This window comes from Nocardiopsis sp. FR4 (genome assembly GCF_009830945.1).
GTDB lineage: Bacteria > Actinomycetota > Actinomycetes > Streptosporangiales > Streptosporangiaceae > Nocardiopsis.
Window position 1 is genome coordinate 57,672 of sequence record NZ_VWVV01000016.1, and the last position, 57,671, is coordinate 115,342.

Annotated in this window: 44 protein-coding genes and 2 pseudogenes (2 of these 46 cut by a window edge); 25 read left to right on the forward strand and 21 right to left on the reverse strand. The window is 72.8% G+C overall.

Annotated features, from left to right (window positions below; all coding sequences use genetic code 11):
- Window positions 1–1,085 carry the 5' portion of a hypothetical protein gene (locus tag FYW95_RS16450; RefSeq protein WP_160050526.1) on the reverse strand. Its footprint begins 859 nt before the window's first position, so only the first 1,085 of its 1,944 coding nucleotides appear in the window; the start codon lies at window positions 1,083–1,085; its stop codon lies off the left edge, out of view.
- A 319-nt stretch (window positions 1,086–1,404) separates the two neighbouring features.
- On the opposite strand from FYW95_RS16450, the gene FYW95_RS16455 reads away from it, so the two are divergent.
- From FYW95_RS16455 to FYW95_RS16475, 5 genes are all read left to right on the forward strand, one after another.
- The gene (locus FYW95_RS16455; protein WP_160050527.1) at window positions 1,405–3,024 is read left to right on the forward strand and encodes a hypothetical protein; all 1,620 of its coding nucleotides are present in this window, start codon (window positions 1,405–1,407) and stop codon (window positions 3,022–3,024) included.
- Window positions 3,021–3,638: a hypothetical protein gene (locus FYW95_RS16460; RefSeq protein WP_160050528.1), complete on the forward strand. Its 618-nt coding sequence runs from the start codon at window positions 3,021–3,023 to the stop codon at window positions 3,636–3,638. Before FYW95_RS16455 ends, FYW95_RS16460 begins: the two co-directional genes overlap by 4 nt.
- Window positions 3,635–5,719: an Hsp70 family protein gene (locus FYW95_RS16465; protein ID WP_160050529.1), complete on the forward strand. Its 2,085-nt coding sequence runs from the start codon at window positions 3,635–3,637 to the stop codon at window positions 5,717–5,719. Before FYW95_RS16460 ends, FYW95_RS16465 begins: the two co-directional genes overlap by 4 nt.
- 214 nt (window positions 5,720–5,933) lie before the next feature.
- A complete protein-coding gene (locus FYW95_RS16470) occupies window positions 5,934–6,101 on the forward strand; it encodes a hypothetical protein (RefSeq protein ID WP_236572221.1) in 168 nt (55 codons plus the stop codon).
- 614 nt (window positions 6,102–6,715) lie between these two features.
- Window positions 6,716–9,238 carry an alpha-L-arabinofuranosidase C-terminal domain-containing protein gene (locus FYW95_RS16475; RefSeq protein ID WP_236572222.1) on the forward strand — a complete coding sequence of 841 codons (2,523 nt, stop codon included), beginning with the start codon at window positions 6,716–6,718 and terminating at the stop codon, window positions 9,236–9,238.
- 196 nt (window positions 9,239–9,434) lie between these two features.
- Here the strand turns inward: FYW95_RS16475 and FYW95_RS16480 are convergent, their stop codons facing one another.
- Window positions 9,435–9,857: a winged helix-turn-helix transcriptional regulator gene (locus tag FYW95_RS16480; protein WP_160050531.1), complete on the reverse strand. Its 423-nt coding sequence runs from the start codon at window positions 9,855–9,857 to the stop codon at window positions 9,435–9,437.
- Window positions 9,858–9,942: 85 nt separating this feature from the next.
- Between FYW95_RS16480 and FYW95_RS16485 the strand changes: the two genes are divergently transcribed.
- The 3 genes from FYW95_RS16485 to FYW95_RS16495 all read left to right on the forward strand — a co-directional run bounded on the left by FYW95_RS16485 (window position 9,943) and on the right by FYW95_RS16495 (window position 12,187).
- Window positions 9,943–10,758, forward strand: a complete 816-nt coding sequence (locus tag FYW95_RS16485) for an NAD(P)H-binding protein (RefSeq protein ID WP_160050532.1) — start codon at window positions 9,943–9,945, stop codon at window positions 10,756–10,758.
- Between the two features lie 367 nt (window positions 10,759–11,125).
- The gene (locus FYW95_RS16490) at window positions 11,126–11,980 is read left to right on the forward strand and encodes a restriction endonuclease (protein WP_160050533.1); all 855 of its coding nucleotides are present in this window, start codon (window positions 11,126–11,128) and stop codon (window positions 11,978–11,980) included.
- A gap of 54 nt (window positions 11,981–12,034) precedes the next feature.
- Window positions 12,035–12,187 carry a hypothetical protein gene (locus FYW95_RS16495; protein WP_160050534.1) on the forward strand — a complete coding sequence of 51 codons (153 nt, stop codon included), beginning with the start codon at window positions 12,035–12,037 and terminating at the stop codon, window positions 12,185–12,187.
- Between the two features lie 96 nt (window positions 12,188–12,283).
- On the opposite strand, the gene FYW95_RS16500 is transcribed toward FYW95_RS16495, so the two are convergent.
- From FYW95_RS16500 to FYW95_RS16535, 8 genes are all read right to left on the reverse strand, one after another.
- Window positions 12,284–13,255, reverse strand: a complete 972-nt coding sequence (locus tag FYW95_RS16500; protein ID WP_160050535.1) for an HNH endonuclease — start codon at window positions 13,253–13,255, stop codon at window positions 12,284–12,286.
- 792 nt (window positions 13,256–14,047) lie between these two features.
- Window positions 14,048–14,533, reverse strand: coding sequence for a hypothetical protein (locus FYW95_RS16505; protein ID WP_160050536.1), 486 nt, complete (start codon window positions 14,531–14,533; stop codon window positions 14,048–14,050).
- 11 nt (window positions 14,534–14,544) lie between these two features.
- Window positions 14,545–14,877, reverse strand: a complete 333-nt coding sequence (locus FYW95_RS16510; protein ID WP_160050537.1) for a hypothetical protein — start codon at window positions 14,875–14,877, stop codon at window positions 14,545–14,547.
- Window positions 14,878–15,136: 259 nt separating this feature from the next.
- On the reverse strand, window positions 15,137–17,140 hold the full coding sequence (locus FYW95_RS16515; protein WP_160050538.1) for a hypothetical protein: 2,004 nt from the start codon (window positions 17,138–17,140) through the stop codon (window positions 15,137–15,139).
- Between the two features lie 1,632 nt (window positions 17,141–18,772).
- Window positions 18,773–19,096, reverse strand: coding sequence for an STAS domain-containing protein (locus FYW95_RS16520; RefSeq protein WP_159944379.1), 324 nt, complete (start codon window positions 19,094–19,096; stop codon window positions 18,773–18,775).
- A gap of 111 nt (window positions 19,097–19,207) precedes the next feature.
- Window positions 19,208–20,404, reverse strand: coding sequence for a PP2C family protein-serine/threonine phosphatase (locus tag FYW95_RS16525; RefSeq protein ID WP_236572224.1), 1,197 nt, complete (start codon window positions 20,402–20,404; stop codon window positions 19,208–19,210).
- Window positions 20,401–21,213 (reverse strand): alpha/beta fold hydrolase, encoded by an 813-nt coding sequence (locus FYW95_RS16530; protein ID WP_160050539.1) that lies wholly within the window; start codon window positions 21,211–21,213, stop codon window positions 20,401–20,403. Before FYW95_RS16530 ends, FYW95_RS16525 begins: the two co-directional genes overlap by 4 nt.
- A 154-nt stretch (window positions 21,214–21,367) precedes the next feature.
- Window positions 21,368–22,522 (reverse strand): AI-2E family transporter, encoded by a 1,155-nt coding sequence (locus tag FYW95_RS16535; protein ID WP_159944411.1) that lies wholly within the window; start codon window positions 22,520–22,522, stop codon window positions 21,368–21,370.
- A gap of 794 nt (window positions 22,523–23,316) precedes the next feature.
- Between FYW95_RS16535 and FYW95_RS16540 the strand changes: the two genes are divergently transcribed.
- Together FYW95_RS16540 and FYW95_RS16545 are read left to right on the forward strand one after the other, a co-directional pair.
- Window positions 23,317–24,858, forward strand: a complete 1,542-nt coding sequence (locus tag FYW95_RS16540) for an alanine/glycine:cation symporter family protein (protein ID WP_159944376.1) — start codon at window positions 23,317–23,319, stop codon at window positions 24,856–24,858.
- A 144-nt stretch (window positions 24,859–25,002) separates the two neighbouring features.
- A complete protein-coding gene (locus tag FYW95_RS16545; RefSeq protein WP_159944375.1) occupies window positions 25,003–25,797 on the forward strand; it encodes an SAM-dependent methyltransferase in 795 nt (264 codons plus the stop codon).
- A 4-nt stretch (window positions 25,798–25,801) separates the two neighbouring features.
- Here FYW95_RS16545 and FYW95_RS16550 read toward each other — a convergent pair whose 3' ends face one another.
- From FYW95_RS16550 to FYW95_RS16560, 3 genes are all read right to left on the reverse strand, one after another.
- Window positions 25,802–26,422 carry an ABC transporter ATP-binding protein gene (locus FYW95_RS16550; RefSeq protein ID WP_159944374.1) on the reverse strand — a complete coding sequence of 207 codons (621 nt, stop codon included), beginning with the start codon at window positions 26,420–26,422 and terminating at the stop codon, window positions 25,802–25,804.
- Window positions 26,423–26,435: 13 nt separating this feature from the next.
- Entirely contained in the window at window positions 26,436–28,496 is a 2,061-nt protein-coding gene (locus FYW95_RS16555; RefSeq protein WP_160050540.1) for a hypothetical protein, read from the reverse strand.
- A 68-nt stretch (window positions 28,497–28,564) separates the two neighbouring features.
- Window positions 28,565–28,861 (reverse strand): lactococcin 972 family bacteriocin, encoded by a 297-nt coding sequence (locus tag FYW95_RS16560; protein WP_159944372.1) that lies wholly within the window; start codon window positions 28,859–28,861, stop codon window positions 28,565–28,567.
- An 853-nt stretch (window positions 28,862–29,714) separates the two neighbouring features.
- On the opposite strand from FYW95_RS16560, the gene FYW95_RS16565 reads away from it, so the two are divergent.
- From FYW95_RS16565 to idi, 4 genes are read left to right on the forward strand one after another with little or no spacing between them, the layout of a single operon-like run.
- Entirely contained in the window at window positions 29,715–31,118 is a 1,404-nt protein-coding gene (locus tag FYW95_RS16565) for a family 2B encapsulin nanocompartment shell protein (protein WP_159944371.1), read from the forward strand.
- Window positions 31,119–31,153: 35 nt separating this feature from the next.
- Window positions 31,154–32,494, forward strand: a complete 1,341-nt coding sequence (locus FYW95_RS16570; protein ID WP_160050541.1) for a family 2 encapsulin nanocompartment cargo protein terpene cyclase — start codon at window positions 31,154–31,156, stop codon at window positions 32,492–32,494.
- Window positions 32,495–32,550: 56 nt separating this feature from the next.
- A complete protein-coding gene (locus FYW95_RS16575; protein ID WP_201294893.1) occupies window positions 32,551–33,414 on the forward strand; it encodes a geranyl diphosphate 2-C-methyltransferase in 864 nt (287 codons plus the stop codon).
- Window positions 33,415–33,474: 60 nt separating this feature from the next.
- Window positions 33,475–34,071 carry an isopentenyl-diphosphate Delta-isomerase gene (idi, locus tag FYW95_RS16580; protein WP_159944369.1) on the forward strand — a complete coding sequence of 199 codons (597 nt, stop codon included), beginning with the start codon at window positions 33,475–33,477 and terminating at the stop codon, window positions 34,069–34,071.
- A 7-nt stretch (window positions 34,072–34,078) separates the two neighbouring features.
- Here the strand turns inward: idi and FYW95_RS16585 are convergent, their stop codons facing one another.
- Window positions 34,079–34,897, reverse strand: coding sequence for a metallophosphoesterase family protein (locus FYW95_RS16585; RefSeq protein WP_160050542.1), 819 nt, complete (start codon window positions 34,895–34,897; stop codon window positions 34,079–34,081).
- Between the two features lie 196 nt (window positions 34,898–35,093).
- Between FYW95_RS16585 and FYW95_RS16590 the strand changes: the two genes are divergently transcribed.
- Complete coding sequence (locus FYW95_RS16590; RefSeq protein ID WP_159944367.1) at window positions 35,094–35,840, forward strand: hypothetical protein; 747 nt, start codon at window positions 35,094–35,096, stop codon at window positions 35,838–35,840.
- Between the two features lie 10 nt (window positions 35,841–35,850).
- Here the strand turns inward: FYW95_RS16590 and FYW95_RS16595 are convergent, their stop codons facing one another.
- A complete protein-coding gene (locus FYW95_RS16595; RefSeq protein WP_159944366.1) occupies window positions 35,851–36,339 on the reverse strand; it encodes a DoxX family protein in 489 nt (162 codons plus the stop codon).
- Between the two features lie 374 nt (window positions 36,340–36,713).
- Between FYW95_RS16595 and FYW95_RS16600 the strand changes: the two genes are divergently transcribed.
- From FYW95_RS16600 to FYW95_RS16625, 6 genes are all read left to right on the forward strand, one after another.
- Window positions 36,714–38,204 carry a sodium/glutamate symporter gene (locus FYW95_RS16600; protein ID WP_159944365.1) on the forward strand — a complete coding sequence of 497 codons (1,491 nt, stop codon included), beginning with the start codon at window positions 36,714–36,716 and terminating at the stop codon, window positions 38,202–38,204.
- A 166-nt stretch (window positions 38,205–38,370) separates the two neighbouring features.
- Entirely contained in the window at window positions 38,371–38,961 is a 591-nt protein-coding gene (locus tag FYW95_RS16605) for a DUF2267 domain-containing protein (protein WP_159944364.1), read from the forward strand.
- A 185-nt stretch (window positions 38,962–39,146) separates the two neighbouring features.
- Window positions 39,147–40,676, forward strand: coding sequence for a TIGR02677 family protein (locus FYW95_RS16610; protein WP_159944363.1), 1,530 nt, complete (start codon window positions 39,147–39,149; stop codon window positions 40,674–40,676).
- Window positions 40,676–42,103, forward strand: a complete 1,428-nt coding sequence (locus tag FYW95_RS16615; protein ID WP_160050543.1) for a DUF2398 family protein — start codon at window positions 40,676–40,678, stop codon at window positions 42,101–42,103. Before FYW95_RS16610 ends, FYW95_RS16615 begins: the two co-directional genes overlap by 1 nt.
- A complete protein-coding gene (locus FYW95_RS16620) occupies window positions 42,093–46,361 on the forward strand; it encodes a TIGR02680 family protein (protein ID WP_159944361.1) in 4,269 nt (1,422 codons plus the stop codon). The genes FYW95_RS16615 and FYW95_RS16620 overlap by 11 nt, the downstream gene beginning before the upstream one ends.
- Entirely contained in the window at window positions 46,354–47,589 is a 1,236-nt protein-coding gene (locus FYW95_RS16625; RefSeq protein ID WP_159944360.1) for a TIGR02679 family protein, read from the forward strand. The genes FYW95_RS16620 and FYW95_RS16625 overlap by 8 nt, the downstream gene beginning before the upstream one ends.
- A gap of 30 nt (window positions 47,590–47,619) precedes the next feature.
- Here the strand turns inward: FYW95_RS16625 and FYW95_RS16630 are convergent, their stop codons facing one another.
- Together FYW95_RS16630 and FYW95_RS16635 are read right to left on the reverse strand one after the other, a co-directional pair.
- A complete protein-coding gene (locus tag FYW95_RS16630) occupies window positions 47,620–48,417 on the reverse strand; it encodes an SDR family NAD(P)-dependent oxidoreductase (RefSeq protein WP_160050544.1) in 798 nt (265 codons plus the stop codon).
- 170 nt (window positions 48,418–48,587) lie between these two features.
- Entirely contained in the window at window positions 48,588–49,784 is a 1,197-nt protein-coding gene (locus tag FYW95_RS16635; RefSeq protein ID WP_159944358.1) for a hypothetical protein, read from the reverse strand.
- A 97-nt stretch (window positions 49,785–49,881) separates the two neighbouring features.
- Here FYW95_RS16635 and FYW95_RS16640 point away from each other — a divergent pair, with 97 nt between their 5' ends.
- The 3 genes from FYW95_RS16640 to FYW95_RS16650 all read left to right on the forward strand — a co-directional run bounded on the left by FYW95_RS16640 (window position 49,882) and on the right by FYW95_RS16650 (window position 52,104).
- Window positions 49,882–50,481 (forward strand): histidine phosphatase family protein, encoded by a 600-nt coding sequence (locus tag FYW95_RS16640; protein ID WP_159944357.1) that lies wholly within the window; start codon window positions 49,882–49,884, stop codon window positions 50,479–50,481.
- 154 nt (window positions 50,482–50,635) lie between these two features.
- The gene (locus tag FYW95_RS16645; protein WP_159944356.1) at window positions 50,636–51,466 is read left to right on the forward strand and encodes a hypothetical protein; all 831 of its coding nucleotides are present in this window, start codon (window positions 50,636–50,638) and stop codon (window positions 51,464–51,466) included.
- 182 nt (window positions 51,467–51,648) lie between these two features.
- Window positions 51,649–52,104, forward strand: coding sequence for a GNAT family N-acetyltransferase (locus FYW95_RS16650; protein WP_159944409.1), 456 nt, complete (start codon window positions 51,649–51,651; stop codon window positions 52,102–52,104).
- Window positions 52,105–52,159: 55 nt separating this feature from the next.
- Here the strand turns inward: FYW95_RS16650 and FYW95_RS16655 are convergent, their stop codons facing one another.
- The 4 genes and pseudogenes from FYW95_RS16655 to FYW95_RS16670 all read right to left on the reverse strand — a co-directional run bounded on the left by FYW95_RS16655 (window position 52,160) and on the right by FYW95_RS16670 (window position 57,078).
- The gene (locus FYW95_RS16655; protein WP_160050545.1) at window positions 52,160–53,716 is read right to left on the reverse strand and encodes a hypothetical protein; all 1,557 of its coding nucleotides are present in this window, start codon (window positions 53,714–53,716) and stop codon (window positions 52,160–52,162) included.
- Between the two features lie 130 nt (window positions 53,717–53,846).
- A pseudogene (locus tag FYW95_RS16660) lies at window positions 53,847–54,988 on the reverse strand (AAA family ATPase).
- Window positions 54,975–55,756, reverse strand: a pseudogene (locus FYW95_RS16665) (RNA ligase family protein). Before FYW95_RS16665 ends, FYW95_RS16660 begins: the two co-directional pseudogenes overlap by 14 nt.
- Window positions 55,757–55,809: 53 nt before the next feature.
- Entirely contained in the window at window positions 55,810–57,078 is a 1,269-nt protein-coding gene (locus FYW95_RS16670) for a DUF2786 domain-containing protein (protein WP_159944354.1), read from the reverse strand.
- Between the two features lie 232 nt (window positions 57,079–57,310).
- On the opposite strand from FYW95_RS16670, the gene FYW95_RS16675 reads away from it, so the two are divergent.
- Window positions 57,311–57,671 carry the beginning of a cytochrome P450 gene (locus tag FYW95_RS16675; protein ID WP_236567966.1) on the forward strand. Its footprint extends 1,115 nt past the window's final position, so 361 of the gene's 1,476 nt are visible here — the first part of the coding sequence; the start codon lies at window positions 57,311–57,313; its stop codon lies off the right edge, out of view.

Below are 57,671 nucleotides of genomic sequence, written 5' to 3' on the forward strand. Positions count from 1 at the left end.
GTCTCCGGCGGCGTGCGCCAGGAGTGCGGGGAGCGTCGCTCCTCCGGGTTCTCCTGCGTTTCGAGGATGTACCGCCACGTGTCCGAGACGCACGCCTTGGCCGTGTCCACCGGCTCCTCGAGCGCGGAATCCAACCAGAGATCCTCACCCCTGAGGACAGCCTCTATCAGCCACCCCCTGCGCCTACCCAGGAACGGCAGGTTCTCGCGGAACCGCTCCTCCACCTCATCGGCGGGTACGCCCAGCGACACCTGGTGGGCGATCTCCGCACACAGGAGCGCTTCGGAAAAGGCGCGGAGGTCGTGCTCGGCGAGTTCGACCAGGAGGTCCGGCTCCACCGACCAGGGGATACCGCTGAGAAGCTGATGGCGGATCTGGGCCTCGGCGGAGCGGGAGGAGACCGACCACTCCAGGATCTGCCGGTGGCGGTCCTCCTGGCTCCTCAGAACATCCCGCCACATGCGCTCCCAGGCGTCGCCCGCCGCGGAGAACCAGGCGTACCACTGCTCGTGGTCCTCGCCCTCCTCCCGCTTCCGGGGCGACCAGACGGGGAGGAGGTCCAGCGCGGCCGAGAAGACGACATCGTGCAGTCGAGGCCTCCTGAGCACCCGGTGGGCGGGACTCGGGTCCTTGCCCGTCTCCGGGGTCACCGCGGGCGGGCTGCCGCAGCGACGCCCCAGTTCCCCGGCCGTGGCCCGCGCGAGCCGCTCGCTGACGCGCTCGTTCCCGAAGAGGGCCAGCTTGTCGTCGTCGCACTCGCGGAGTGCCCGCACCCGCAGCTCCTCGGAGCAGGACGGGTGGTCGAGGGCCAGGACCGGCAGGCTGGTGAGGAAGGGGTCCCCCGGGAGGCGCGAGACCGTGTCCGGGTCACAGGCGGCCGCGGCCTCGATCAGCCAGCCCGGGGCCTCCTTCGCGTACGGTCCGGTCAACAGCTCGGCGATCAGATCCTCCGCGCCGGCCGCGCCCGGCGCGGAGCGCACCCACTCCGCGGCGACGCGGACCTGTGGGGAGTCAGCGGGGCGGTCACGGATCACGGCGTGGAGAAACCCGGCCGGAAGCGCCGACTCGGGGCGGGCTGTGGTCATGGGGGCTTCCGTTCACGAACAAAGAACTCGCTGGTCAGCGGGCTCTCAAGGGAGGTAGTTTTGATTTTGCGGGATAGGGGTCGGAAAGGGCGGGGGAAAGGGCCAGGCTAGACCCATCGGAGGACACGCGGAGGGGAAATGGCGCCACGTGTTGGCGGGGATATCCGCTGTGAGGTGCCGCGACCGTGCGACCTCCCTTCCCCGTTGGGTTCCGATGCCGTTAGGATTCCGGCAGGCTCGTGGAACTCCGACCCCGTACGGACCGCCACCCTGTCGAGCTGTGCCGTGTCGAATCCGCATGTGAATAGAGTTCGTCAACGTGGGAACCGGTGATCCCCGGGAACGGAAGGCCAGGGCACTGGCCGAGGAACGCCAGCGCCTGGCCAGAATCCGCCAGGAGCGGGCACGGGCCCGAGGGGACGACGTCTGGCGGGAATTCCAGGTGGAACCCGACCGGATATCCGATCTGCGGGACGCGGTCGAGGCGGCCATCGTCGCCGCGGGGGCCGCAGGCGGGGACACGGCCGAGAGGCTGTCCGTCCTGCTCAACGGAAGGCCCTGCCCGGAAGCCCCCTCTCTCCTGTTGCGGCTGCTGGGACGGTTGCCCTCCCGCCTCGGAGCGCTCCACCTGGCCCGGTTGCACGAGATCGGAGTGCGTCAGACGGCCGAGAGCGGATACGTGGCGGCGCTCATCAGCGGACGCGTCGAACCCACGGCGGAGACGCTCCTCAAGGTCCGGTGCCCCACCCCGCCCCTGCTGCTGTGGCGGGACAGCGAACTCGTCCGGCTCGGGAGCGCCCCCACGGACCCGGAGCGCTTCCTCTCGACCGCGCCGCTCGCGCTCGTCGACGACTTCCTCGGCCGCGAACCGGCGGTGTCTCCCACCGGCCAGGAACGGACCGATGCCCGGGAGAACCTCTACCTCCTGGCGCGGAGCGACCCCGACCGGTTGACCGGCGAACAGGCGGAGGCACTCGACTGGCCGGAGGAACTCTGGAGGCGACGCCTACGGGAGGACCCCGGCCTTCCTGTGCCCGACGAGGCTCCCGAGTCCGCCCGGATCCTGGCCGGAGTGGCCGACGGGGACCCGGTGGCCGCGGAGCTGCTCGTCGGCTCGCTGGCGGGCAGAGCGGAGAATCTCCTGCGGGACCTGCTCGACAACCGGGGCAGGCCCGCTGCCTGGCCCCGGGCCGTGTTCGCCGACCGGTCCTTCTGGCCGCTGCTGGAGGACCTGTGCGGATCCGCCACCCTGCCCAGGAGCGCTCCGGCCCCGATGTCGGAGTTCGTCGCCTGGCGCGACCTGCGCCGTGCCCACCGCGACCTGATGAACGTCGACCCGAGGACGTACAAGGCCCTGTCCCCCCATCTGGCGTCCAGGACCGCCTGGGTGCGGGAGGAGGCCACGGCCATGGAGGTCTACCTCAACCTCCGTTTCGCTGACCCCGGCGACTCCCAGGCGCTGCGCAACGCGTGGGTGAGGCTGGCGGCCCTGAAGTCGGACAGCCCCGTGGTCGCCGCCAACATCGCCTGGCTGATGAGCCTCCTGGACACCGACCGCAACCACCGGGGGCCGCTGTTCAACCCCTACCTGGAGCTCGGTGTCCCCCACGGCGTCGCGGCCGGTGAGTGGAAGGCCGCCTGGCGGGGGCTGCGGCGGGAGCTGAAGGGACGGACCGAGGAGCTCTCCGACATCAACCACGCCAGGGACCTCCTCCGGGACATCGAGGCCGACGGCGGACCGGAGAACCATCCTCTGTACGTGCTTCCCGTGCACCGGGAGGAACTCTTTCCGGCGCCGCGCGTTCCGGCGCCGCTCATCCCCGGCGCCCGCCCCCTCCCGCGCCGCACCGAGTCGCTGCCCCCGTCGGAGAGGGAGCGGATACGCGACGAGGCGATGGCGTCGCTCATGGAACTGGCCGTTCGCGAAAGGACACCATGAACACGTCCGACCACCACCGGCAGGTCACGGACGAGGACCTGGGGAGCTTCCTCCTCGAACTGCCCAGCAGTGAGAGGAAGCGCCTGCTCACCCTGCTCGCCTCCCGGCTCGACCCCCGGACGATCCTCGAACCCCTGGTGGAGGGCGTCACGGGAGCCCTCGCCGAAAGCGGCGGTGAACAGATCACCGGGGCCGAGGTCAAGGAGGCCGTACGCCGGGCCCTGGTGGAGAACATGCAGGCCAGGCGCACCCATCTGGCCCAGCTCGCCCAACTCGCCGAGCTGACGGAGGCGAAGGGGCGCCGCGACGCGGTGGCCCGGAGGATCGCCGACTTCTGTCGGACCAGCGGCCTGAAGAAGGTCACCGGTATCGAGGACCTGTCCCTCTTCAGGGTGGTCGAAGGGGACCCGGAGACGCAGCCGCACGCGGCGGTCGTCAAGCCCGCCTTCGTGGACGAGGCCACGAACCGGCTGGTGCTGGCCGGGGAGGTCGTGTTCAGCGACGCGCCTCCGCACAAGGATCCGGGAAGGGACGAGGAGAAGGCGGTCTGTCTGACCTGCGGGGCGCCCCTGAAGGGCCGTCGGGTCGGCAAGAAGAAGAGGGGGCGTCGATGAGCTTCGGTATCGACTTCGGTACGACCAATTCGGTCCTCGCCCGCTGGACCGGCCAGGACGCCGAGGTCGTCGCCCTGGACGCGACCAACCTCGACGACTGGAACTATCCCGGGTTCGAGACCCTGTTCCCGTCCGTGGTCGGGGTGAGCTCCCTGCGTGAGGAGGTCCTGTTCGGCTGGGAGGCCAAGCTGCGCTCCCAACAGGTCGTCCCGGCGGCCAAGCGCCTCCTGGTGGGGGACGACAGGATCTCCGTGGGGCGGACCTCCTGGTCGGCCTCGACCGTGGCCGCCGGTATCTTCCACGCCATCCGTGAACGTGCGGACAGCGAGCAGTTCCTGGACGTGGACACGGCGGTGGTCACGGTCCCCGCCAACTCCGCCGGCGCGGCCCGGTTCCGCACCCGTGCCGCCGCACGGGAGGCGGGGATCCGGGTCGACTCCCTCATCAACGAGCCCACCGCCGCCGCCCTCTACTACAAGCAGCAGGTCGGTGACGACGCCCTGGAGAACGTCGTCACCTTCGACTGGGGCGGCGGGACCATCGACGTCACCGTTCTGGAAGCCGAGGACGGACTGTTCGAGGAGCGTGCCGCGCGGGGCGTGGCCCAGCTCGGCGGACTGGAGATCGACACGGCCCTCCGGCGGTTGGTGCTCACCAAGAGCAGCCGCAGGCCCGAGGGGTACGCGGAGGAGGCCGCTTTCTCCCGTGCCGTGGAACTCGCGAAGATCCGTCTGTCGACGGAGGAGATCGTCGCCGTCTCGGTGCCCGGCAACAGGAGCAGCGTCGAGGTCACCCGGGCCGAGTTCGAACAGGTCGTCCGCCCGATCGTGGAGAGGGCGATCGAGCCTCTCAACCGCTGCCTCAAGGACCTGGGGATGCGGCCCGAGGACATCGACTCGGTGCTGATGATCGGTGGTAGCAGCCAGATCCCCCTGGTTCGGCGGATGGTCGGCGACGTCATGGGGGACCGGATGGTCTCGGCGGACCTGTGCGACCCCATGACCGCGGTCGCCCAGGGGGCCGCCGTCGCCGCGGCCATCAACAGCGGTGACCTGGAGATCGACCTGGCCGTCGGTACCACCCACGCCCTGGGCACGGTGTCCACCAGGCGGAACGACCGTGGCGAGACCCGGTCCTTCAGCCAGATCATCCCGCGCAACGCCACCCTTCCCCGATCGCAGGAGAAGACCTACCGTCCCAACCACGTCGGTCAGAAACGGCTCAGCGTGGAGATCTGGGAGGGGGACCCCGCCGACCCGGTCGCCAAGGAGGCCGGAGCGGACAACGGTTCCAACATCTGCCTGACCGAGCTCAAGATCGACCTGCCCCCGTTCACGGAACCGGACGAGGCCTCCTTCACCCTCACCTACACCTACGACCTCAACGGTCTGCTGGGGGTCCGCGCCGTCCTGGAGCGCACCCAGGAGGTGCTCGTCGAGCGTGAGATCAACGCCTTCGGCCTGTCCACGACCGGGGTCGGGGTCAGTGCCGCCAGTCTGCGGGAGTTCCTGGAGACCCGGCCGCGCCTGCCCGAGTCGGCCGCCCCGTCGGCGGAGCACCAGCCCGCACCGGTGGCCGTACCACCGGAGAAGGAGCCGGGGCCGCGTCCCTCCCCGGCGGCTCCCCTCCGGGCGGGGGAGGGAGAGGCACCGGGGTGCCGTCCCCTGGTGGTCGACGGTTCCAACCTCGCCTGGGGTTCGCAGAACCGGAGCATGGGCGGGCGGCCCACGCTGGCCCGGCTCCACGCCGCGCTCGCGGAACTGCGCGACCAGTACCCCGGGGCGGAGGTCATCGTTTTCGTCGACGCCAACTTCCGCCATGTCGTACCCGACCCGGAGAAGGCGCGAGTGGATCGGGAGATCGCCCAGGGGGTCCTGCACCGGGTTCCCTCGGGAACGGTCGGCGGAGCCGATGTCTACCTATTGGACATCGCCCGCAAGAAGGACGGGGTCGTGGTCAGCAACGACGGTTTCTCTCAGCACACCGAGTACCATTCCTGGCTGGCTGGAAAGGGGCGTCTGCTCGGGGGGACGGAGGTCGCCGGTATCTGGGCCTTCAAGGAACGACGGCTTTCCCGTTGAACAGGGATGATGCCGGAGAAACGGTTCGTGGGGCGATGCCGGGTTGCGCGGGGGTGTTTATCGTGCCATCCTGCGAACGTCGTGGGAAGGTGGCGGAGGAGTCGTGGGAAGCATCGCGGTATCCCTTTAACCGTTGAGTCCTCTCTGATTTCGGGTGGAACCGGAAGGCGCACATACGAGTGCGCCCTGCCTGGAATCGTGAATGGGAGCTTGCGTGTCCACGACCTTCGCCCTGGTGTGCGGAGCCTCCTTCGGAGCCTTTTCCCTCACCCTGCTCATCGCCCGCGAAGCCGACAAGAGCTGGCCCATGGCCCTCCTCATCGCCGGGGGCTCCTTCCTGGGTGCTCTCTCCGCCTTCGGTACCCTCGCCAGTGCTCTATGAGCCATCGCGCGGGGCGGGCCTCCGGGCCCGCCCTCGGGGGCCGCGGGCGGCAGCAGATTCCGTGTCCTCGCGGTCCTCAAAGCCCTTGTCAGCCGGGAACGGTATCGGGGTTGCGGAGCCGGGGCCCGGCTGGGGCGGGGCTCGGTCGGGGGTTCTCACCCCGGGAACCCCGGAACGCGGCGCTGAAGGTATGTGGTTCATCGTGTTCGGGCACGTTGTCCCCTGGGGGTGCCCGAAGGGCCGTGGACCGGAATCGCTGACGGGATCACCCCTCCGGTGTCAAGGCGGCGCGACAGGCGTCACGCGGTGATGGTTTCCCTCCACGGGGAGGGAAACCGGATTACACGATTCATTCGTGGAACACCCCTTGACACTCTCGGAGACTCAGGGATATACCTAGGAAAATACCTCAAATGACTGGACTCGTTCGACGACGTCGGAGAATGTTAACGCTAACATCCAAATAGCGAATGACGGGACAAGGGCCGTGTAACGCGCGCGCCGTGTCCCCGGTAAACGATTCTCGTCGTCGGGAGTCCTCCTATCGCCGCGCCCCGAGAAATCCCGCAACCGCCGACCGGACCCCCGTCGGTGGCACACCCCCCGGAGGAGAATTGCGAGCGAACCGAAGGAGACCGGCGCGCACCGCGTGCGCGCTGCTCGCCGGACTGCTGTGCGCCGTGACCGCGGCCGCCCCCGCGTCGGCCGCGACCGACTACAGCATCGACATCGACCCTTCCGCTACCGGTCCTGAGATCAGCGACCAGATGTACGGCATATTCATGGAGGACATCAACCACGCGGCCGACGGCGGCCTGTACGCCGAACTGGTGCAGAACCGGTCCTTCGAATACAGCACCGCGGACAACGAGAACTACACCCCCATGACCGCATGGGAGGAGATCTCCACCGGAAACGCCAACGTCCAGGCGAGGGTGGTGAACGACGACGGGCGGCTCAACGAGCGCAACCGCAACTACCTCCGGTTGGTCCTGCCCGCCGACGGCGGCGAATACGGTGTCGTCAACAGCGGGTATTCCACCGGAATTCCCGTCGCCGAGGGGGAGGAGTACGACTTCTCGGTGTGGGCGAAGTCCCCGGGCCGCGCCGCAGCGCTGACCGTGCGGCTGCACGACGCCCAGGGAGAGCCGCTGGCCGAGTCGCTGACCCTGGACGTGCAGGGCGGCTGGGCGCGGTACACCGGCACGCTGACCGCCACCGGCTCCAGCACCACCGGCCGGCTGACGGTCACCGGGAGCGGCGGCGGCGTGCTGGGCCTGGACATGGTATCGCTGTTCCCGCGCGAGACCTTCAAGGGCCGCGAGAACGGCCTGCGCGCCGACATCGCCGAGCGGATCGCCGCGCTCGAACCGGGCTTCGTCCGCTTCCCCGGCGGCTGCCTGGTCAACACCGGCAGCCACGAGGCCTACGAGGGCCCCGACTGGCCGCGGGAACGCTCCTACCAGTGGAAGGACACCATCGGCCCGGTCGAGGAGCGCGCGACCAACCACAACTTCTGGGGCTACAACCAGTCCTACGGGCTGGGCTACTACGAGTACTTCCAGTTCGCCGAGGACCTCGGCGCCATGCCGCTGCCGGTGGTGCCCGCCCTGGTCACCGGCTGCGGCGAGAACCAGGCCACCGACGACCCCGAGCTGCTGCGGCGCCACGTCCAGGACACCCTGGACCTAATCGAGTTCGCCAACGGCCCGGCCAACTCCGAGTGGGGAAGCGTGCGTGCCGAGATGGGCCACCCCGAGCCGTTCGGCCTGACCCACGTCCAGGTCGGCAACGAGGAGAACCTGCCCGACGCGTTCTTCGAGCGTTTCCTGCGGTTCCGCGACGCCATCGAGGCCGAGTACCCCGACATCACCGTCGTCTCCAACTCCGGCCCGGCCTCCGGCGGCGGCGTCTTCGAGCGCGCCTGGGAGCTCAACCGCGAGCACGGCGTCGCCATGGTCGACGAGCACTACTACAACTCGCCCGAGTGGTTCCTGTCCAACAACGAGCGCTACGACTCCTACGACCGACAGGGCCCCGACGTCTACCTGGGCGAGTTCGCCTCGCAGGGCAACCAGTTCTCCAACGCCCTGGCCGAGGCCGCCTACATGACCGGGCTGGAGCGCAACGCCGACGTGGTCAAGATGGCCTCCTACGCCCCTCTGCTGGCCGCGGACTGGTCCACCCAGTGGACCCCCGACATGATCTGGTTCGACAACACCACCAGCTGGGGCTCGGCCAACTACGAGGTGCAGCGGCTGTTCTCCACCAACACCGGGGACCACGTGGTGCCCAGCGCCGCCTCCGGCACCCCCGGCGTCGACGGGCCGATTACCGGCGCGGTGGGGCTGTCCACCTGGAACACCAGCGCCGAGTACGACGACGTCCGCGTGACCTCCGCCGACGGAGAGACGCTGTTCGCCGACGACTTCTCCTCCGACGCCGACCGGTGGACCCACGTCACCGACGCCGGGAACTGGGTCGTGGAGAACGGCGCCTACGTGCAGACCGAGGTCTCCGGTGAGAACACGATGGTCACCGCCGGGGACCCCGGGTGGACCGACTACGACCTGGAGGTGACCGCCACCAAGCGCGAGGGCGCCGAGGGCTTCCTCGTCGGGTTCGGCGTCCAGGGCACCGGCGACTACTACTGGTGGAACCTGGGCGGGTGGAACAACACCCAGTCCGCGGTGGAGCGCGCCTCCGGCGGAGCCAAGAGCTCCATCATCTCCGACGGCACCACCGTGGAGACCGGCCGCGCCTACGACATCCGGGTCGAGGTGCGCGACCGCGACGTGACCCTCTACCTCGACGGCGAGGAATGGGGTAGCTTCACCGCGCCCGAGCCCGAGCCGTTCCGCCAGGTGGTCACCCGCGACGAGCGGACCGGTGAGCTCATCGTCAAGGTCGTCAACGCCCAGGCCGAGGCGGCCCGCACGTCGATCGACCTGGGCTCCGCGCGGGTGGAGCCCACCGCCGAGCTGACCGTCCTCCAGGCCGCCCCGGACGCCGTGAACACGGCGACCGACCGGCCCGTCAGCCCGCGGACCTCCACCGTCGACGGTGTCGACACCGTGTTCACCCACACCTTCCCCGCGCACTCGATCACCTTCATGCGCCTCACACCGCGGCAGTAGTCCGCACCCGCGCGCCGGGCACCGTGAGTCGGTGCCCGGCGCGCCAGCACCTCCCGCGACTGGTCGAAGACGCACTGGTGTCTGCCGGATCCGCGGTCTACCGCCGTCCTCGGAAGGCCGGTCCAGATGGACGGGGAGCCAGTGGAGGCAGAGGCTGGGGCCTCGGCGGCCCAGCGCGGTGCCCCGAACGCTTCGGTCATCGGATCCCGTTGCCGGGGTGCTCGGCGTCGTAGGCGCGGCGGGCCCGGGCGATGGTGTCCCGGTGCTTCAGTGACCAGTCCGCGAGCGCCCTGACCAGGTGGGTCAGGCTCACCCCGGTCTCGGTGAGCCGGTAGTCGACCTGGGCCGGAACCGTCGGGTAGACGGTGCGGAGCACCAGGCCGTCCCGCTCCAACCGCCGGACCGTCAGGGTGAGCATCCGCTGGGAGATCCCGTCGATCGCGCGCTGGAGCTGGCGGAAGCGGCGCGGCCCCCGGGCGAGTTCGACGATGACGAGGACCGACCACTTGTCCCCGACCCGGTCGAGGACGTCGCGGATCCCGCAGTCCGGGTGGTCCGACTCCCCGCACGGGTCCAGGTCGGCCGCGCCGGTGGTTACACCGGTGTGCGTCGGTGACATGGATCTGCCTCCTTGTGGGCGGTCTGCGTCCGGTCCAGGATCTCAGAGGCAGTTACCGAAGAGAACCACGAAGGGGTCGAGGCGCATGATCATGGTGACCGGGGCGAACGGGCAGCTGGCGTCGCTCATGTTGGATGAACTGAGAACGCGGGGGGTGACGGTCGTCGGAGGCAGCCGCGCCGCTGGGGACGGTCTGCGCCGTCTCGACTTCGACGACCCCGCCAGCCTGGACCTCACGGGTGTCTCCACCCTGGTCCTGGTCTCGGCCGGATACGCCGAGGATGACCGGGTCATCGCCCGGCACGGCGCCGCCGTCGACGCCGCGGTCCGTGACGGGGTGACCCACATCGTCTACACCAGCCTGACCGGCGCGGGGGACCACCTCGGGTTCGCGCTCGCACACCGGGCCACCGAGCGGTTGGTGAGGGCCAGCGGGCTTGGGTGGACCATCCTGCGCAACGGCCTGTACGCCGAGCTGTTCGGCGCGCTGCTCGCCTGGACCCCCGACGGCCTGGAGTCCGCGTTCGGTACCGGTGCCCTGTCCGCTGTCGCTCGTGCGGACCTCGCCGCCGCTGCGGCGGCCGTCGCGGCCGATCCCGCCCCGCACGCCGCAAGGACCTACGACTTGGTCGGCGACCCGATCAGCGCTGACGACGTCGCCGGGCGGCTCGGTGTCACCCACCGCACGATCAGTCTCGGAGAGTACCGTGCCCGCCTTCTCGCGGATGGCGCCCTGCTGCCGTTCCAGCCGCCGATGATGGTCTCGATCGCCACCGGCGTCCGCCACGGGTTCCTCGACGACACCGGCGACGACCTCGCCGGGCTGCTGGGCGGAGCGTTGACGGATCCGCTCGCGGTCGCCGCGAACACGGCTGCCTCGATGCGCGCCGCTCAGATCTGAGGTCCGGTGGTGTCTCGCGACGCGCCTGTGCCGGTCGGGGCCGCCGCTGAAGACAGTCACCCGCGGCCCCGGGCCGCCGCGGGAGACCCCTCGGATGGAACGGCCGCGCTCCCGCCGCTCCAGGCACCGGCGGGGAGAGGCCAAGCTCCGGTCGCCGAGGGAAGACCTCCTCTCGCGTGCCGGACCCCTTCCGTCGAGCAGACCTGCGCGGACGTGTGGGTGGGCACCTGGGTGGGTGACGGCCATGGCCCGTCTGCCCTCGCTCGACACGCCATATCCCGCTGCGGAAGTCCTGAACGGCTGACCGCGCGTGCCGGGACCGGCGCATGATAGACGGGGAGGACGGAGCACCGACAGGGGAGCGGACATGAGGGCATGGATCGTCCGGGCGGGGGCGAAGGGGCAATGGGAGCCCTGGGCGCTGGAGAACGGCTGCGTCGCGGTCAGCTTCACCGGAGTCCCCGACCTGTCCTCAGCCCAGGCCAGGGAAGACGTCTTCGAGCTTCTCCGCCGGTCCTTCCCCGAAGACGGCGAGAACCGCCTGCGCAACCTCGCCAACCAGTTGTGGGCGTTCAGGTCCGGCATCCACCAGGGTGATCTCGTCGTCCTCCCGCTCAAGACCAGATCGGTCATCGCCATCGGCCGGGTCAGCGGGGACTACGAGTACCGCTCGGCGAACGAGTCCGGATGCCGCCACGTGCGTCGGGTCGAGTGGCTGCGTGACGACATCCCCCGCTCCGCGATCCGCCAGGACCTGTTGTACTCCCTCGGTGCCTTCCTCACGGTCTGCCAGGTCAAACGCAACGACGGAGCCTGGAGGATCGAGCAGACCGCGCTGACGGGCAGCGACCCCGGGGCCCGCACGCCACAGGGAACTCCTGCGGGAGAGGAGCCCGCCGCAGACACTGACGAGGGTGAGACCAGTGACGTGACGGCCGTCGCCTTCGACATCGAACAGCAGGCCACGGACCGGGTCCGCACCCATCTGATCGAGACCTTCGCCGGTTACCGCATGCAGGAACTCGTCGCGGCGGTACTGGAGGCTGAGGGGTTCCACTGCACGACACCGCCGACAGGTGCTGACGGGGGTATCGACGTCCTGGCCGGAACCGGACCGCTGGGGCTGGGATCACCGCGGATCGTCGTCCAGGTCAAGAGCGAGGCCCAGCCTGTGGGCGCGCCCGTCGTGCAGCAACTGGTCGGCGCGGTCAGGCAGCACTAGGCCGACCACGGGCTCCTCGTCGCCTGGGGAGGCGTCACCAGGGAGGCTCGCCGGATGCTCCTCGGCCACCAGTACTTCACCGTGCGGATCTGGCAGGACACCGATCTCATGGAAGCGATCTTTCGCACCTACGAGCGCCTTCCCGAGGAGATCGTCAAGGACCTGCCCCTCAAACGGGTGTGGACTCTGGTGGAGGAGTCGGGGTGAGGTGCCCCCGGTGGTTCGGGCCGGATCGCGTAAGCCTGTGCGGCTGAGACCCGCGCCTGTGAGTGTTGTGGGAAAGGTGACAGGGGGCAACCGTCCTCAGATGTGCTGGAACACGCGTTCGCGGTGCCAGGCGAGTGCGTCCCGGCTGGGGTGGTCCGCCTTGCGCGGGGGGAGGGTGATGCTCCTGCCCTCCAAAGCGGTGTACTCCCCGGCCGCGGGGGAGGGGTGCCCATACAGGCGGGGACTCACCTGGACGGTCAGTTCGGGTGAGACCGCCAGGTAGCCCTGGTCGAAGAGGCGGTGCACGTCCGCGCGCAACAGCAGGCCGTTGTCAAGCCGGTGCAGTCCTCCCTCGGAGATCGGGTGGATGTGCGCGGCCTCCAGGGCCGGGGGCACGTCGACCCCCGTGACAGCGCACCTGCCCTGGTAGGCGTTCAGGAGGGCGAGCTTGAACGCCTCCTGTCCGAGGCGCTGGCGGACAGGGCGGTACCCGCCCCGGGTGGGGCCCTCGTGCCGCCAGGTGCTGGTGTCCCCCGGTTCCTCCCCGAGAGCGGCATCCGCACCCTCGGTCAGTACACGGTCGGCGATCGGGGCGAAGTAGTCCGCGAGGTCGGAGGTCTCGATGTCGTCGTACCCCTTGCCCTGGATGAGGTTCTTACTGAAGTCCGGCGGGGGTGCGAAGGTCGTGCCCTCGGGGAAGAAGACGGGGTCGCGCAGCATGATGCAGCCGATGAGCGGGTCCTCGCCCGCGCGGATGGGCGGCTTGTCATCCTTGCGGCGGTACACGTTGAGCGCGTCGCGCAGTTCGCCGAGGCTGCTCCTACCGTTGCCCTCGCTGAAGGCGGCCCACGCCTCTGAGAGTCGAACGTGCGCGAACCCGCTGAAGACGGCGCCGCCGACGATCCTGTTGTGGGGGTACCTGGTCTTGAACAGGAAGAGATCTCCCAGGCCGATGCGGCTGAAGTCCTTGTCCGACGAAGGGCGCCAGAAGTTGATCTCGGACAGGTGGGGGCGCTGGGCGAGGAATTCGGCCCAGACCTGGTCAGTTACTCCGACAAAAGCCTTCATATGCGGCATTATGCTGTTTTTACGGTGTGACTGCTTGCAGTGAGAGTTCCTTTCGCCCCTGGTAGCCAATGTGGCCGGAAGCGGCCACTTCCTCCCCGCTTCCGCGCTTGCTTCAGGATGATGGGGAGGAGCGAACGCCCTGTTCGCGCGCATCGTCGCTCGGGGTGTACCGGTGCGGAGGTGCGGTGGAAACGCTGTTTCCTGGAGTGGGTCCGATGGTCAAGTCGAGAAGGACCACATGGCGCAGCGGTAGCGGTTGGTGGACGGACGACCCCCGGCCGAGTGTCAGCGGGGATTGGTCGGCGGAACTCCACTCCGAGCGTGAGGACGCCCTGAGCCGACCTTCTGTTCCGGCAACGGCGAAACCGGCGCGCGGCGCGTCGAAGAAGTACCCGGTCCGCGTTACCACGATGTCGCGCGCTCAGAAGCTGCGCGTCGACGTGGCCAAGCTGGACAGAAGTCTCAGAGAGGCCGACAGGGCGTTGGCCAGGAAGCCGGAACTGGCGCGGCGTATCTGCGAACGGGCTCTGCAGATGCCGCAGAAGGCCCTCCGGAGCAGGACCGCGCGGGGCGGTACCTTCGAGGAAGCCTTGCGTGAGGTACTCAGGCAGACGCGGAAGAAGTCCGCCGGAAGTTCCCGAAAACAGGCCCGTCGCCGGAGGAGGGGCGTAGGGGGTACGCCACCGGGTTGACGCCCTGACCGGGGCTGGCGACTCGGCCCTGTGCCGAGCAGGCCGAGGGGTGTGGCGGCGCCCCAGGGAGTCCCTGGGGCCAAGGACGGGGAAGACCGGTTCAGGCGGGCGGGGAGCCCTCGGAGGGCCGCAGGGTCCTGGGCATCGGCGGAACGGGGCGGTCCCGGCGCGCGCAGCGGCCGACCGGGCGCGGTTCACGGCCCTCGGCGACGCAGCGCAGGGCCTCGCCCGAGGCCAGGCGCCCCGCCCTCTGGAAGCTCTCCGGGTTGGAGTCGACCTTGTACCACAGGGCGTCGCGCAACACCGCGCGGGCGGTGTATCGGGGCCGGCCGCCGCCCGCCTCCGACCAGGCCTCGCGTACCCCCTGGGCGAAGGCGCGGACGAACTCCTCCGGGAGGGGCTCTCCGGGATAACCGCAGGTCTCGGGCAGGTCGTCGGCGAGGGCGAAGTCCGTGCCCGGCGCTGGCTCGAAGTCGGCCCAGGCCACGGCGAAGGCGCAGGGACAGCACGTCTGCCGGATGTGGCGGACGTGGACACCGGTGACCGCTCTGGGGAGCACCGGTGCCCTGGGGACGGGGGAGTTCACGGGGTTTCCCGTCAGGTGTCGCAGCTCTGGCAGCGGCGGGTGGCGAGGCGCTCGGTGTTGCCGTGTGTGGCGCGGGCGGGGGAGTTCTCGCCCAGGCGGCGCCACAGCCGCGGGTCGGCGTCGGGGATCCAGCCCCACAGCGGCGCCTTGATCTCGGAGTCGGACTGGTGCGGGCAGCCCGGGCGGTGGGCCACGCCGCGCGGCGAGATGAGTAGGGTGCCCGTGGGGAAGTGCGCGTCGCCGGTGGCGGTACCGGTGCTCTGCCCTCGGGGGCTCTGGTCCTTGACGAGGTCGCAGGCGCAGCCGCCGTCGATGGGGAGTTCGCAGAAGTCGCAGCGTTCCATGGCCCCGATCATGCCCGGCCCCGGTGACGAACGGGCCGGGGTTTTCCGCGCCTGGCGCGTGTTCGGGCAGGTGGGGCGGCGGGTGGCCGGGAACGGCCACCCGCCGCGCCGGGTCGCGCTCCCGGAGGGCCTGTTCGGACATCTCGTGCGGGGCCGCGGACAGAACCCGGCCCAACGGTGCCAGGGCACGGTAAGACACCTCCGGGCCCCGGGAACCCTGGAACAGGTAGGGGCGGGAGTGGTCGCTGAGCAGGTCGGTTCAGGACGGCTCCCTCCCCGGGGCGGGACTCCCGGCTCCGGCCTTCGCGGCGGCCCGTTCGGCCCTGATCGGCTGGATGCCGAGGACCTCCGCCCACACCCGGCCCATCCGCTCGGCCGCGGCGGCGGTGCCGCCGGGCCGCCACAGCTCGGCGGGGTCCCCGGGCACGGCCGCGCACAGCATGCGCCGGATCTGGGAGGGATGCAGCCTGGCCCCGGTCCTGCGGTACTCCGCCCGTGCGGGCCCCCTCTCCGGTTCGGCCTTCGGCCAGCCGAACCGGTCGGAGAGCACGAACTCGGCGGTGCCCTTGGTGACCCGGGTGGCGGCGCGGAAGGCCTTCACCGCGTCGGGGCCGAACACCACGGGGTCCCGCTGGTCGAGCAGGCCGAGGAACTGGCGCATCCGCGCGGCCTCGTCCCGCTCCACGTGCAGCGGAGTTTCCTCCTCGGCCTTCGCCGGTACCGGAGCCGACGCCGCGCGGACGTAGGTGTAGCTCCGGTACCGCACGTACCGGCCCGACCAGTGCCGGACCCTGCTGTCCGGTGCGCGGCTCGGGCTTCCGGGCGGGTCGGTGACGACCGCTTGGCCGGCGGCCAGCAGGGGCGCGATCGCGGCACCGGGAGCCCGGCCGCGCACCCACGCCGTCCCCTGTTCCGCGAAGGGCTGTTCCGCCCAGAGGCGCAGCAGGGACACCAGGGCGTCGTGCGTGCTCGGGTCGGGACAGCCGGCGGCCAGCCTCCACAGGAGCACGTCGGTGCAGTCGAGCAGGTCGCTCCACCGCGCCGGGGGTTCGGGCGGGCTCAGCCTGCGGGTGCACTCGTCGATCCGGCCGCGCAGCCGCGCGCCGTCGGCCGCCAGCGCGGTGAGCGTGGACGTCTGGTCGCCGGAGGAGTACGCGAACGACAGTGCCCGCGGGTCGAACAGGCCGGACAGGGCCTTCTCCAGGGCCGCGTCGGTGGTCCCGGTCCCGGGCCTGAGCGGTGCGTCCGCGCGTACGAGTGCGGCGCGCCGCGACATCTCCTCACGCCGCAGTCGCAGGTCGGCGGCCCACAGCACCGCCCAGACCAGGCCGCCGGTGCCGTCGGCGAGCGCCTCGTCGGTGATCTGGGGCAGCAGGCGGGCCAGGGCCCCGCGCACGGCGGCCCGGCGGGTGGGTGAGTGCCGGACCGAGGTCGTGAGCAGGCCCGCCCCGCAGACGTGCCCCTCCGGCGCCGGAACGCTCAGAGCGGCGTCGATGAGTTGGCGGGCGGTGTCGGCGTCCACTCCGCGCAGGATCCGGGAGGCGGCCGGGTCCCGGGGAGTGAGGAAGTGCCAGAAGGCGGGCGGCGGCATCAGGGGCAGCTGGGCGTCGTCCGCGCGCTCGTCCGCCCCGACCCGGGGGTGGACGCCGACCTGCCAGACATCTGAGTCGTCGCCGGTGTCTCGGCACCGGACCACTGTCGCCGCGCGCGGGCGGACGCAGAGGGTCAATAATCCCTCCGCCGTGCCCTCGGGCATGCGCAGCACACCCCAGTGGGTGTGGTTGCCCAGGCTCCGGAACGCCGCTCGCCGACCGTCCGTGCCCTCCAGGAACTCCGGTGTCCAGTCCTCCGCGCCGGGGTCCGGCCGGAACACCCGGAAGCCCGCGAGCCCGTCCTTCGAGCCGAGGGGGGACTCCGGTGAGTCCTCCGGCAGGCGGACCAGGTGCGTCCGCGTGTACAGGCCGATCGGGTCGCCGTCGAGGAAACCGGGCAGGTCGTACCCGACGGTCCGCCCGGTGAGGGGGTCCAGTTCGGGAAGCCCGTCCCCCGTGGCCCCGGTGCTCGACCACACGCGCGTGCCGTCGGTCAGGTGGTCGTCCAGCCGCTCGGGGCCGCTGCGGTCTCCAGCGCGCAGGACGCGTTCGAAGTCGTAGCGGCCCCCGTCCGGGGAGGCCAGGACCAGACCCAGCCTGGTGGAGTCGCCGCCGTAGTCGAACAGGGCCGGGGGGAGTACGCCTCGAACACGTCGTCGGGCGCCGAGCACCAGAACGCCCGCTGCGGCTGCCTGCTGCGGCTCCTTCCGCCGTAGGCCCAGGTGACCTGGAAGTCGCCGCCCACGAAGTGCACCGTGTGCCGTTCGGCCTCCTCAGGCAGGGTGAACGCGCACCACCCGCGGCGGCCCCGGTGGTCCACGGCCACCGCCGCGTCCCGGCCGTAGACGGTCAGCACCGGCCAGGTGGGGGTCACTCCCAGGACACCGCCGTCGCGGGCGCCGATCTCGGCCACGGCCTCCTCGAAGGCGGGCCAGACGTACTCGCCGGGAACTCCGAACCGCAGCGTGCGGGCCAGGGGTTCGACCAGGTCGAGACCGTCCAGGACGTCCTCGACCCCGTCCCACCCGCGCATCGCGTCGTGGGACAGGCGGGCGTCGAGTGCGTCCAGCGCCCTCTCCGCCTCCTGCAGTGGGGCGCCGCGCACCACTTCGACCTCGGCACTCACCTGTTCCAGGAACTCCCGGTGGAGCTTGGGTACGGCTTCCTCCCGGCGCGGAACCGGGCGTACGGGACGGGTGACGCCCTCGGGCAGCTCCACCCGGACGCCGTGGGACTCGCAGGCCAGTACCAGGTCCGAGTCCAGGCGGCCGTGGCGGTAGCGGCCCTCGTAGAGGCGGACGGCGGCGCCCTCCGCGCGGATCCGCGGTGCCAGACGCGGCAGCAGGGCGTACAGCTCACCGGGCATCCGCTGCTTGGTGACCCCCTCGCCCACCCAGCGGTGGTTGTACATGAAGAAGTAGTGCGACAGCCAGGCGCCGTAGCCCTTCTCGGGGCGCAGCCGTCCCTCGGCCATGTCCTCGGCGATACCGGTGGTCTCCAGCAGACGCAGCCACTCGGCGCCGTCGGTGATGGAGGCGGGGAAGAGGACGGCCAGGCCGGGCCGGTCCTCCTCGTGCGGTGGCGCCTGGGCGAAGAGCCGGTCCGCCGCGCGGACCAGGCCCACCGGCACGGCACGTCCCCCGGAGGCGGCCAAGACTCGGCCCAGGGCTCGGGCCGCCTCGGCGGTGGCCAGCCCCGCGGCGCGGGCCGAGGCGCGCAGCCGGGTGAGCAGGTCGGCCGGGGGAGGCGCTCCGCCGTCCGTCCATGCGTCCAGGAAGCGCAGGAACTCCGTGTGCGCCCGCGGGGCGGGCAGGAGCTCGGCGAGTGCGCGCTGGTGGAGGCCCAGCTCCTTACCGGGCAGTGCCCCGGCCCGGGCGAAGAGCAGGGCGTTCTCCACCGCGTGGTGGGTGTCGACCTCCAAGGCGTGCGCGGCCTCGGCCTCGCGGGCCCGGCGGTAGGCGGTTCCGGCGTGCTTCTTCTGGCCGCGGAGCATGCGGTGGCCAACCGTGTCCCAGTACCAGGGCAGGTAGGCCTCGGGCAGCCCGGAGGAGGTGAAGGTGGCCGCCAGGTCGGACAGGAGCCTGCCCCGGTCGCGGCGGCTGGCGAGCCGCGCGTCGACCGCGGTGAGGAGGTCGAGGATCTCGGGTTCGCGCCCGTGTCCCCGGACGCGCTCCCAGTCCAGCAGCAGGGTGGAGACGGTTGGGTCTGGGGGAGGGGAAAGCGGCATGCGGGGAGTATCCCAGTCCTCACCGACGGTCCGTGGCGGTGCCTCGGCTGACGCGTCGCCACGGCTCAGCCGGAGCTCAGGAGGCGGCGGGGCGCAGGGTGAAGACCTTGTGCAGGCCGACCATGGTCATGATGCGCATGGTGTTGGCGGGGACGGAGTCCAGGACGATGTCGGCCCCGGCGGCCAGGACGTGCTGGCGGGCGGCGAGGAGGGCGCTGATACCGCTGGAGTCGCAGAAGTCCAGTCCGGCCAGGTCGATGACCAGGCACTGGCCCGGGTCCAGGGACAGGAGCCTGACCTCCTGGCGCAAAGACGCGGAGTGGTTGTAGTCCAGCGAACCGGTCACGTCGAGGACGGGGCCGGCCGTGGTGTCTCGGCAGGTGACGTTCAGAGTGTTCATCAGGGACTGCTCATCGTGAGGTGTCGGTTGTCGGACGAGGCGGCGGGACGCCGAGCGCGAGGAGGGCGGTGTCGTCCTCGAGGCCGTCGCCGAAGCTCTTCAGCAGTCCGGTCAGGGCGCTGACGATGCCGTGGGGGGTGGAGGGGCGTGCTCCGAGGCGAAGGAGAGCAGGCCCTCCTCGCCGTACATCGTTTCGGCCCCGGATCCGGTGCGGGCCTCGGTCAGGCCGTCAGTGTAGAGCAGGAGGGTGTCGCCGGGGGCGAGGGTGGTCTCGACGGTGGCGAAGTGGGCTGAGGGCAGCACGCCTACGAGCATCCCGCCGGGCGTGAACAGCTGCTCGCACGTTCCGTCTGCGCGCAGCACCAGGGCCGGGGGGTGGCCGCCGAAGGCGAGGCGGACGCGGACACCGCCGCCTCCGGGTTCGAGTATGCCGAAGAGGGCGGTGCAGTACCGCGGGTCCCCGTTGTCGGCGTAGCGCTCCAGGAGGACGGTGTTCAGCGTGGCCAGGGGGGTGGCGGGGTCGGGGGAGTGCAGGCCGGCGGCGCGCAGGGCGTAACGGGCCTGGGAGGTCAGGGTCGCGGCCTCGGGGCCCTTGCCGCTCACGTCGCCGAGGAAGAACGCCCAGCGCGTGTCGTCGAGGGAGAAGAGGTCGTAGAAGTCGCCGCCCAACCGGAAGGGGGAGGCCGTGTGGTAGTAGGCGGCCGCCTCCATCCCCGGCACCTCGGGAAGGGTGTCGGGCAGCAGGGCCCTCTGCAGGGTGGTGAGCACCTCCCTCAGGCGGGCACGTTCGGCCTCGGCCTGCTGGCGTGCCTGCTCCGCCTCGGTCCGGGCCCGCTCGGCCTCCCTGCGGCGGCGCAGCAGTTCCTCCTCGTAGGAGCGGCGGTCGGTGGCGTCGAAGACGGTGGTGCGTATCAGCAGCGGCTCGCCCCCGTCGCCGTGCTTGATGACGGAGGAGACCAGCACTGGGAGGCGGTTGCCGTCGAACGCCCTCATTTCCAGGGCGATGCCTCTGAGCTCGCCCTGCATGCGCAGCAGGGGCGCGAAGTGCGTCTCGTGGTAGATCCTGCCGCCCATGGTGAGCAGGTCGCTGAAGCGCATACGGCCCACCACGTCGTCGCGCTCCAAGCCGAGCCAGCTCAGCAGTGTGGCGTTGACCTTGGCGATCGTGCCGTCCATGAGCGTCGACAGGTACCCGCAGGGCGCGGACTCGTAGAGCTCCTCGGCGCTGTTCTCCAGCAGCGCGGTGAAGGTCGCCTTGGTGTCGGGCCCGTTGCCCGCCGCTCTGAACGGCTCTGACTCCCCGCTCATCCGTCCCGTCCCAGAGTCTCGAGGAAGTCCAGCAGCGCCGCCGCGGTGGCCTGCGGCGCACTCAGCTGGGGGCAGTGGCCGGTGGCCTCCAGAGTGACCAGCCGGGAGGAGGGGACGGCGGCGTGGACGAAGGCGCCGACCTCGCGCGGGGCGATGACGTCCTGCTCGCACTCGAGGATCAGCGTCGGGACCCGCACGTCCCGCAGGTCGGCGCGGTTGTCGGACAGGAAGGTGGCCCGGGCGAAGACCCGGGCGATGTCGGGGTCGGTGGCGCAGAAACTGTTGGTCAGCTCTTGCCCGAGTTCTGGCCGTTCGGGGTTGCCCATGATCACCGGTGCCATGGTCGCCGACCAGCCCAGGTAGTTCGACTCCAGCGAGGCCAGCAGTTCGTCGATGTCTCCCGGGGTGAAGCCGCCGCGGTAGCCCTCGTCGTCGATGTAGCAGGGCGAGGGGGTCACCATCGCCAGCGCCCCGATCCGCTCCGGCGCCGCCCGCAGGGCCAGAACGCCCACCATGGCGCTGACCGAGTGCCCCACGAAAACCGCTTCCTCCAGATCCAGTTCGCGGCAGACCTCCATGACGTCCTGGGCGTAGCCGTCCAGGGAGGAGTACCTCTCCTCACTCCAGGCGGAGGCGTCCGACCCCCCGGAGCCGACGTAGTCGAACAGCACCACCCGGTACCGATCGGCCAGCGCGGGAACGACCAGGCGCCACATGTTCTGGTCGCAGCCGAACCCGTGGGCCAGGACGACCGCGGGCCCGTCGGCGTTGCCGGTGACCGTGACGTTGTTTCGACGCAGAACGTCCATGGTGAGTAACCCTTCCCCGTCGTGGACAACTCGAAAAGGGTATCTGACCCAATAGGCGACTTCCGTATCAAAGCAGTGTGTTCGTCGTCCCCCCAGGAGGAGCGGGTCCGAGGCCGTCCGCCGCTCCGGTCCCCGCGGGCGGGCGCGGCGCCGCTCAGCCCCCAGGGCGCTCATTCCGCGTCTTCGACGTGGGGCCGGCCCCCTCCTCCGGGGCGGCCCCGTCATCCGCGGGCGCCGCGGCCTTCTCCCCGTCCTCGGCGGCGGAGAGCAGGGGGTGCTCGGCGACCTCGTACCGCCGGATGTAGATCCCCAGGAACGCCTGCAGGCTCGCACCGACCGGCAGCGCCAGGAGCGCGCCGGGCGCGCCCAGGATGGCCACTCCCGCCAGGACCGAGCCGAACGCCACCGCCGGGTGCATGTCCAGGGTCTTGGCCGTGATGCGCGGCTGGAGCAGGTAGTTCTCGAACTGCTGGTAGACGGTGACGAACACCAGCACCCACACCGCCGCCCACGGGCCCTGCGACAGGGCCACGAGCACGGGGACCGCGCCGCCGATGTAGGTGCCCACGGTGGGGATGAACTGCGACAGCACGCCGATCCACAGCGCCAGGGCGAAGGCGAAGGGGATGTCCAGCAGGACCAGCACCACGTAGTGAGCGCCCGCGCAGACCAGGGCCAGCAGCGCCCGTGAGTAGAGGTAGCCGCCCGTCTTGGCGACCGCGATCTCCCAGGCACGCAGTACCTCGCGCTGGGTGCGCGGCGGAAGCACCGAGCAGATCACCCGGCGGAAGCGCGGCCCGTCGGCGCACAGGTAGAAGGTGAAGAGCGCGATCGTCAGCGTGTTGAAGAGCAGCGCCAGGAGGGTCGTCCCGGCGCCCCAGACGTTGTTGGCGATGCCGGAGGCGTACTGCTCGACGAGGCCGCTGGCGCTGGAGACCTCGTTGAGCAGGGTGGTGGGGGAGTAGGAGGTGCCGAACGTGGTGTTGACCCAGTTCAGCGCGGCGCGGACCATCGCGGGCACCTCGGAGGTGAAGGCCAGGACCTGACCGATCAGCATGGACCCGAGCAGGCTGAGGAAGGCCACGGTCAGCACCAGGACCAGGAGCATCACCGTTCCGGTCGCCAGTCCGCGCGGCCACCGGCGCCGGTGCAGCCAGTTGACCGCGGGCTCCAGCGCCAGCGCCAGGAACAGGGAGATCAGCAGGAGTATGAGGAGGTTCTGCAGCCGTACGAACAGCCACAGGGCCAGGAGGAACGCCGTGACGAGCCACAGGGCCAGCATCATGGCGCGGGGGAGCCAGGACGGCATGCCGCCGCCGCGGTCGGGGCGCGGGGCTCTGGGCGGTGTGCTGCTCGTGCGCAAGCCGGTTCTTCCTCACTGTCTGCGGTGCGGGATCGTGCTTCCCGGGCACGGAACCGTCGTCGTGGCGTGCCGGGGGTTGTCCCCACCCCACCGGACGATAGCGCCCACCGGGGCCGGGAGGGGAACGCGTTCCGGGTGGTCGCGGGGTCGGGGCACCCGGCGGAGGCGGCCCGCCCCTGCCCGGCGCCCGTGGAGCCGGACGCCGGCCTCCGCCGTGGGGGCGGTGTGTACCGGTGCCCAGCCCCGGGGGCGAAAATACATCCCATGTCCCTACCACGGGACTAATTGAAGTGTCGGGATTCTCGGCAACGGGATGGTAACGAATCGGCCAAGTGGGCAGGTCGGATCGGGGGAGGCCGGGGTCGCGACCGCGGCCCGCGCCGGGGGCCGCCAAGCCCCGCGCCGTAGGGGATGGGTGTCTGCCGAGGGGTTCGGGTCAACGCTGATTACCGGGTGTGCTGGGGCTGCTGGTGCCAGCGAGGTAAAAGTAAAGCCTCGTGACCTCTGTGTTCCAGGTAACGCACATGGGCTTAGGATCCCGGAAGTGAAGTTCTGCTAAAGCGTGTCTGTAGGGCACCTAAACGTCCTCGTGCGTACGGGGAGGCGGACTTCGCCCACCACTTTCCGTTCGACGGACCGGAACCGAGCGCCCACAAGGCGGTCGGCAGGATCCCGTACGGCCCGACCACCGGGCGCGCGGAACCGCTCTGCCCGTCGCCTCCGGCCGAAAGGTGCGCTACATGATCAGCGCTGACGCCGTCCCCCAGGAGGGGGGAGTCGGCACGACCATCGAGAACGCGGTCGACGTCGTCTTCAACCCCATCGCCACCGCGCTCACCAACGTGGTCTTCGCCAAGGTCAACCTCTTCGGGGCCGAGTTCCCCTGGATCGTCGCCTGGCTCGTCGGAGCCGGTGTCATCCTCACCCTCTACTTCGGCTTCCTCCAGTTCCGCCAGCCGCTCACCGCGCTCCGGATCGCCCGCGGGGGCCTCGGCGACGACGCCCCCGGTGAGGTCACCCACTTCCAGGCGCTCACCGCCGCCGTCTCGGGCACCGTGGGCCTGGGCAACATCGCCGGTGTGGCCATCGCCATCACCATCGGCGGCCCCGGCGCGACCTTCTGGATGGTCCTGGCCGGCCTGCTGATGATGGCCGTCAAGTTCACCGAGTGCACCCTGGGCGTGAAGTACCGCGAGATCGGCCCGGACGGCAAGGTCAGCGGCGGCCCGATGAAGTACCTGGCCAAGGGCCTGGCCGAACGCGGCCTCGCGCCGCTCGGCAAGGTCCTGGCCTGGATGACCGCCCTCTTCATCGTCATCTTCGCCATCGCCGGCGGCAACATGTTCCAGGCCAACCAGACCCTGGAGCAGATCCGCGCGGTCACCGGCGGCGCGGACGGCCTCCTCGGCGGGGGCGCCGGCGGTTTCGTGTTCGGTGTGGGCCTGGCCCTGCTCGTGGGCTTCGTGGTCATCGGCGGCATCAGCAGCATCACCAAGGTCACCAGCAAGCTCGTTCCGGCCATGACGGTCATCTACGTGCTCGCCTGCGTCACCGTGATCACGGTCAACATCCCCCTGCTGCCCGACGCGGTCGGCCAGATCATCAACGGCGCCTTCGCCCCGACCGGCGTCGCGGGCGGTGCCATCGGCGCGATGGTCATCGGCTTCCAGCGCGCGGCCTTCTCCAACGAGGCCGGTCTGGGCTCCTCCCCGATCGCCCTGGCCACCGTCAAGACCCGCTACCCGGCCAGCGCAGGCCTGGTCGCCATGCTCGCCCCCTTCCTGGACACCGTGGTCATCTGCACCATGACCGCGCTGACCATCGTCATCGCCTCCCCGCAGTCCTGGGTCGCCGCCCGCGAGGCCGCGGCCGCGGGTGAGGCCCTGCCCGGCGGCGTGAGCCTGACCTCGGACGCCTTCGGCAGCGTTCTGCCGTGGTTCCCCTACGTCCTGACCGTGGCGGTCGTGCTGTTCGCGCTGAGCACCGTCATCACCTGGAGCTACTACGGCCTCAAGGGCTGGACGCACATCTTCGGCAACAGCACCCGCAGCCAGCGCGTCTACCTGGTCACCTACTGCGTGTTCCTGGTCATCGGCTCGGTCCTGACCCTGGGCGCCGTCCTGGACATGGCCGACGCCCTGGTGTTCGCCGCGGCCCTGTTCAACATCATCGGCCTCTACCTGCTGGCCCCGGTCGCCAAGAAGGAGCTGGTGCGGCTGCTCGCCCACCTGCGCGGCGACAAGGAGCCCGAGGAGCCCGCCGAGGAGGAGCTCGTCAAGTAGCGCCTCCGCTCTCCGGCCGCCCGGACCGCGTCCGGGCGGCCGGCGGCGTCTCCGGGGAACCGGTGCTGGTCAAGGGACCAAAGACCGGTGTGCGCGGGCCGGCCCGCGTCCTAGGTTGGGACCGCCCCCTGACCCTGGAGCCCGATGAGCACCCCACCCCCCGTCGACACCGCGGTGGCGCACTCCGCGCGCGTGTGGAACTACTGGCTCGGCGGACGCGACCACCACCCGGTCGACCGGGAGACCGGAGACCGGATCGCCGAGGTCCTGCCCGAGATCGTGGACATCGTCCTGGCCACCCGCTCCTTCCGCGACCGGGTGGTCTCCCACCTGGTCGAGCGGGAGGGCGTCACCCAGTTCCTGGACATCGGAACCGGCCTGCCCACCGCCCACAACACCCACGAGGCCGCCCAGGCAGCCGAGCCCGCGGCCCGGGTCCTCTACGTGGACCACGACCCCCTGGTCAAGGTCCGGGCGCGCGCCCTGCTCACCGGGACCCCCGAGGGCGCCACCGGCTACCTGCACGCCGACCTGCGCGACCCCGCGGCGATCCTGGCCGGGGCCGCCCGGACGCTGGACCCGACCCGCCCGGTGGCGGTGGTCCTGTTGGGGGTCCTGCCCTTCGTGGGGGACGACGGTGAGGCCGCCCGGATCCTGGACCACCTGATGGGCGCCCTGGCCCCGGGCAGTTTCCTGGCCCTGACGCACAGCACGTGCGAGGCCACGGGCCCTCGGGCCGTCGAGGCGGTGCGCCGGTGGAACGAGGCCGGGGACGAGCCCTACCGCCTGCGCACGCCCGAGGAGGTCCGCGGCCTGTTCGCGGGCCTGGACCTGGTGGAGCCCGGGGTGGTGCCCTGCCCCCTGTGGCGGCCCGTGCCCGCCCAGGCCGCCTGGGCCCGGCCCATGGACGAGTACGGCGGCCTGGCCCGCAGGCCCTGAGAGGTCAGCGGGCGGGCGCCCGTCCGACGTCGAACACCGTGTCGCAGGCGTCGCGCACGCTGTCGTTGTGGGTGGCGATGACCACGGCGCACCCCCGGCGGGCCATCTCCCGGAGGGTGTCGACGACCATGCGCCCGTTGTCCTCGTCCAGGGCGCCGGTGGGTTCGTCGGCCAGGACCAGGGAGGGCTGCTTGACCATCAGGCGGGCCAGGGCCACGCGTTGTTGTTCGCCTCCGGACAGGTGGTGCACCTTCTCCTTCTCGCGTCCGGCCAGGCCGACCCGTTCGAGGGCGTGGGCGTGGGGGCCGCGTCGGCGGGCCACGTCCAGGTTGGCTTTGACGGTGGCGTTCTCGATGAGGGCGTAGTTCTGGAACAGGTAGCCGAGGTGGTCGCGGCGGAAGCGCCGCTGTCCGCCGGGGCCCAGCCGGGTCAGGTCGGTGCCCTGGTGCAGGAGGCGCCCGCCGGTGGGTCTCTCCAGCAGGCCCAGGCAGTTGAGCAGGGTGGTCTTGCCCGAGCCGGAGGGGCCCACGAGGGCGAGCATCCGCCCGGCGGGGACGGTGAGGTCCAGGTCCTGCCACAGGGTGCGCCTGCCGAAGGACTTGGTGAGGCTCTCGACGGTGATCATGGTGCTCTCCGGGTCAGGCCTGCGAGGAGCCCTCGCGGACGATACGGCGGTGGAAGACGGTGAGCGCGGCCAGGGTCAGGGCCAGCGACGCGGCGGCGACGGCCAGCGCGTACAGGGGTTCCAGGCCGCTGGTGGGGACGGGTTCGGGCGGCAGGGGCCGGGCGGGGTCCCGGGCGGCGGCCAGGGCGGTGAGGGCCTCCCACGCGGCCCAGCCCACGAAGGCCGCCGCGACGGCCGCCTCGACGGCCAGAAGGCGCCGGTGGGTGGCGGCGAAGCCCCACCCGCTGATGTACCGGGCGAAGACGGTCTGCGCCCGGGTGCGGACGTGGATGACGCAGGCCGCCACGGCGGTCAGCAGCAGGAGCGCGGCCCCGGCCAGGAGGTTGAACGCCTCGACGCGCAGCAGGGTGAGCTGGGCGGCGTAGGCGCTGGCCGCCTTGGCGGAGACGGGCTGGACCCCGTTGACGTACTCGGCCATCCGCGGGTCGGCGCGTGCCCGTTGCACCGTTCCGGGGTCGGGGAACAGCAGCGCCTCGTGGGTCATGGTGTTGACGTAGCCGTTCTCGGAGAGCACGGTGCCGTTGGGCAGGGCGATGACCACGGCGTCGCGCAGGAAGGGGAGTTCGCCCAACCCGGAGGGCGGGTTCGACCCGTAGGTGAACACCGTCTGCCCGTCGGCGGCGGGCAGGATCTCGGCCTCCGTTCCGGGAGAGCGGTCCCCGGCGTAGGCCTCGGACCAGGACGGCAGGGCCTCGGCGATGGACTCGCGGTGGGCGCCGTGCGTCTGGGGGAGCAGGACGCGGATCCGGTCCCCGGCGGCGCGGTAGCGCTCCCCGGAGGGGGAGAGGACCGCCTGTTCCTCCAGGTAGGTGCCGTTGACCATGAGCACGTCGAAGTCGGGGCGCGGGGAGCCGGCCGGCACGAGGACCTCGGGGGCCTGCTGGTCGGCGATGATCACGTGTCCGTCCCGGTCGGCCTCGCGCAGCCAGGGGCCCAGGAGGGCGTCGGTGGCCTCGACGTCGTCGAACCCGGTGCTGCCGTTGAGGGTGATGTGCGAGGTCTGCCCCGTGTGTTCGAAGGCCTCCAGCGAGGCGTGCTGTTCGCGGGCGGTCCGCCCCAGGTGCACGACGGACCCCAGGACGGCGAGGACCAGGAGCAGCACGGGCACGCGCACCAGGTAGGCGCCCGCCTGGGCGGCGCGCGCGGGGACGCGGCCCTTCAGGGCCGGGAGGATCGCGGTGGTGTGCGCCAGGCCCAGGACGGCGGCGTGCGCGGCCAGGGCCACCGCCAGGAAGCCCCCCGCCAGGGTCAGGGCGGTCGTGGTGTAGAGGCCGATCTGGTTCCAGCCGTTGTGCAGGCCGAGCAGGACGAGCGTGAGCGCGGCCACCGCGGGCAGGGCCAGGGCCCACAGCCGCGCTACCTGGCCCAGGTCGCGCAGCAGGATGCGCGGGTAGGAGCGCCCCTGGAGGCGCTGGACCGCGTAGCCCCGGGAGCCGAGCAGGACCCCGGCGGCGATCGCGGTCACGCCCACCAGCAGGGCCAGGGCCCAGGCGTTGAACAGCGGTCCGCCGAGGAGGGAGTCCCACAGCCGCGCCCGGCTGCCGCCCACGTCGGCGCCCAGGCCGTGTTCGGCCAGGGCCGCGGTGAGCACCTGTTCGTTCTCGGGCGGCCCGAAGACGAGGTAGTAGCCGCGCGGGCTGCGGTCCGCGAGCTCGGCGACGGGGTGCACCCGCAGTTCCATGGTGCGGCCGAAGGAGGGGTAGCCCTCGGTGAGCCAGTCGGCGTGGCGGGAGCCGGGGTCGCCCACGGCCAGGTACAGGTGCCACAGCGACTCGGGGCGGGTGACGTCGGGGGCCGCGAAGCCGATGGCGATGTCGCGTTCCTCGGCGACGCGCTGGACGGTGCGGGCCACGTCCGCGCCGTCGGAGGCGCCCTCGTCCTCGACGATCCAGACCACGGCCGAGTGCTGTGCGGTGGGGATCGTCAGCTCCCACGTGGCGAGCAGCAGGGCGGCGAGAAGCGCGGCGAACAGGAGGAGCGCGGTGTGGGCGAAGGCGATGGTGCGGTGCGGCATGGCGTCCTGGCGTGGGGAGGGGGAGCGGGGCGGCCCGCCGCGCGGGGGCCGGCGGGCCCTCGGTGCGGCTATCCGCAGGTCCGCCAGTAGGTCTGGTTGTTGGACAGGGCGCTCCGGGCCTCGGCGATGGAGGTGCGCCCGGGCAGTACCGCGGGGGAGCGGTAGGTGTAGGCGCCGACCGCCGTCGACCCGTGGCACTGGGTGGGGTGGTAGTAGTTCGAGTAGACGACCCCGTTGGCGACCCCGTGGTACCACGTGCCGCCGCCGACGTAGCTGACGACGGCCGCCGCGGCACCGGCGGTTCCGACGGTGATCCCGGCCGCGATCAGCACGGTCGCCGCGGCGCGTCTGAGGGCTCTGGGCATGGGGCTTCCCTTCCGTGCCTCCGGGGGAGGCGTGTGTTGTTTTCCAGGCACGGGGGCGGATACGCTGGGGAATTCTTTATGCCGAGGGGTGGTAAATGGTGCCTTCGGCTCGGTTCTGTGAACGTTGTGTGGGGTGTTCACGCAGGTGGGGATGGGTGGGGTGATTCTTTATTTCGCCTTTGTGTTCTTTTGCTCGCCTGCACAAAAATACCGCAACCGCTGCTTGGGTAAAACTTGGTGGCCACTTGCGGACAGGCTGTTGACTTTGTTCGCTCCCGACCTGCCGGAACCTTCCTCCGGGCGGCGTCCGCGGCCGATGGGTATCGCAAGTCCCTTGTGTTCCGTCGGGGGCGTGTGTAGGCGGCGGGTGCCGGGGTTCCCCGAAGCCGGTCGGTGGGGATGACCGTAATAGCCCTCTCCGAGGTGACCGGGATGCCGGGGTTCGACATTTTTCTGCTGGGTTCCGCATCGTGACATGTGCGGAATGAGGGATTTTTCCCGGCGGGGTGGTGCTTGGAGGAGGGGGTGCGTTTCCCCCGCTCCAAGGGGGTTTCGTGGATTTTGATGGTACTTTGGGGTGAATTATCAATGCCGGTGATGTCAATAGGGGCCAAGGTGGGAATAGGACATCGGCCACTCTTCTCGTAGAGGGGAAAAATCGAGATTTCCTTGTGCTCGGGGAAATCCTTCTCCTAGGGTGATCAGCGGTTTACGAAGTGCTTTCACGGGCGCCGACGGCGCTGGTCAGAGCACGTATCCGCGTACACGCAACCCTCACCCCCTCCCTCCGGTGCCCGGGGCCGCCCCAACCTCGCACCGCGGGCGGAACGACGCACGAGGAGAGACACGGCCGATGTCGATCGACGCAGCCCCCGAGGTTCAGAACGGCAAGCAACAGAGCCTGGCGACCGCCGCGGCGCGGAACCTGGCGACCACGACCAAGTCCGTGCCGCAGATGCAGGGGATCACCTCCCGCTGGCTGCTCAAGACGCTCCCCTGGGTGCACACCGACGGCGGCACCTACCGCGTCAACCGGCGGCTCACCTACACCGTCGGCGACGGCCGCATCGAGTTCCACCAGACCGGCTCGGAGGTCCAGGTCATCCCCGCCGAGCTGGGGGAGCTGTCCCTGCTGCGCGGCTTCGGGGACACCGAGGTGCTGGAGGCCCTGGCCTCCCGCTTCACCCAGCGCGAGTTCGAGCCCGGCGAGGTGCTGGCCGAACAGGGCGACCCGGCCGACCACCTCGTCCTGATCGCGCACGGCCGCGTGCACAAGACCACGGTCGGCCCCTACGGCGACACCAAGCGCCTGGGCGTGCTCGCCGACGGCGACAAGTTCGGCGAGCGCTACCTGCTCGACACCGAGCCCACCTGGGAGTTCACCGTCAAGGCGGCCACGTCGGGAACCCTGGTGGAGCTGCCCCGGAGCGAGTTCATCGCCATCCTGGACGACTCGCCCGCCCTGCAGGCCCACGTGCAGGAGTTCCTGTCCCTGCCCAAGCAGCGCCAGAACAACCACGGCGAGGCCGAGATCGCCCTGTTGGCGGGCCACGTCGGCGAGGCCGAGCTGCCCACCACCTTCGTGGACTACGAGCTGCGGCCGCGCGAGTACGAGCTGAGCGTGGCGCAGACCGTGCTGCGGGTGCACACGCGTGTGGCCGACCTCTACAACAAGCCGATGAACCAGACCGAGCAGCAGCTGCGGCTGACCATCCAGGCCCTGCGCGAACGCCAGGAGCACGAGCTGGTCAACAACCGCGAGTTCGGCCTGCTGCACAACACCGACTTCAACCAGCGCATCCAGACCCACTCCGGGCCGCCCACCCCGGACGACCTGGACGACCTGCTCACCATGCGGCGCAACACCCAGTACATGTACGCCCACCCCCGCACCATCGCGGCCTTCGCCAAGGAGTGCAACGCCCGGGGCCTGAGCATGGACTCCACCGACATCAACGGCCACAAGATCCCCGCCTGGCGCGGTGTGCCCCTGCTGCCGTGCGGCAAGATCCCGATCTCCGACCGCCAGACCTCCTCGGTCATCGCCGTGCGTACCGGCGAGGACAACGAGGGGGTCATCGGCCTCTACCAGACCGGCCTGCCGGACGAGGTCGAGCCCGGGCTCAACGCGCGCTTCATGGGGATCGACGACAAGGCCGTCATCTCCTACCTGATCAGCACCTACTACTCCGCCGCGATCCTGGTGCCCGACGCCGTCGGGATCCTGGAGAACGCCGAGGTGCCGCCGCGTGCCTGACCGACCGACACCGTCAGGGAAGGAGGTCTGAGACGGTGTCACTGCTGTCAAGGATGTCCTCCTCCACCGCCGCCCCGGAGGTGGCGGACCTGGTGGAGGCACTGCTGAGCGACCCGCGGCGCCCCGGGAGACCGGACCTGCTCGCCCCGGCCGGGGCCCCGGCCGCCCCGGCGGCCCCCGATCTTCCGGTCCGCCCCGGCGGTGTCGGCACGGCGGCGGCGACGCTGCGCCTGTCCTCGCCGCCCGCGCCCGTGCAGGGCGCGGGCCGGGTCCCGGGGCTGGCCCGCGGCGCCACCGCGGCCTCCGTACCGCGCGTCCCGGGCCACCCGGCCGGTCCGCTCCTGCTCGTGCGGGAACCGGACCGGAGCGCCGCGGAACCGACCGGGAGCGGGCCCCCGAACGCGGACGCCGCCACCGACTCCGTTCCGGCGCTGTACTGCCCTCCGGCCGTACGCGACGACCCCGCTCTGGGCCGGGAGGTCGACGACCGGCTGGTGGAGTGGGCCGAGGAGGTCGGGATCTACCCCGGCCAGCTCGACCGGATCCGCAGGGCCGGGTTCGGACGGCTCATCATGCTCGCCCACCCCGAGGCCGACGACCCCGACCGCCTGCTGGCGGCGGCCAGGTGCGCCCTGGCCGAGTGGTCCGTGGACGACCACTACGTGGACGGGGAGGTGGAGGAGGCGCGCCCCGAACTCCTCGGCCAGCGCCTGGCCATCGCCCACTCGGTCATCGACCAGGCCCACCTGCCCCTGCGCTACGCGCCCCAGCTGGAGGAGGTCGTGCGGAGGGACCCGGTGATGGTCGCCCTGCGCTCCAGCCTGGACCACCTCGCCGACTACGGCAGCCCGGCCCAGGTGCGCAGGCTCCGCCACGAGCTGGCGATCATGTTCGTCGCCTACAACCAGGAGGGGGTCTGGCAGGCGCAGAAGCAGAGACCACCGGTCTGGGAGTTCCTCATGCACCGGCACGAGAACAGCTTCGTGCCCTGCATGGCCCTCATCGACACGGTCGCCGGATACGAACTCCCGGCTGTGGAGTTCTCCGAACCCCGGGTGCGCCGGCTCTTCACCCTCGCGGGCAGCGCGAGCGTGATCGTCAACGACCTCTACTCGATGGGCAAGGAGGACGTCACCGACTTCAGCCTGCCCCGGCTCATCGCCACCGAGGACGACTGCTCCGAGCAGGAGGCCGTCCGGCGCACCGTCGAGATCCACGACGAACTGATGCACACCTTCGAGGCCGAGGCCTCGGCCCTGGCCCTGGCCGGCTCCCCGGAACTGCGCCGCTTCCTGTGGGGCCTGTGGGCCTGGATGGGCGGCAGCCGCGAGTGGCACGCCACCAGCGGGCGCTACCACGCGGCCGACAACGCCTGAGCACGCCCGGTCCCGGCCGGGCCGTTCCCCGCACACACGACAAGGAGTACTCCGCGATGACCACGACGACCATGCCCTCCTCCGAGAAGGTCCTGCGCACCGCCTACCAGGAGTCCGTGGCGGCCTACTGGAACGCCGAGAAGGACCCGGTCAACATCCGCCTCGGCGAGGTCGACGGCTTCTTCCACCACCACTACGGCGTCGGCGACTACGACCCCTCCGTGCTGGAGGGTCCCGAGGAGACCCGCGACCAGCGCATCATCGAGGAGATGCACCGACTGGAGACCGCGCAGGCCAACCTGCTGCTGGACCACCTCGGTCCGGTCGGGCCCGAGGACCGCGTCATGGACACCGGCTCGGGCCGGGGCGGCACCAGCTTCATGGCCAACCAGCGCTTCGGCTGCCACGTGGACGGCGTGACCATCTCCGAGCAGCAGGTGGTCTTCGCCAACGCCCAGGCCGGGGAGCGGGGCGTATCCGACCGGGTCCGCTTCCACTTCCGCAACATGCTCGACACCGGGTTCGAGACGGGCTCCCTGCGCGCCAGCTGGAACAACGAGTCCACCATGTACGTCGACCTGTACGAGCTCTTCCGCGAGCACGCCCGCCTGCTGGAGCACGGCGGCCGCTACGTCACCATCACCGGCTGCTACAACGACGTGACCGGTGGCCGCTCCAAGGCGGTCAGCCGCATCGACGAGCACTACACCTGCAACATCCACCCGCGCAGCGCCTACTTCAAGGCGATGGCTGCCAACGACCTCGTTCCCGTCGCGGTCGTGGACCTGACCGAGCAGACCATCCCCTACTGGGAGCTGCGCGCCAAGTCCCCGGTGGCCACGGGCATCGAGGAGCCCTTCCTGACCGCCTACCGGGAGCAGAGCTTCCACTACCTGCTCATCGCCGCCGACCGCGTCTGAACCGCCCGGCGGCGCGGCCCCGCGGCCGCGCCGCCCCTCCCCAACGCGAAAAGGAGGCCCATGTCCAACGGATCAGCCACCGACCACGCCGTCCGCCACGACGGCGGGGCCGCCCCCGAACCCGTCCTGCTCGAACTCGTCGACGAGGCCGGGACGACCATCGGCACCGCCGAGAAACTCTCCGCGCACCTGGCCCCCGGACGCCTGCACCGGGCCTTCTCGGTCTTCCTCTTCGACGACCGGGACCGCCTGTTGCTCCAGCGCCGCGCCCTGGGCAAGTACCACTCGCCCGGCGTGTGGTCCAACAGCTGCTGCGGCCACCCCTACCCCGGTGAGCCGCCCTTCGCCGCCGCGGCCCGGCGCACCGCCGAGGAACTCGGGGTCTCGCCCGCGCTCCTGCGCGAGGCCGGGACCGTGCGCTACAACCACCCCGACCCGGACTCGGGTCTGGTGGAGCAGGAGTACAACCACCTCTTCGTGGGGCTGGTGCGCGAGGCCCCGCGCCCCGACCCGGCGGAGATCGCCGAGGTCGCCTTCGTCGACCCCGCCGAACTGGAGTGGCTCAGCGGCCAGCGGCCCTTCTCCGCCTGGTTCGCCACGGTCCTGGACGCCGTGCTGCCCGCGGTTCGCGAGCTGACCCGCGCCCGCGACTGGTAGGCCCCGCCTACGGCAGGACGAGCCGCGGCCCCTCCGGCGGCCGGGGGCGCGCGCCCCACTCACGGGGGTAGCCCAGGGAGACCTCCACGTGGGGCACCCCGTCGACCACGATCGTGCGGGGGATGTGCAGGTGGCCGTAGACCACCGCGCGGGCGCGGTAGCGCACGTGCCAGTCGGCGGTGGCCTCGGTGCCGCACCACTGCGCGAACTCGGGGTGGCGCAGGATCCGCGTGGGCTCGCGCACCAGCGGGAAGTGGTTGACCAGCACCGTGGGCACGTGCGGGTCCAGGGCGTCCAGCCGCTCGCGCGTGTACTCCAGACGGGCCCGGCACCAGGCGTCCCGGCCCGGGTACGGGTCGGGGTGCAGCAGGTACTCGTCGGTGCACACGATCCCCGCCGCGTGCGCCACGGCCAGCGCCTCGGCCTTGGTGGAGGTCCCGGCGGGCCGGAAGGAGTGGTCGTAGAGCACGAACAGCGGGGCGACGGCGACCGGGCCGTCCGGTCCGGGCCACAGGGGGTAGGGGTCCTCGGGGGTGTGCACGCCCAGGGCGCGCAGGGAGTCCACCAGGTACTCGTAGCGCTCCCGGCCGCGCAGCCGGACGGGGTCGGAGGGCACCGTCCACAGGTCGTGGTTGCCCGGTACCCACACCACGGTGGAGAACCGCTCCGACAGCAGCTCCATCGCCCACAGCACGTTGGCGGCGGTGTCGGCCACGTCCCCGGCCACCAGGAGCCAGTCGTCGGCCGACTCCGGACGCAGCGCCTCGGTGAAGGCCCGGTTGTCGCGGTGCCCCACGTGCAGGTCGCTGATGGCGAACAGTCCCATCCCACCGTCCTCTCCCGGCCGCGGTCCGGAGCCACCCTACCGAGGGCGCGCGGCGCCGTTTCCCCGGCACCACGGGAACTCCGTACCGAAACCCCGGCCCCCGGGTGATCCGTCGGGGTTCCGGCAGCGTCAGAGGTAGTGATCACCGCGTGTGCTCCCCGTGCCGCGCGGTGCGGACCAACGGAAGGAACCCCCCATGCGCAAGGCACTCGCCCTCACGGTGCCGCTGTTGGTGCTGGCCCTGGGTGCCTGTTCGGCCCTTGCCGGTGATGAGTACGCGGCCGAGGCCGCCGCCTCCCCGTCCCCGGTCTCCTCGCCCACGGTCCACCGCGCCCCCAACGCCGACTCCGTCGAGGCACAGGACGAACCGGGTCGTATCCCCGACAACATCAAGCTGGCCTGCGATCTGGCGGACGGAGGCGGCGGCATCTACCTCCGGTGGTCCGCGCTGTGGGAGCTCGAGGTCAGGGACTGCGAGGCCGACCACACCGGCGGCGGGTACACGCCGCTGCAGCGGGAGGCGGCGGAGGCGGCGGGCTACGACGAGGTCGGCGACGTGGTCCACCTCTACGCGATCTGCGGCGAGTCCCTGGCGGAGAAGGCCGTCAGGTTCGAGGACCAGGCCGCCGAGCTCCGGGGTGCGCTGGTGCTGTGCCCCGACCACCCCGACCGGGAGGAGGCCGAGTCCCTCCTCGAGGCGGCCCAGGAGCTGGTGCTCATCACCCCGGGCACCTTCCGGGTGGGGGAGGAGATCGAGCCGGGAACCTACGTCAGTGAGTCCGGCAGCGGCCCGTTCTCCGGTTGCTACTGGGAGCGGACCGCCGCCTCCGGCGACATCATCGACAACCAGTTCACCTCCTCCGCCCTGCGGGTGGAGGTGACGGTCAGCGCCTCGGACTACAGCTTCCACTCCTCGGGCTGCGGCACCTGGGAGAAGCTCTGAGCGCTTGAGGTCAGCGCGGCGCGGGCAGCGGGGTCCGCCGCGCCGCGCGGCGCGTCCGGCGCACGTGTTCGACGGGCACGGCGAGCGCCGCGGCCAGGAACACCGCCTGCATCGCGGTGCGCACCGCCAGGTCGTCGGTCAGGCCGGTCTCCACCCCGGCCGTGATCGCGTACACGTTGGCCGGGAACATGGCGACCAGCAGCAGGGAGAGCCCCGCCGCGGCCCAGGGCGCGGTGCGCGCCCACAGCAGGCCCGCGGCCCCGGCCAGTTCGAGGACGCCGGTGACGGTGACCAGCAGCGCGGGGGCGGGCAGCGCGGGCGGGACCATGGAGATCAGTTCCTCGCGCATCCCCACGAAATGGGACACGCCGGTCAGCGTGAACATGGCGGCGAGGCCGCCCCGCAGGGCGAGCGGCCAGGAGCGCAGGGGGCGCACCCCCGCCGCGCCCAGGGCGAGCAGCAGCGCGGTGACGCCGGCGAGGGCGATGAGGGGGGCCATGGCGCTCCTTCGGGAGGGAATCTTTCCACTGGTAATTTACTCTCCGGCGGCCGGATCCTGTCAACGGAGATCCGGCTCCCGCCCCCCGGTCCGGTCGGGGGCCGGGTGCCGGCTCCGTCCCCCGGGGCGTGATCCTTCCCACGGCGCGGCCGGGGGCGCGCGGCCCGACGCGGGCGGACGGGCGCTCCCCGCCCGGCCGTCACGCCGCGTCCGTGTCCGGTACCACTACGGCGTGTGTAGGATGCCGCGGGTGATCGTGGCACCACGGTCACCGCCCGACCCGTGGTGCCCCCTACCTCCCCGCCACGGCCGCGCCCGGACGGTGCCGCGCACCACGCGCGCCCGGCCCCGCCGCACGACCACGAGAGGTAGAGATGACCCCTGACACCGTCGGCCTCGCACTCCTGCTCCTGGGAGTGCTGTTGCTGGTATCGAAGCTGGTCCGGGTCAGGTGGAAGCTGACCCAGAGGCTGTACCTGCCGGGTTCGATCATCGGCGGCGGCATCGCGCTGCTCCTGGGCCCCGACGTGTTCGGGCGCCTCATGGGACTGCTGGCCGACCGGGGCCTGGGCGGGGGCTTCGCCGAGCGCGCCGCCGAGGGCGGACTCTTCGGCGCCGACGTGATGTCGGTGTGGTCGGCGCTGCCCGGCCTGCTCATCTCGGTGGTCTTCGCCAGCCTCTTCCTGGGCAAGCGCATGCCCCGGCTGCGCGAGGCCGCGAGCCTGGCCGGGCCCAACCTGGCCTTCGGCATCACCATGGCCAGCGGCCAGTACGTGATCGGCCTGGTACTCGCCCTGCTGGTGCTGGTGCCGCTGTTCAACGTCCCCGCCTTCTCCGGCGCCCTGATCGAGATCGGCTTCCTGGGCGGCCACGGCACCGCGGCCGGGCTGGGCTCCACCTTCGAGCAGGCGGGCTGGGCCCAGGGCCAGGACCTGGCGCTGGGCATGGCCACCGTGGGACTGCTGTCGGGCATCATCGTCGGCATCGTCCTGATCAACTGGGGCGTGCGCCGCGGCAGGTCCTCGGTGATCAGCGCCGACGCCCGGGGCACCGACGGCGAGCGGGCCGGACTGGTCGAGCGGGAGCGGCGCACCCCGGGCGCGACCATGACCGTGCACCCCTCCTCCATGGACCCGCTGACCCTGCACTTCGGCCTGGTCGCCCTCGCCGTGCTCATCGGCCAGCTCCTCCTCACGGGCCTGCGGTGGCTGGAGCGGGCGCTGTGGGCCGACACCATCGAGATCATGGCCTACGTGCCGCTGTTCCCGCTGGCCATGATCGGCGGCATCGTCCTGCAGGTGTTCATCGACCGGTTCGACCGGCACGACGTGGTCGACCACAAGACCGTCGAGCGCATCCAGGGCCTGTCGCTGGACGTGCTCATCATCGCCGCGATGGCCACGCTGTCGCTGCGGGCCATCGCCGACAACTTCGCCGCCTTCGCGATCCTGGCCGCGGCGGGCGTCGCGTGGTCGGTGTGCGCCTTCCTCCTCCTGGCGCCCCGGATGATGCCCAGCCACTGGTTCGAGCGGGGCATCGGCGAGTTCGGCCAGTCCCTGGGCGTCACCGCCACCGGTCTGGTGCTGATGCGCGTCGTGGACCCGGAGATGAGGTCGCCCGCCTACCCGGCGTTCGGCTACAAGCAGCTCATCTTCGAGCCCTTCTTCGGCGGCGGCCTGGTCACCGCCGCCGCGATCCCGCTCATCCTCAGCCCCCACGTGGGCCCGGTCGGCTTCCTGGCGATGATGGCCGCGGTGCTGGCGGCCAGCCTGTTCACCGGGCTGGTCCTGCTGCGGCGCGGGCGCCGCGGCCGGCCGGGCGCCGTGCCCGGCGCCCCCGGGGCCGAGGCCCAGAGGGTCCCCTGAGCCGGTGCGCGGGGCGCCCCGCCGCGGGGCGTCCGCGTCCGGAACGGCCCGGCCGACGGCCCCGCCCGGAATCCGCGCGGCGCCGAGTTTGCCGCGTCCGCCGCAGGCCAGGGGAGGAAGGATCCCCAGCGGACCCGCCGACGCCCTCTCGACCCGAGGGGGAACGATGATCACCTACCAGGAACTCGTGGACCACGTCGTCCGCGAGGGCAACGCGGTCGACAACGACGAGGCGCAACGGGCGCTGGAGGCCGTGACCGGCGAACTGGTCCGGTACGCGGCCCCGCGGACCCGGGACCACCTGCGTGAACAGCTACCCGCGGTGCTGCACGACCAGGTCCCCGCACCGCGCGGGGAAGGGGAGCCGCACACGTCCGGCTCGCTGGGCCGCGACGTCGCCGAACGGGTCGGCTGCCCTCCGGAGAAGGGGACACGGCTGGTGGGGGCCGTGCTCGCCGGGATCCGCGAGGGCGACCCCGGGCTGGCGGACGAACTCGCCGACCATCTGCCCGACTGGAACGGTGACACCGGCGGTCTGACCAGGGAGGTGGAGCTGCCCGCCGACCGGGCCGCGCCGCTGCTCAACCGCGCCGAGCGCCTGGCGCACCGGATCGGCCACTCCTTCGACCACCGCACCACCGACACCGGTATCACCTTCACCGTGCGGACGGCCTCGGTCGGCGCGGTCACCACCAGCGACATCGAGATGGCCGAGCGCATCGACCAGGCGGTGGCCGAGGTCGGCTCGGGCGGCTGACCACACCGCACGGGCCCCGGGTGCGGTGGGGCCGCGGGCGGAGCCCGCGGCTCCACCGGGCACCGGCGGTGAACGCCCCTGTGGAAAACGGGTGTACCGTCTTCGCGGTCACCTAGCGTTAGTGTTGGGCGGTCGCCTCGACGGCGCCGCCCGCACACGCACCACCACGAACGAAGGGGCGGCCCGTGGCCCAACGCAGAGCCCTGGACATGGACTCCCTCGCGGTCAGCGACCGGTTCCGGCTGTTCAACTTCACGCGGCGCGACGACCACGTCACCTACCTGTGGATCCTGCGGGCCATGGACCGCCTGCGCGAGGTCCACCAGGTCCAGGTGGCCCCCGACGACGTCGCCGCCGCCCTGCGCGAACTGGCCCGGGTCCACGACCAGGTGCCCGAGGTCGACCGCGGCCTGCGCGACCGCCTGGACGAGCTGCACGCCGACCGGGTCGTGCACCGCTTCGACGACGCCTCCCGGGCGGGCAACCTGGCGCGCTACCGCAACCGCCAGTCGGTGTACCAGTTCAGCGAACTCGGCTACTGGGCCTACCAGGCGGTGGAGGACCTCCTGGGCGCGCGCATCGAGGACGTCAACCTGTCCCGGCTGGTCTTCTCCGAGGTGCTGGCCGACCTGCGCGCCCTGGCCGAGGCCAACCGCACCGGACAGGCCGAGCACGTCTACCGCCGCCTGGCGCGCCTGGACGCGGTCATGGAGGACATGGGACGGCGCTCCGCGCAGTTCCACGTCACCCTGGGCGAGATCCTGCGCTCCACCGACGCCTCCCCGGACGTCTTCCTGCGGCACAAGAACGCCCTGCTGGTGCACATGAGCGACTTCACGGCCGAGCTCGACCGCTACCTGCCCCGCCTGGACCGGGCCGTGCGCGAGGTCGAGGACACCGGCCTGGCCACCCTGCTCTCCCGCGCGGCCGAGTGCGACGAGCGCCTGTTCATGGGCCGGGACGAACGCCTCGCCGACTGGCGCAGGCGCTGGCGGGCCCTGCGCGCCTGGTTCGCCTCCGACGAGGCCATCCCCGCCCGCGCCGCCGAACTCCACGCGGCCACCCGTTCGGCCGTCTCGGGGGTCATCGCGCTGCTGCGCCAGATCACCGAGGCCCAGCGCGGCGGCGTCAACCGCTCCACCCAGCTGCGCCACCTGGCCGCCTGGGTGTTCAACACCCCCGACGACGGCGCCGCCCACGCCCTGATGGGCGCCGCCTTCAACGTGCGCTCCGCCCGCCACCTGGGCGCGGCCCACGAGGACGACGAGCAGATCTCCCCCAGCACCACCTGGTGGGACGCCCCCGGGGTGGAGGTGTCGGTCACCCTGTTCCGCAGCGGCACCGCCCCCACCGCGGGCGTGCCCAAGCCGGTGCGGCGCAACCCCGGCGCCCAGGCGCGCCTGCGCGGCCGCCAGGCCGCCGACCGGGCGGCCGAACGCCGGGCCGCGGCCCGCCTCGTCGACCGGGGCGCCCACGGCCGGGTCCTGGACGAGACCGACACCCGCGTCCTGCTGCGCCTGGTCACCCGCGCCCTGGAGGGGCGCACCGTCGTCGCCGGACGCCTGTCCTCGGCCTCGGGGGAGGGCGACGGCACCCTGGTCCGCCTGGTCCCCGACCCGGCGGGCAGCACCGTCCGCACCGCCCAGGGCCGCCTCCACCTGCCGGGCCTGCGCCTGGAGGTCACCGGCCACCGGACCCGAACGAAGAACCCCTGATGCCCCGCCTGCACGCCCGCACCATCGCCCCCGCCGACCTCGGCTCCTACCAGCAGGCCATGCGCCGCGTCCTGACCTGCGACCTCATCACCGCCGCGCGCCCGCGCCCCGGCGCCCTGGAGCAGGTGCTGCGCTGGGCCGACGAGCTCGCCGACGACCTGGAACGCCTCTTCGGCTACACCCTGGTCGCCACCACCGACCACGTGCGCCTGGTCCGCGAACTCGACGCCCTGGACCCCACCCAGCGCCAGACCTTCGCGCGCCGGGGCCGCCCCTTCGACCGGCGCAGGCTCGCCTACCTGTGTCTGCTGCTGGCCGCCTTCCAGCGCTCGCAGATCGAGATCAGCCTCGCCGACCTGGTCGCTCGCCTCACCCCCGCCGCCAACGCCGTCGAGGGGCTGGGCTACGACCCCACCGACGGGGCGCACAAGGCCGCGCTGGTCGACGTCGCCCACTGGCTGGTGGACCGCGGCGCCCTGCACCTGTCCGACGGGTCCCTGGAGGCGTGGGCCTCCGGCGGCGGACAGGGCGACGCCCTCTTCGACATCGACCACGAGGTGTGCGAGCTGCTCTTCCGCCCCACCCGCCCGGTCCAGCACCTGACCAGCGTCGCCGGGCTGCTCGCCGCCCCGCTCACCGACACCTCCCCGCGCGAGCACGCGGCCCGCCGGGCCCGGCGGCTGCTGGTGGAACAGCCCGTGGTCCACTACGCCGACGTCGAACCCGCGGTCGCCGCGGTCCTGCGCGGCCGCGGCGTGGCCGAGGACCTGGCCCGGGCCACCGGGCTGCGGGTCGAGCGCCGCGCCGAGGGCGTCCTGCTCGCCGACCCCGCGGGCACCTTCACCGACCGGCCCTTCCCCGGCCGGGGCGGCGCGGTCAACCGCACCGCGGGCCTGCTGCTGGCCAAGGTCGCCGACCTGCTGGAGACCTCCCTGGCGGCCCTGGTCCGGCTGCCCGTCCCCCCGAAGGCCCTCGACCAGGCCGAACTCATCCGGCTCGTGGACGCCGGGCTGCCCCGAGAGGGGGTCGTGGACGCCCTGGCCTGGAGCGCCGAGCCCCCCGGACGCGACACGGAGGCGCCCGTGCCCCTCGAGGTCCCCCTGGTCGAACGCGCCCGGTGGGAGACCATGGTGCACGAGCTCTTCGCCGAGTTCGGCCCCTCCTCCTTCGGCGGCGCCTGGCAGCAGGACCCCTACGGCCTGCTGGACGCCGCCCTGGAACTGCTCGCCGAACTCTCCCTGGTACGGCCGGTACCCGGCGGCGCCCTCGTGCTGCCCGCCGCCCTGCGCTACCGCAACATCCAGGGCGCCCTGCCCGAACGCGCCGACGCCGGACAGCTGCCCCTGGGCCTGGCGGACCCCGCGGCGCCCACCGGTGACCACGGCCCCGACAACGCCGACCCGCAGAAGGAAACCGATGACCAGTGACCGCTTCCGGCCCAGCCGCGCCGGTGTGATCAACGTCTGGGACTACGTCGACGAGGAGTTCGTCTTCGCCGACGGCCGCCTCGTCCTGCGCGGGCACAACGGCTCGGGCAAGACCAAGGCGCTGGAGGTGCTCTTCCCGTTCGTCCTGGACGGGTACACCGACGCCCGGCGCCTGGACCCCTTCAGCGGCCAGAACCGCACCATGAAGTCCAACCTGCTCTACCGCGGCCAGGACGCCGAGTACGGGTACGTGTGGATGGAGTTCGCCCGGCCCGCCCCCGGAACCGGACGGCCGGTCCCGGCCGCCACGGAGACGGTCACCCTGGTCATCGGGCTGCGCGCGCACCGGCACCGCGACGGCGTCATCCCCTCCTTCTTCGTCACCGACCAGCGCCTGGGCGTGGACTTCGGCCTGCTGGCCTCCGACGGGCGCCCGCTCACCGAACGCCAGCTCAAGACGGTCCTGGGCGAGACCGCCCACCACTCCACCGCCGCCGACTACCGGCGCGCGGTCGACGCCCGCCTGTTCGGCCTGGGCGAGCGCTACGTGCAGCTGCTCGACCTGCTCCTGGCGCTGCGCCGCCCCCTGCTGGCCAAGGACCTGGACCCCGAGAAGGTCTCCGACACCCTCACCAGCGGCCTCAGCCCCCTGGACGAGGAACTCGTCGACCAGGCCGCCCGCGACTTCACCAACCTGGCAGCGGTCCAGCGCCGCTTCGACCAGGCCACCACCGCGCACGCCGCCACCACCGCCTTCGCCGGGGAGTACGCGGACTACCTGACCGCCCACGCCCGCCACCGGCTCTCCCGCGTGCGTACGGCCATCGACCTGGCCGCGGAGCAGGCCGGATCCATCGCCCGGGCGCGCGACACGCGGGAGGAGGCCACCCTCGCGCACGCGGCCGCCACCGAGCGGGCCGAGGAGCACGACGCCCGGGCGCGTCGGCTCGCCGCGCGCCGCAGCGGGCTGGAGGCGCACGAGGCCTTCCGCAGCCACGCCGCACTGGAGATCGAGCGCACGCACAGCGCCGAGACCGCCCGCGACCTGGCCGAACAGGAGGAGCGACTGGACGCCCAGGCCGGGGAGGTGGCCGCCCTGCGGCGGGAGGCCGCACAGGTCGCCCAGAGCCTCGAACACGGGCGGGCCCGTGCCCGGGACCTGGCCGCCGAACTCGCCGAGACCGCCGCGCAGGCCGGGATCGCCCACGACGGTGAGGGAACCGCCGACACCGGCGAGGACCTGCCCGAGACCGCGCGGGCCCGGGCCACCGCCCGCCTCGCCGACATCGCCGCCGTACGCGAGCGCCTGGCCGGCCTGGCCCGGGCCGAAACCGCGCGCGGCACCGCCGAACGGGCCGCCGACCAGGCCGCCGAGCGGCTCCGGAGCCGGGAACGGGAATGCGACCAGGCCGCCGAGGACCTGGACGCCACCCGCCGCACGGCGGCCGAGGCGCTGGCCGTGTGGTCCGGGCAGTGGGCCGAGGGCCCGGCCCCGGTCACCGGCGCCGCCTGCGTCGCGGCGCTGCACAGCGCACTGGAGGCCTTCGGTGAACCCGGAACTCCCACCCTGGCCGAGGTCTACGGCGAGCACACCGACCAACAGCGCCTGGACGCCGCCGCGCACGCGAGCACCCTCGAAAACCGCCGGGACCAGATCGAGGCCGAGACAGCGCTCCTCAACAGCGAGCGCGAGGAGATCGCCGCCGAACGCGACGACGCCCCGCAGGCCGACGGCCTGCGCACCGCCCCGCGCCAAGGCCGCCCCGGCGCCCCGCTGTGGCAGCTGGTCCGCTTCGCCGACGGGCTCGCCGACAGCGACGCCGCCGCGATCGAGGGAGCCCTGCACGGTGCGGGCCTCCTCACCGCCTGGGTGCACCCCGACGCCGAAGCCACCCGTGCCGCCCTCGCCGCGGGAGAGGCCGACGCCTACCTGCTGGCCACCGAGGCCACCGCGCTCACCCGGGGCCGGACGCTGGCCGACGTGCTGGTGCCCGAGGAACAGGACCTGGTTCCCGGGCACGTCATCGCGCGGATCCTGGCCTCCGTCCGCCTCACCGGCGACCCCGGCCCCTCCGGTACCGGCGAACAGGGCGCTCCTCCCGGGGATGACGCGGTGCACACGGTCGGCGCCGGCGGCCGCTTCACCCAGGGGATCCTCGTGGGTGCCTCCCCCAAGAAGGCCCCCGAGTTCGTCGGAGCCACCAACCGGGCCCTCCGCCGCCGCGAGCGCCTGGCCGCCTGCGACGCGCGTATCGCCCGACTCGCCGAACGGCGCGCACATCTGGGTGAACAGCTCGACCGGGCCCACACCCTGCTCAAGGCCTTCACCCGTGCGCGCGCCGCTCTGCCGGACACCGCCCCCGTCGAGCGTGCCGTGCGCCGGGTCGAGAGGCAGTCCGCCCTCCTGGCCTCGGCCCGCACCGAGAACGAGGAGCGGCGCCGTGACCTGGACGCCGCGGTCGCCGAGGTGGACGCCCACCGCCACCAGGTGCGCGCGGTGGCCGCCGAACGCGCCATGCCCACCGGCCCCGAGGCCGTGGACGCGGTCGCCCGGGCGGTGGACGACTTCGTGGAGACGGCCCGCGCCCTGCACGCCGCGCGCACCGAGGTCGCCCGGCACACCGCCGACCTGGAAAGCCGCGAGGAGACGGTGGACCGGCTGGGCCGCCGCCTGGAGCGGGACCGCGAGCGCCACGAGGAGAGGGTGCGCGAACACGAGCGGACCGCCGCCGAGCTGGCCGCCAAACAGGAAAGCATCAGCGCGCCCGTCCAGGAGCTCATGGCAGAGCTGGAGCAGGTCAAGGAGGACCTGCGCCTGGCCCGCGAGGAGCACCAGCGCGCCGCCCGCGAGGCCGCCGCCGCCCACGAGGCGATGATCCGCGCCGACGAGAAACTGGAGGGCGGCCACCGGGCCCTCACCGACGCCCTCGCCGCACTCTTCGAGCACGCCGAGACCTTCGCGGCCCTCACCTCCCCGGAACTGCGCGCCACCCTGGGCGCGGACACCACTCCGACCTGGCCCCCGCGACACATGTGGCCCACCGCGGACCGGGCCGCCGAACAGGTCCTGGAGTCGGTCGCCACCGACCCCGGGGCGGCCGTACGCGCCGTGCTGCCCGGACAGGCCGCGGAACTGCTCGACATCCTCACCGAGGCCGTCGGATCGGGGCCGGCCGTCACCGACACCGAACTCAAGGCGGCCTCCACCCGCGTCTCCTCCGCGCTGCGCGTCTTCCAGGACGCCCTGGGCGCCGACGCCGAGGGTTACCGGGTCGACCACGACCTCGGGGTCAGCGGTGTCATCTCGGTGTTCGTCAACGACGAGACCGGCCGCAACCCCGTCTCCGCCTTCGCCCGCGTCATCGCCGAACGCGTCGAGGAACAGGGCGCGCTGCTGCGCGACGAGGAGCGCGGAGTACTGGAGGACGAACTGCTCACCGGCATCGCCCAGCAGATCCACGAGCGGGTGCGCGCCGCACGGGACCTGGTCGCGGGGATGGACCGGGACACCCGCTCGCGCCCCATGTCCTCGGGGACGCGGATCGGTATCCGCTGGAGCCGTTCGGACCGGCTCACGGAGCACCAGGCCACCGCCGCCCAGCTGGTCAGGCGCGACGCCACCGGCCTGGGAGCCTCGGGGCTGAACCGGCTCCGCGAGGTCCTGCGCGAGATGATCCGCGAGCACCACGCGGCCCACCCCCGCGCCACCTACAAACAGGTGTTGTCGGCGGTGCTGGACTACCGCTCCTGGTACCGGTTCGAGCTGCGCATGGCGGTGCCCGGACAGGAGGAGGTCAAGCTCACCAAGAACAAGCACGAGCAGATGTCGGGCGGGGAGAAGTCCGCCGCGATCCACCTGCCGCTGTTCGCCGCCGCCAACGCCCTGTACGGATCCGCGCTGCCCACCTGTCCGCGCATGGTGGCCCTGGACGAGGCCTTCGCCGGGATCGACGACCGCTACAAGCCCGAACTCATGGGGTTGACCGTCACCTTCGACCTGGACATGTTCATGACCGGGCACGACCTGTGGGTGCACTACGACAGCGTGCCCATGGCCGCCCACTACGACATGCACCACGACAAGGGCGCGCACACGGTCTCGGCGATGCTCATGCTCTGGGACGGGACGCAGACCATCGACGCGGACGCCGGGTTCTCGGGCAACGAGGAGCTGGCCGCCGAACTGCTGGGCATCACCCCCAGCAGGTTCGCGCCGCTGTCCTCGGCCGGAACCCTGCTGGAGGACGCCGGTGAGTGAGGCGGTGGAGGTGTTCCGCGACCAGCGCTACGGGCGCCTGCTCAGGGCCGCCCGCCGTTACCTGGAGTCCCACGACGGCAGCCTGGACGGCAGTGTCGGGATCAGGAACCCCACGGACGCCGAACGCGAGGCGGTCATCGGCATCACCGGAGGCTTCCCGCCCCGGGGAGCCGCGCAGCTCAGAGTGCGGTTGTCGGTCCTGGACGCGGTCGTGCACGACAACACCGGCCTGCGGCTCTCCGAGCTCCTGGAAGCCATCGGACCGAAGCTGCGGTACACCTCCGTGGTCGAGGCGCACAGACGCGGGGCCCGGGAGGAGGCGCTGTCCGCGGCGGCCGCCAGCCCTCTGCACGAGGAGGCCGCGTGGTATCGGACGTGGCTGGAGGACCTGACCGGGGACGGCACCCTGGGCACCATGATCGGCAGGGGGACGGCACGCCGGACCCTGCTCCGGGCCGCCCGGGTCCTGGAACTGGTCACGGACCGCCCCGAGGGCACGCCGCCTCTGCTGCTCCCGGACCTGGCCGTGACCGCCACCGGGGACACCAAGGCGCTCAACCACGGCACGGCGCTGTCCCGTCTGGTGCTCCGGGCCCTGGCGTTGCGTACCGGTACCGACCGCCCCGACGGGGCCGAGGAGCGGCGGGCCCTGTGGGAGTCCTGCGACGTGGTCCTGGACGACCTGGCCAGCCGGGTCCTGGTCCTCAACCTGCCCGCGCACGGGCGGGGGCTGGGGGAGTGGCTGACCGGCGCCGCCCGCCACGCCACCCCCTTCCACGTCACCCTGCACCAGCTCGTCCACCTGCCGGTCGCCGTCGGCGCGCCGATCGTGTACGTGTGCGAGAACCCGGCCGTGCTGCGGCGGGCGGCGGGTGAACTCGGCACCGGCTCGGCACCCCTGCTGTGCACGGAGGGGCACCCCTCAGCGGCCTTCCACCGGCTGGCCTCAGCGGTCCGGGCCGGGGGCGGGGAACTGCGCTACCACGGTGACTTCGACTGGCCCGGAACGGCCATCGCCAGGCAGGTGACGCGACGCCATGCGGCACGGCCCTGGCGTATGTCGGCGCACGACTACCGGGCCCACGTGCGCGCGGACGGCTACCCCCTGAGCGGTCGTGCGCGGCCCACCCCGTGGGATCCGGAGCTGGCCGAGGCGATGACCGTCCACGGGACGGCCGTGTACGAGGAGAGCGTCGCCGCCACGCTCCTGGCCGACCTCGCGGGCTGAGGGCCCGACGCGACCCGCGATGTGCCCACCTCAGCGCAGGTGGGAGGCGCCGTTGACGTCCAGCACGGCGCCGGAGGACCAGACCGCCTCCGGGGACGCCAGGTAGCGCACCGCCGCGGCCACCTCCTCGGGGGAGGCCACCCGGCCGAAGGGGCTCTGCGCGCGCACCCGCTCGGTGAGCCGGTCGGCCACCCGCTCGGTCGCCACGAACCCGGGCGCCACCGAGGCCACGGTGATGCCGTGCGGGGCCAGGGCGACCGCCAGCGACTGGCCCAGCGAGTGCAGGGCCGCCTTGCTCGCACCGTAGGCGGGGTGGTCCGGCTCGCCCTTGTAGGCGCCCCGGGACCCGACGTTGACGATGTGCCCGCCCACGCCCCGGCCGATCATGTGCCGGGCCGCCAGGTAGCTGACGTCGGCGGCGGCGAACACGTTCACGGCGAAGGTGGACTCCCAGGCCCGCCGCCACTCCGCGTAGGGGGTGCTCTCCGGCGGGTGCGGGGTGTTGACCGCGGCGTTGTTGACCACCACGTCGATCCCGCCCAGCCGGTCCACCACCTCCGCCACCAGGCCGGCCGCGGCGCCGGGCTCGCCCAGGTCGGCCCGCAGCAGGGCGTGCCCGTGCCCGGGCAGCCGCCGCAGGGTGCGCTCGGCCTCCTCGGGCCGTGACGCGCAGTGCACGGCGACCCGGTCGCCCTGTTCGGCGAAGGCCAGGGCGATCGCCCGGCCGATCCCGCGGGAGGCGCCGGTGACCAGGACGTTCCGGCCCGCGCGGCCCTCCTTCCGGGCGTCGGTCGGAGCAGGGGTGGGATTCGTGTGGTGATCGGACATGGGCGGCAGCCTAGTGCGGTGACCGGAGGAGGTGCACGGCCCGGTGCCTCCCGCGTGACCTCCGTACCCGCAGCGCGCCCCGGTGACCGAGACGCGCCACAAGTGCGGGACCGCCGGAGACCGGCTCCCCCACCCGCGGCAGGAGCCGTGGCGCGGCCCCCGGCGCGGGACTACGAGGTCCGGGCCTCGAACGCCCGCCCGGGGCGCAGCCCGAAGGGCAGTCCGAAACCGGTCAGCCACCCGCCCTCGGCCAGTATGCGGAACGCCTCGTGGGTGACGTCGTGGTCGGGCGCCTGGCGCGGCGGCCAGGCGAAGGCCCGGGCCAGCACCGACCAGCTGGGCCCGTGGCCGTGCTCGGCGCGGTACTCGTGCACCCAGCGCGCCAACCGTTCCTCCCTGCCCTCGACCAGGTCGCGGGCCCGGTCGGCCACCGGCACGTCCATGGGGGTGGAGGCGGGCGCGGTGCTGGGCGGAGTGGCCGGGGGCAGCGGAACGTAGGTCAGCGGCAGGGTCACCTCGGTCAGCGAGGCGTCCAGAGCGCCCCCGCCCGCGCTCAGCCCCTCGATCCAGGAGATCTCGGTCAGCCAGGTGAGCAGCTCCGCCAGCTCCCCGGGGCCGGACAGGGCGCAGCCCTCGACGGCGTCCTGGGCCCGGACGCTGAGGCGCCCGTCGGGTTCGGCGTGCAGCGCCAGGTAGGCGGCCACCAGGCGGAGCCGGTTGGGCTTCTTGCGCATCTTCTTGTGCGCCAGGGTGCGCGAGAACCACCCCGAGGCCCGGGACCGGACGCCGTTGCCGATCCGGTACGGGCTCCCCGACAGGCTGGGCAGGTCGCACAGGGCCGGGTGCAGGGGGTCGGACCCGATCACCGCCTCGGGCGTGGTGCCCAGCCACCCCTGGCCGACCAGGTCGCTCAGCGCCGCGTGCGCGTCCTCCAGACGCAGCACGCGCAGGTCCTGGCCGGTGAGGTTGGCCTGGCCCTTCAGCGCGCCGCGCAGCGCGCAGGTCAACGCCAGCAGGCGGCTGTCGGCGGTGGCGCCCGCCCGTTCCGAGGCCACGCGCGCCCACAGGTCGCGGAAGAACTCCGCGTGGTGCGGGCCCATCCGGGGCACGCGTTTGCGGTCGGCGGGGATCTTCTCCTGCGGTCGGGTCCGCGCCTCGGCCCGGGCCCGTTTCTTCTCCTTCTTGAGCCGCTTGGACTCGGCGTTGGTGAGTCTGCGGGGCGCTCCTCCCGGGGGGACGCTGATGCCCCGCTCCTTGCAGCGTGCACACTCCATGGCCGCGGCCAGGTCATCGTTGGGCCGCAGGAAACGGGGTCGGGGGATCTCGTCGGGGAGGGGATCCGCACTCGTTGCGGTGTGCTGCGTCATGGTCAGGAGCGTAGCGACGAAGCCGCCCCGGTGTCCGGCGTCCGGAGGATTCTCCGGACCGGGAGTCGGCCCGGCCCCACCGGGCAGGTAGGGGACCATGGGTGAACTGGTGTTGGTCCGGCACGGACAGACCGAGTGGAGCCGCGCGCGCAGGCACACGGGGCGTACCGATCTGCCGCTGACCGGGGAGGGTGAGCGCCAGGCCGCGGCGCTGCGCCCCTCGCTGGCCGCGCGCTCCGTGGGCCGGGTGGTGACCAGCCCGCTGCGCCGGGCCGTGCGCACCGCCGAACTGGCCGGGCTGACCGGTGCCGGGACCGACCCGGACCTGGCCGAGTGGGACTACGGCGGCTACGAGGGGATCACCACCGCCGACATCCGGCGCGAGCGCCCCGGCTGGGACCTGTGGCGGGACGGCGTCGTCCCGGGCGGCCCCGGGCACCCGGGGGAGAGCCTGGAGTCCGTCGGCGCCCGCGCCGCCCGCGTCCTGGACCGCCTCGCACCCCTGTTGGGCGAGGAGGGGCCCGACGTGGTGCTCGTGGCGCACAGCCACGTCCTGCGGGTCCTCGCCGTGCGCTGGCTGGGCCTGCCGCCCTCGGCGGGCGCGCTCTTCACCCTGGCCACCGGATCGCTGAGCACCCTGGGCCGCGAGCACGGACGGCCCGTCCTCACCTCCTGGAACGTGCCGCCCGCGCCCTGAGTCCCGGCGCGCGCCCCGGGTCCTCCCGGGGCGGGGAGGCCGCTCCGCCGCGGGAGGGCCCCGAGCTGGAATTCGGGCGGGTCCGGCCGCGGTGGTAGAAACGCTCAAGCGGACAGAGTTCGCACAACGCCCGGACAACACGAAAGCATCCCCCATGTCACCACGTGCCCTCGCCGCATCCGGCGGGGCGGTCCTGCTCGCGCTCGCCCTCACCGGCTGCTCCCCGCTGCAGGACGCCCTGGCCCGCCTCTCCCACAGCGCCGTCACCGGAACCCCGATCGACGCCTACGACCTGGACCGCGACGCCCCCTTCGCCGGAAGCCCCGCCGAGGACTACGGCGAGGGCTTCGAGACCCCCGAGGCCGAACCCGTCGGCGACTTCAGCCGGGAACAGGTCGAGGAGGCCTACGCGCGGACCCGGGAGCTGCTGGAGGCGGTCTACCTCAACCAGGACGCCGTCTTCCGCGAGGACAACGGCGAGTTCGCCTCCCTGCTCTCCGGCCGGCCGCTGGACTGGTACATGGACAACCTCGGCAACACGGACCCCGAACTCGACACCCGCGGCCTGACCTTCAACCTCACCAACGGAACCGCCGAGCCCGTCGGCGACGTGGTCAAGGTGGACGGGGCCATGCGCGCCGAGGCGGCCCGCGACGAGCAGGGCTGGGACTACCTCGCCGTGCGCACCGAGTACACCATCGTCCACCCCGTGGCGCGGCCCGGGGACGCGGTGTCGGTGCGCCTGGTCACCACCCACCACGGCGAGGTGGCCTTCCACGACATCGGCCTGGACGAGCTGGAGGCGTGGCCGCTGTGGTGGCGCTTCGTGGGCCCGGCGCACTGCCTGGACGAGCACACCTTCACCCCCGCCTACCCCGACGAGTTCTCCGAGGGGGAGAAGCCCGGGGGGCTTCCCCAGGACGCCTACGACCGCGAGGCCGTCGCGGAGGACCCGGACGGCTGCCAGCCCATCAAGGACACCTGACGGACACCGCCCGCCCCGCTCCCCCGGGTCCCCCGCGCCCGGGGAGAGGGGGATAAACCTCCGTAAAAAGTCACTCACGGTGACGTTTTCGGCTCCCCCGGTGGTGCGGCGAACCGGCGCGCGGCACGCCCTCATCATGTTGAATGACGTGCATGATCGTGCGTCGAGTACTTCCCGATGAGATGAACGCCGTCAGCGAACTGCGCGTGATGGCCTACACGGCCGACGGCCTGTTGGACGCGAACCCGGCCTACGTCGAGGCGCTGCGCCTCCTGGGAGCGGACGGGCGCGGTGAGGTCCTGGTCGCCGCCGACGAGGACCGCCTCCTGGGGACGATCATGTTCGACCCCTGGTCGCCGGAGAGCGAGATCGCCCGCAACGCCGACGAGGCCGAACTCCGGGCCTTCGCCGTCTCCCCCGGGGCCCGGGGGCGCGGCGTGGGCCGGGACCTGGTCAACGCCCTGGTCGACCGGGCCCGGGAGGAGGGGATCGCCCGCCTCCTGCTGTCCACGCTGCCCGAGATGGTCGCGGCCCAGTACGTCTACCGCGCCCGCGGATTCCAGCGCGTGCCCGAACGCGACTGGTCCCCCATGCCCGGGGTCGACCTCCTGGCCTACGAACTGGTCATCAAGGACTGAACCCCGCACCGACGCCTGCGCTCCCACCCCGGCCGGGGTGGGAGGCCGGCCGCCGTCAGGAGGGCGCCGGGGCGGGGCTCTCCCGACCGGCGGACTCCGCCGGCTCCTCAGCGGCGGCCTCGGCCAGCGCCCGCCCGAGCGCCTCCCGAGCGAGCAGGTCCAGTACGGTGTCCGAGGCCGGGTGCCCGGTCAGCCGTACGGTGCGCACGAACTCGCGCGCGCACCCCGCGTAGCGCTCGCCGTCCCGCGCCGGGAGGGGCCCGCCCCGGTCGAGCAGGACCGCGTACTCGTCCAGCACCGACCACACCTCCTGGTGGGAGACCGGGCCGGAGCGCGCACCGCGCAGCCGCCGCGCCCACCCGCCCAGCACCGGATGGTGCGCGTACGACTCCAGGACCGCGACCGGGGCCTCCTCCAGCGCGGCCAGCACGCCCGCCGCCCGGACGCGGCGGTGCCAGTCGCCGGGCGCGTCGCAGGCCCCGAACAGACCGCGCACCGCGCTGCCGGTGTCGCGCGCGGCCACCCACCGCTCCAGCAGTCCCCCGGTGTCCACCGGGCGCCCCTCCTCCAGCAGGTCGAACACCAGCCGGGCGTCCATCCGGGCCACGGTCGGGGTGAGCACCACCGTTCCCCCCGACCGGCGCAGCAGGCGCACCATGCAGTGGTCGCCGAGCCCGGTGACCAGGAAGCGGCCGCCGTCGGCCCGCGCGACCGCGCCGAGGCCGACCAGGGCCTCCAGCACCTGGCGGACCCGGGCGCGCTCCCCGGGCAGACAGAGCGCGGCCAGCTGGGCGGGAGTGCGCGCCCGCCCGCTGGTGAACAGGTCGTCGAGCAGCAGGCACGCCGACACCCCGCGCGGGGCGGCCATGGCCGCGAGCGCGTCCGCCCAGACGTCGGCCGCCGCCCCCGGCGCGCCCTCCCGCCACGCCGGCAGCGCCGGTCCGGGCAGCACGCGGGTGTAGGTGGTGCGCAGCAGGCCGCCGTCGCGGGCCACCGCGAACAACGCGGGGATCCGCCGGGGGCACACGCCCACGGCCTCGGCCGCCCGGGCGGCGTCGCGGTCACCGAGGGCGTCGCCCCCCTCGAAACCGGGGCGCAGCGCCCTGCCCGCGCCCACCCACTCCGCCAGGCGCGCGGCCAGTACCAGCGGGGGGCACCGGCGCGCCGCCGCGTCCAGGGCGCCCGGCTCGGCGGGCACCACCGGGGGTGCGGACCCGCGGCCGCCCTCGGCGCGCAACCGCTCCAGGGCGGGCGGCGGCGGCTCTCCGGCCGCCTCCCCGTCCGGTCCGCCGGGGGACAGGTCCACCGCCGCGATCGCGGCGCGCAGCTGGCGCGGACTCTCCGAGGAGCGCAGGAGCCCCCGGTCGACGAGGTAGTCGCACCACGCCAGCCAGGTCGGGCGCAGCTCCCCGGGCACCCGGTCCCAGGAGCGCACGGTGCGGGCGACGGCGCGCACGTCCGCGGTGTACCAGTCGCCGGGGTCGGGCGCGCCCGCCTGCCGGTGCTCGGTCAGCAGGAAGAGCAGGCTGTCGGGGTCCACGGCGGGCCGGGGGCGGATCGTGCGGGCCCAGCTCAGGCAGGCGTGCACGGCGGCATAGATGCTCTCAGTCATGGACCGATCACCAGTCGTGCGAGTCGATGCCCACAGGCTAGCCGGGCGCACCCCTCCCACGTGCGCGAACGCCGAAACCCTCCCGGTTCGGGCCGGGGCCCGACCGAAGCGGAGGCCCGGGCGCCCCGTCCTAGACGTTGACCACCCTGGCCAGCCGGTGCGCCTCGGTCATGTCCGGGTACTCCCACCGCCGCACCATGCGCTCCACCGCCGCCGCGGGAACGGGGGAGTCCCGCCGGTCCAGGCGGGCCCGCAGCACCCGGGGCGGGGCCTCGACGGAGACGATCTCCACCCGCGCCCGGTAGGCGGCGGCCAGGTCCACGCACCGGTCGCGCAGCGACCGGGAGACGTTGGTGGCGTTCCACACGAACGACCGACCCGCCCGCAGGTGCTCCCGGGCGCGTTCGTGGGCGGCGGCGGCCACCGGCCTCTGGTCGCCGGTCGCGCCGGTGCCCAGCTCGGCGCGCAGGGCGTCCAGGCCACCACGGGCAGGCCGGGCCGGTGACGGGCGATCCAGGTGTCCTTGCCCGCGCCGGGCAGCCCCGACATGACGGTCACCGTGGCCCGGGTGTCGTCGTGGGCGGCGTGGTCGGGGTCGCGGTCGGGCCCGCGGAAGAACCAGAACCGGGCGTGGTCGGACGGGAAGTCCCGCGGGCCCTCCAGGCAGCGCTGTTCGGCGCAGTACTCGCCGTACAGGCCGATGTTGTCCAGGACCTCGGCGGTGTCGCCGCAGCGGCGGCCCAGGAGGTCGGCGGTGGCCAGCAGCACCAGGTCGTCGTTGCGTGCCACCAGGCTCACCCGGAAGGCGATCCGCCGCAGGTCCGGCCGCTCCAGCGCCCAGAACGGCACCTGGTGGTGGCGCACCAGGGCCGCCACGTGCTCGCGCCACTCCACGGCCTCCGCGGACGGCCGTTCCGCCCCGGCCTCCCACAGCAGGCGCCGCGCCGTCAGCTCGCCCCGTCGGGAATGGCCGTGCGCGGTGACCCGGCCGTCCTCCTCCCGGCGGGTGCACACCGGTTTGGCGACGTCGTGCAGCAGCACGGCGGCGAACAGGCGCACCCGTTCCGCGCACGGCCGGGACCGCCAGGCGGGCAGCCCGGACAGCGCCTCGCACGCCATCCGGGTGTGGGTCTCCACGTCCCCCTCGGCGTGGTGCACCGGATCCTGCTCCACACCGGCCAGGTCGCGCACCCAGGGCAGGGCCTCGCGCACCCGCGCCCAGTCCAGGTCCCAGCGCGGCGGGGCCGGGCACAGCTCGTCAAACACCCGCATAGAGCACCTCCGGGTCGGCCAGCCGGTTGGCGATCAGCGGCCGGTCCAGCCAGTGCGTGCCCGAGTCCAGGACGGCGGCGGTGAACCCCGCGCGCACCCACTTGTAGCGGCCCACGGTGCGGCCCCCTCCTCGACCTTGACGTAGAGGCCCTCCATGAGGTCGGAGGCGTCGCCCTCGGCCAGGGCCCGGTCGGGGTCGGCTCCGCACTCCCGCGCGGCCTCGGCCAGGGCCCGGCGCCAGTCGGGGGTGCGGCAGGTGGAGGGGCCCACCAGACGGGTCAGGTCCGACAGGTGCTCCAGGGGGCCGCTGTGCAGCACCGGGACCGGCACCACCGGGGTGCCCTCCAGCAGTTCGGCGCGGCGCGGCGTGGACAGCCACTCGCCCTCACGGGTGTCCAGCACGTCGAACGCGCACAGGTAGTGCGGCAGCGCGTCGTAGAACACGGTGTGCCTGGCGTACAGCCACTCCCCGTAGAGCACGTAGCGCTCGCCCAGGCGCGGCCGCAGCCGGTGCGCCACGGCCGCCGCCCAGGCCTTGAACGGGGCGAACTGCCGCTCCCGGGGGCCGCCGGTCAGGTGGTGGCCCCGGCTCCGCAGGCGCGGCTCGCCGCCGGGGCCGAAGCTGATCCCGGCGTTGGCCCCGTCCAGCTTCTCCTCCACGACCAGGTGCCGCCCGGCCAGCTCCGCGAAGGGGGCGGCTGACAGGTCGTGGTCGCCCGGCTGCGGGCGCGAGCCCCGGATGTGCCGGGTCCGCGGGTACTTGTGCATGGACCGGTTTCTACCGGTTCGCCAGCCCGCGCGGCCACCGGTTTTCCGCCCGGTCAGCGCCCCAGGGACGCGGCGTCGGCCGCCGCCCGGCCCTCGTGCCAGCCGTCCTCGCTGGCGGGCCCGCGCACCCGCGAGTAGGTCAGCTCCCCGAAGGCCTCGGCCACGGCCGCCTCCACCTCGCGCTCGCGCGCCGCGAACACCGGTACCAGGTCCGTGCCGGTCTCGGCCGCGGCGGCCTCGTGCGCGGCGCGCGAGGACTCCGCCAGGCGCTCGCCCACCCGGACCGCGAACGCGGACATGAACGAGGACCGGAAGGCCCGCCCCGCCGCCCGGCCCGAGCGGTCCCGCACCGACCCGCTGGCCCGCATCGCCGCCTCGGCCTGCACGAGGAGCGAGGTGAACATCAGCTCCACCGCGTCCACGTCCCCGGGGAAGCCCATCACCGTGCACAGCCCCAGGTCGCGGTCCCACACCGCGCGGCAGTGGTTGGCCTCGGCCACCTCGTGCAGCAGTACCGCCTTGTGCTCGTCGTAGGGGGCGTCCACCGGCAGGCGCCGCCCCGCCGTCGCCTCCGGGTCCCGCCCCGGCTCCTCGGCCAGCAGGGCCCGGTCGATGCTGTGCCGGGCCATCAGCTCCTGGGCCCGCGCGCTGAGCGCCTCGGCCTCGTGCGGGAACTCCGTCGACTCGGCCTTGGCCAGCAGCGCGCGCACCCGGGCCAGCTTGGCGGGGTCCGCATGGGCGGCGCCCTCCGGACGCGGCCGGTAGGTACCCGGGAGGGGGCACAGGCGGTGCAGCGGCGCCAGCACGCGCAGGGCGGCCAGCAGCCGCAGCGCCTCCTCCACCGCCTCGAACCGGGACAGCCCGTGCGCCGCGCACACGTGGCCCAGGTACCCCTCCGGTCCGCCCCAGGAGGGCTCGGCCCCCAGCGCGCGCACCTGCGCGGTCCACCGGGGGTCCACCGTCGCGGGGGAGTGGCGCTCCAGGTCGGCGGCCACCGCGTCCGCGCACACCGCCGCCGCCACCGGGTTCAGCACCCGCCCCGCCTGGCGGACGGTCTCGGCGGGCTGCCAGCCGCGCGTCCAGGCCGAGGCCAGCGCCTCCAGCAGGGCGGTCAGGACCGCCCGGCTCGCCGCGTCGGCCCACGCGGGGTCCTCGGTGTCGGCCAGCCGGGCCGCGGCCAGGTCCACGCCGCCGCCCTCGCGGCCCAGCACCAGCGCGTCGACCGCGCCGGAGACCACCCGCGCGGGGGAGTCCCCGGGTGCCGGACCGGCCCAGGGCTCGGCGGCGGTCCGCCGCGTGCGGCCGCGACCCTTCTTGCCCACGGTCGCCTCTCCTCGGTCGTGTGCTGCTGGAACCGACAGGCCATCGTACCGGCAGGACCGCTCCGCCGGGCGGCGACAACGGCCCGTGTGGGCGAGGTGACCGTGTGCTCCCGGGGTGTCACACGTCGGCCCCGGTGCCCGGTGCCGAAAAACGCCGCTTTCCTGCCGGAAGCATGGCGGAAACACGCGGTGCGTACCGTCGCCTGCACCCGTAGCGACCGATGGAGTCCCCATGAACCAGCGAACCGGGACGGGTGCGCCCGCGGGCGCCGCCCGCCGCCCCCACGACCCGGCCCCGTACGGCGGCACGGACGTGCCCTGGTCGCGGCTGCGCGACCAGTACGGCGGCCTGGCCCCGGTCGAGGTCGCCCCGGGGGTGTCGGGCTGGCTGGTGCTCGGTTACAAGGAGAGCCTCCAGGTCCTGCGCGACCAGGCCCGATTCTCCGCCGACCCGCGCACCCGGGACCCGCGCGGCGCGGCGCCCGTCCCCGGCGCGGCCCTGGACCGCGACGGCGACGAGCACCGGCGGCTGCGCGCGGCCGTCGTCGACACGCTGGCCCGGGTGGACACGCCCCGGCTCGTCCCGGTCGTCG

Excerpts from the sequence above, each read along its gene's own strand:
- FYW95_RS16555 (WP_160050540.1), bottom strand. The coding sequence starts at position 28,496 with ATGCCGCACCGCACCATCGCCTTCGCCCACACCGCGCTCCTCCTGTTC.
- FYW95_RS16510 (WP_160050537.1), bottom strand. The coding sequence starts at position 14,877 with ATGGAACGCTGCGACTTCTGCGAACTCCCCATCGACGGCGGCTGCGCC.
- FYW95_RS16485 (WP_160050532.1), top strand. The coding sequence starts at position 9,943 with ATGATCATGGTGACCGGGGCGAACGGGCAGCTGGCGTCGCTCATGTTG.
- FYW95_RS16605 (WP_159944364.1), top strand. The coding sequence starts at position 38,371 with ATGATCACCTACCAGGAACTCGTGGACCACGTCGTCCGCGAGGGCAAC.
- FYW95_RS16585 (WP_160050542.1), bottom strand. The coding sequence starts at position 34,897 with ATGGGACTGTTCGCCATCAGCGACCTGCACGTGGGGCACCGCGACAAC.
- FYW95_RS16520 (WP_159944379.1), bottom strand. The coding sequence starts at position 19,096 with ATGAACACTCTGAACGTCACCTGCCGAGACACCACGGCCGGCCCCGTC.
- FYW95_RS16650 (WP_159944409.1), top strand. The coding sequence starts at position 51,649 with ATGAACGCCGTCAGCGAACTGCGCGTGATGGCCTACACGGCCGACGGC.
- FYW95_RS16545 (WP_159944375.1), top strand. The coding sequence starts at position 25,003 with ATGAGCACCCCACCCCCCGTCGACACCGCGGTGGCGCACTCCGCGCGC.
- FYW95_RS16645 (WP_159944356.1), top strand. The coding sequence starts at position 50,636 with ATGTCACCACGTGCCCTCGCCGCATCCGGCGGGGCGGTCCTGCTCGCG.
- FYW95_RS16575 (WP_201294893.1), top strand. The coding sequence starts at position 32,551 with ATGACCACGACGACCATGCCCTCCTCCGAGAAGGTCCTGCGCACCGCC.
- FYW95_RS16495 (WP_160050534.1), top strand. The coding sequence starts at position 12,035 with ATGCTCCTCGGCCACCAGTACTTCACCGTGCGGATCTGGCAGGACACC.
- FYW95_RS16480 (WP_160050531.1), bottom strand. The coding sequence starts at position 9,857 with ATGTCACCGACGCACACCGGTGTAACCACCGGCGCGGCCGACCTGGAC.
- FYW95_RS16590 (WP_159944367.1), top strand. The coding sequence starts at position 35,094 with ATGCGCAAGGCACTCGCCCTCACGGTGCCGCTGTTGGTGCTGGCCCTG.
- FYW95_RS16535 (WP_159944411.1), bottom strand. The coding sequence starts at position 22,522 with ATGCCGTCCTGGCTCCCCCGCGCCATGATGCTGGCCCTGTGGCTCGTC.
- FYW95_RS16540 (WP_159944376.1), top strand. The coding sequence starts at position 23,317 with ATGATCAGCGCTGACGCCGTCCCCCAGGAGGGGGGAGTCGGCACGACC.
- FYW95_RS16620 (WP_159944361.1), top strand. The coding sequence starts at position 42,093 with ATGACCAGTGACCGCTTCCGGCCCAGCCGCGCCGGTGTGATCAACGTC.
- FYW95_RS16595 (WP_159944366.1), bottom strand. The coding sequence starts at position 36,339 with ATGGCCCCCCTCATCGCCCTCGCCGGCGTCACCGCGCTGCTGCTCGCC.
- FYW95_RS16490 (WP_160050533.1), top strand. The coding sequence starts at position 11,126 with ATGAGGGCATGGATCGTCCGGGCGGGGGCGAAGGGGCAATGGGAGCCC.
- FYW95_RS16460 (WP_160050528.1), top strand. The coding sequence starts at position 3,021 with ATGAACACGTCCGACCACCACCGGCAGGTCACGGACGAGGACCTGGGG.
- FYW95_RS16615 (WP_160050543.1), top strand. The coding sequence starts at position 40,676 with ATGCCCCGCCTGCACGCCCGCACCATCGCCCCCGCCGACCTCGGCTCC.
- FYW95_RS16465 (WP_160050529.1), top strand. The coding sequence starts at position 3,635 with ATGAGCTTCGGTATCGACTTCGGTACGACCAATTCGGTCCTCGCCCGC.
- FYW95_RS16500 (WP_160050535.1), bottom strand. The coding sequence starts at position 13,255 with ATGAAGGCTTTTGTCGGAGTAACTGACCAGGTCTGGGCCGAATTCCTC.
- FYW95_RS16630 (WP_160050544.1), bottom strand. The coding sequence starts at position 48,417 with ATGTCCGATCACCACACGAATCCCACCCCTGCTCCGACCGACGCCCGG.
- FYW95_RS16600 (WP_159944365.1), top strand. The coding sequence starts at position 36,714 with ATGACCCCTGACACCGTCGGCCTCGCACTCCTGCTCCTGGGAGTGCTG.
- FYW95_RS16635 (WP_159944358.1), bottom strand. The coding sequence starts at position 49,784 with ATGACGCAGCACACCGCAACGAGTGCGGATCCCCTCCCCGACGAGATC.
- FYW95_RS16565 (WP_159944371.1), top strand. The coding sequence starts at position 29,715 with ATGTCGATCGACGCAGCCCCCGAGGTTCAGAACGGCAAGCAACAGAGC.
- FYW95_RS16525 (WP_236572224.1), bottom strand. The coding sequence starts at position 20,404 with ATGAGCGGGGAGTCAGAGCCGTTCAGAGCGGCGGGCAACGGGCCCGAC.
- FYW95_RS16560 (WP_159944372.1), bottom strand. The coding sequence starts at position 28,861 with ATGCCCAGAGCCCTCAGACGCGCCGCGGCGACCGTGCTGATCGCGGCC.
- FYW95_RS16655 (WP_160050545.1), bottom strand. The coding sequence starts at position 53,716 with ATGACTGAGAGCATCTATGCCGCCGTGCACGCCTGCCTGAGCTGGGCC.
- FYW95_RS16530 (WP_160050539.1), bottom strand. The coding sequence starts at position 21,213 with ATGGACGTTCTGCGTCGAAACAACGTCACGGTCACCGGCAACGCCGAC.
- idi (WP_159944369.1), top strand. The coding sequence starts at position 33,475 with ATGTCCAACGGATCAGCCACCGACCACGCCGTCCGCCACGACGGCGGG.
- FYW95_RS16640 (WP_159944357.1), top strand. The coding sequence starts at position 49,882 with ATGGGTGAACTGGTGTTGGTCCGGCACGGACAGACCGAGTGGAGCCGC.
- FYW95_RS16550 (WP_159944374.1), bottom strand. The coding sequence starts at position 26,422 with ATGATCACCGTCGAGAGCCTCACCAAGTCCTTCGGCAGGCGCACCCTG.